Consider the following 57,089-nt stretch of genomic DNA (forward strand, 5'->3'; position numbering starts at 1 on the left):
CGAGCACACGGCGCGTGGCGACCACGGTATCTGCGAGAGGTCGCGCAGATCCTCACCGACACGAATCCCGACGCGGTCGTCGTAGCCAACGACCCTCAGTTCGCCGGGCTGTTGGCACGGCATCATCCGGGGCGCACCGTTGTGCTCTGGCTGCACAACTATCTCGTGGGTGCCCCGGCGAGGGCCCTGCGCGACCTGCCCGCGACGGTCCGGATCGTCGCGGTGAGCGATGCCGTGCGCCGGTGGACCGCCGAGCAGCAGGAGCTCGATCCCGCTCGCATCTCCGTGATCCACAACGGTGTCGACACCGCCCGTTTCCACCCGGGGCCGTCGGAGCGCGCGCCCGGTCCGATGCGCGTCGTCTGCCATGGGCGGATAGACCCCAACAAGGGCTTTCTGGTGGCGGCTGAGGCCGTGGCCGCGCTTCGCGCCGCCGGTCGCACGGACATCTCGCTGACCATCATCGGTGGTCGGCGCACGTTCGGCTACGACGAGAGCGCCGTGGATGACTACATGCGGGCGCTGGAGGACGCCGTGGGCCGCGCCGGCGGCACGTTCACCGGCTGGATGCCCGCACACGACGTTCCGGAGGCACTGCGCGCGTTCGACGTCGCCTGCGTCCTCCCCCTGGTTCCCGACCCGTTCCTCATGGCAGGGCTCGAGGCGATGGCTTCCGGGTGCGCTGTCGTCGCTGTTCCGCTCGGGGGTGTCGCCGAATGGGTCGGGGACGCGGCGATCATCGTCGAACCGGACGCGACGAGCGTCGCACGCGCGCTCGAGTCGCTGGCGACCGACCAGGACATGCTGGACGCCGCGAAAGAGGCCGCAACGGCGCAGGCCGCTCGTTTCACCTGGGATGTCGCGGCGGGCGCGCTGACGACTCTGCTGCGGCACGACCCGGGAACGATCGTCGAGCCGACATGAGGATCGCGTTGGCGACGAGCTCCTTCCTCCCCCGCGTGGGAGGCGTCGAGGAGCACGTCTCGTTCCTTGCTCACGAACTGAGGTCCAACGGCCACGCGGTCACCATCTGGGCCGTCGATCAAGGCGATGCCACCCCCGCGGACGACGACGGGACGCCGTTGCGCTATCTGCCCACTCCGCTGCCCAACCGTTCGTTGCGCGGGCTTCTGAGTTGGGCCGTGTCTGCTCCGCGGGCCTGGCGCGCCTGGCGAAGGGCTTACCGCCTGGACCGACCCGATGTCATCGTCATCCAGTGCTTCGGAGCGAACGGCCCCTACGCGACGCTTCTCGCGCGCCGCACGAACACGCCGCTGATCTACAGCAATCACGGCGAGACGTTCATGGACGCCCACGGGGCGTTCGACGCGTCGGCGTTGATGCGCCGATCGCTGAGGCGCACCCTCGCGCGCGCGGCGGCCGTCGTATCCTGCTCACGGTTCGCTGCCGCAGACCTCGCTCGTTTCGGCGCATCCGTGCCCCCGACCGTCGTCGGGAACGGCATCGACCTGGACCTGTCGAGCGAACCCGTGGACGCCCCGCTTCCCGCTCGCTACCTGGCGGGCGTGGGACGGCTCGTCGAGAACAAGGGATTCCATCACCTCGTCGGCGCCTATGCGGAGGCCCACACGGACCCCGCGCTTGCTGGTGTCGATCTCGTCATCGCCGGGGACGGCCCCGAGCGGGGGCCTCTGGAAACGCTCGCTGCCCGATTGGGGGTGGCGGAACGTGTGCACTTCGTCGGATCCCAACGGCGAGCGCAGATCCGGGCTCTCCTGGACGGCGCGGTCGCTCACGTCGTCCCCAGTCGCGTCGAGGCGTTCGGAATCGTCGTGCTCGAAGGCTGGAGGTCCGGCATACCGGTCATCGTGACGAAGCACGGAGGGCCACCGGAGTTCGTGACCGATGATGTAGACGGTCTCCTCTTCGAGCCCCGAGACATCACCGAACTTGCACGCCTGCTTATTCGCGTAGCATCCGAACCGGTCGTGCAGAGGCGGCTCGGGCGCGCCGGGCGCGCATCGGCACAACGATTCTCGTGGCGAGCGGTCTCGGATTCCTACGAGGATGTCCTGCGAGCCGTGACCGCCGAGGCACCCGCAGACCGATGGAGGAGACCCGAGTGAATCCCGAGCAGACAACGGTTTCCGTCGTCATCATCACGTATGCCCGCCCGGACTACATCGCGGAGTGCATCCGCCACCTCCGAGCTCTCGAAACGGCGCCGCACCAGATCATCGCAGTCGACGGCTCGCCGGACGCGCGTACGCGCGACCTGATCGCCTCGGATCACCCCGACGTCCTGTACCTGCGCAACGATCTCGGCAAGGGCACGATGTCGGAGTCCCGTCAGATCGGCCTCGCTGCGGCGACCGGCGACATCATCGCCTTCATCGACGACGACGCCTACGTCGCCGAGGATTGGATCGACCGTCTCGTCGCTGCGTACGCGGACCCTTCGGTCGCCGGCGTCGGGGGGAGGGCCGACAACGGCATCCCGGGTGAAGATGCGGTGGGATTGGCCTCGATCGGACGGCTTCTGCCGAATGGCGATATCACCGGCTACTTCGCCGCAAACCCCGGACGACGGATCGACGTCGACCATTTCCTGGGAGCGAATCAGACGTACCGTCGGGCCGTTCTGCTCGAACACGGCGGCATCCGCGGGAACTACCCCGGAACCTGCTTGCGCGAGGAGTCGGACACCTGCCTGCGGCTTCGTGCCGCGGGGCTACGACTCATCTTCGACCCTGCCGTTCTGGTCCGGCATGTCGCGGCTCCGTACCAGATCGGCGGTAAGCGCTTCGACCGCCGCTACCTCTACTATTCGCGTCGCAACCATGTCATGCTCCTGGCCCGTGTCTTCGGATGGCGAAGCGCGTACCTGCCACGGTACGGCCGGACCGCGCTCCGCCAGCAGCGGCACTACTACGCGCAAGTTGCCCGATTCATGCTGCGCGGCGTCGATGAGGACGGCGCGAGAGTCTCCCTGACGCGGCGGCTGACGGCACCCGTGATCCTCAGTCGCTCCGCAGTCGAACTGGCAGGCCTCGCGGCCGGGGTCTGGGCGGGATGGGACGGACGTCGCCGTGACCGTCGGGCCGGGGTGGGGACGCCCTAGTCTCCGCGGCCGAGCGCCTCCAGCCACACGCGTGCGACGACCGACCACGTCCGTTCGATCGAGAAGCGATCACGGATATCCCGGTGAGCTCCCCGAACCATGGAGGCAGAGTCACCGGGATGCTCGAGCATCCACGAGATCGCGACAGCGAGTGCTCCTGCGTCTCCGGGGCGCACGAGCAGCCCGAATGCACCCCGGCGGACTCCATCCGCGATGACGGTCGACTCCCGTCGTGGGTCGAGGATCTCGCCTACGCCGCCGCCGTCCGTCGCAACGACCGGGGTCCCCACCGCAAGCGCCTCGACGATCACCTGTCCGAACGGCTCGGGAACGGGCGAAGCATGCACGAGCAGGCCGAGCTGGCGGAACTCCGTCGCGGGTGAATCGGACCAGCCCGCTTGCTCGACGCGGTCGGAGATCTCGGAGTACGCGATCTGCCGGGTGAGCGCGGACGCGTACGGAGCGTCCTCGAAGAGCGCTGTCCCCACGATGCGGAACCGCAATCTCGGATACACACGCGCAACGCGCTCCGCAGCCTCGACGAACTGCTTCTGGCCCTTCGTCGCTCCGACGCGCCCGACGATCCCGACCGGTCCGCGGCCCGGCGAGCGTTTCGGACGCGCGAACACGGATGCCTCGAGCCCTGGGTACGCAACGGCGACACGACCGGCGGGCAGACGCCCCGCCGTGGCGGCCGTCGCGACGGAGTTCGCCACGATGCGACGCGGCCCGATCCGTGCGAGCAGCCGCAGCGCGATGGCGATCGGCGCGGCGAGATAGTCGAAGGCCAGGCGATCGTGGAGGTGCCACACCCAGCGTCGTCGACCCGCGACGACTCCCACGAGCACGGCGGCTTTGAGCGAGTTGGCAACGATGAGATCCGGTGCGATCTCTCGAATGGCGCGTCGCAGCCTCCGAGAGAGCGACAGCGTGCCAAAGAAGTTGCCGGCGGCTCCTCCGAGAGATGCGACCTGAGCGCGGGTCACACGAACGGCATCGCCCCCGTCCAGCACGCTGAGCGGGAAGCCCGCCGCGCGCACTTCGTTCGCGAAGCTTCCGTCGGCCATCGTCAGGACCCGGATCTCAAATCGGCCATCGGCTGCCGCGATCAAGCGCAGGAGGGCACGCTCGGCGCCGCCGAGCTCGCCCGTGTGGGACACGACGAGCACCGAAACCGGCTCGGTGTTGTGTTGCACGTCCGCGCCCCTCCCTCTGCCGACCCGTACTCCGACATCGATCACACCACATCCGCACGAGCAGCATGCGGCCAAGCGGAATCCGTCTCCGCTCCGTACCATGGGGACGTGCGCACCCTGCTCCCCTCCGGTACGGTTCCCACCGTCGTGCGGGGAGCGGCGGGCATCGCGGCGATCGCCGCAGCGGGTGTGCTTGCCGGATACCTGAGCGGACGTTACCCCGAGCTTGCGGTCCCTGCCGCGATCGTCCTCTTGCTGCTGGCCATCGCGTTCATCGACCTGACGTATGTTCTGGTCATCGGCTTCCTGGCGAGCGTCCTCGTCTTCGTGCGCGCGGGCCCGATGAGCGTCGCGGATCTCGCCCTCGGACTGGCGATGATCGTCGCGCTCCTCATGATTCGGGGCCGTGGAGTGAAGACGCTGCAGCCGCTGCTCTGGGCAGGCGCGTTCTACCTGGCGTTGACGCTGCCCCAACTGGTGCTCAATCGTTACACCGAGAACTACGTGGAGTGGGCGCACGAGGTGCTGCTCGTCATCGGCGCCGCCCTCGTCGGCTTCGTGATCGGTCGGGAGGGCAAGGCGAGGCTCGCTCTCTCGTTGTTCGTCGTCCTGTGCTCCGTCATGGCGCTCTTCGCCATCGCCTCGAACCTGACAGGCGGCGGCGGATATGTCGGACCGTGGCATAAGAACGCGATCGGCGCCTTCCTGATGTACGGTGCGATCATCGCGTTCGCCAATCCCCCGTGGATGGGTTGGAGACCGATCTGGGCGTACGCAGCCTTCGGTCTCTGCGGTCTCGGCATGCTGTCCTCTCGCCAGGCCCTCGTCGGGACGCTGATCGGCGTGCTGATCATCGGCACGCGCCCGCGGTTCCACAACGGGAAGCGCTCGCGGTGGATGCCGCTCCTGCTGATCCCCACCGCGTGGTTCATCTACCTAGCCGTGGTCGAGCAGCTCACCGAGGACAACCCGTTCAACTCCGCCTCACAACGCCTGCTCTGGTATGTCGACTCCCTGGCCGTCTGGCTCATGTCTCCGATCTACGGTGTCGGGCACCGCTGGTGGACGACCGGGCATACGGGATACGGCGGCTTCCAACCGCCGAATGCCGAACTCGAAGTCCTCACGACGACGGGAATCCTTGGACTCATCGGCTTCCTCGGGATGTTCGGGGCCGCGATCTGGCTGCTGTGGCGCATGGATCCCGTATACGGAACGATCGGATTGGCGACCGTCGTCGCCCGTCTCGCGCAGGGCCAGCTCGACCTCTATTGGGTCGCGGGTCACGCTTCGCTCCTGTGGATCGTCGCGGGGATCTGTTACGGCGTGAAGGAGCGCGATCGCGCCGAGGGCATCGTGCGCACACCTCACCCCGTGCAGACCGTCTGGCGGCGTACACGAGGGGCCCGTACCCGATGAATCCCGTCGTCCACGCGATTACACCGGGAGATCACTTCTCCCCTCGCACGGGGTCGGCGATCCCGACAGTGGTGCACGGGCTCGCGGGAGCCGCGACGCGGGCGCAGGATGCCGAACACACCGTTCTCCTCGACGCGGCGACCTTCCAGCCACGCTATCCCTCCGCTGCGATCCGAGAGTACGAGGGAGCGCCCTATCCTGGTCGCGCGGCTCGTGCGGTGGACGCCGCCCTGGGAACCTTGGGGCTTCCCCGACCATCCGCCGCGCGTGCGTTCCAGCCGCTCGCCGATGTCATGAAGGGCATCGAGCGGTCGATCGTGCTCGCCCACAACGCACCTGCTCTGCCGCGCTTGCTGAGGGCGCAGGAGCACGACGTCGTGTTGTATGCCCACAACGACATCCTCCGGACGATCGGACACGCGGAGGCACGGCGTTCCCTCGGGGACGTGCGTGCGATCGTGTGCGTGAGCGAATTCCTTGCCGACCGAACAGTCGCACGCTTGCCTCGTGACCTCGCCGCTCGCGTGCATGTCGTCGCGAATGGCGTCGACATCGATACCTTCCATCCGGCGGCGCAGACCACCTCGGGGACCCGTCTCCGCGTCATGTTCGTCGGCCGAGTAGTACCAGAGAAGGGAGCAGACATCCTTCTGAAGGCTGCCTCCCGGCTGCAGCGCGACGACATCGAGATCGTCATCGTCGGAAGCGCCGGCTTCGACCGGGAGGCCCCCCTGACCGCCTATGAGTCCTCCCTGCGGGACCACGCGGCGAACGTGCGTGGTCCCGTCGTCTTCGAGAGGTTCGCGGACCGGGCTCGAGTCCCGGAACTGCTCAGGACAGCCGACGTCTTCATCGTGCCCTCCCGGTGGGCGGAGCCGAGCGCGCTCACCGCCGGCGAAGCACTCGCGACCGGACTCCCCGTGATCGCGGCCCGGACCGGAGGCATCCCCGATGTCATCGGTGATGCCGGCATCATCGTCCCCCCGGATGATCCCGGATCCCTCGCCGAGGCGCTCGACCATCTCGCCTCCGACTCGGGGGAGCGCGCTCGCCTGGCCGCTTCCGCGCGTGCCCGCGCGGAATCACGCACCTGGGGATGGGCGTGGGGGCAGCTGCGGTCAACACTGGACCGCGTCTCATGCCCCTAGCGGACGCGGGAGATTCCGTCGACGATCACCTCGACGTTGGCGGCGACCTCGGCGATCATGCTGTGCCAGGCCGCGGCCGGAAGACCGACCGGGTCCGCCACATCATCGGCCTCGTCCGATCCGATCAAGGACGTTCGAGGTCGATCGGCGGCCACGGTGTCGAGCCAGGGACCCAGGTCGACTCCGGGTGGACGAGGGTTCTTCTCGATCCATCGGGCGAACTGCTTCACCGTGAAGATCCGCGGCCAGGCATCCGGGTCGGCGACCACGAGTTCGCGCGCCTGCTCCCGCGCCATCGCCAGCACGAGATCGAATCCGCGGAAGTCAGCGAGGTCCACCTCCCGACTGCGGTGCGCGTCGAAGTCCAGCCCGTACTGGGGCGCGAGGAGGCGACCGGTTTCCGGCATCGGTCGACCGCCCCGGATAAGTCCTCCCGACTCGAAACGGACGGACCCCTCCCCCGCGCGTTGACGCGCGATCGCGGCCGCATAGGGGGAGCGGCACTGGTTGGCTTGGCACACGATCAGCACGTGCGCGATGCCCGGCTCGGGGTCCGGTGACCTGACGGGGAATGAAAAGCTCAGCATGCCCCTATTCACGGACTCGAGGGGTCTGGGGGTCATGAGATGGTGCGGCTGAATCGCCCCGGGCTGCGGACCCGGACAGATCTGATTCCGCATCGGCATGCTCCGGGGCGTCGCCTGTCGACAACTCTTCGGCCGCTAGGTCATCGAGGTCATCGAAGTCGTCGAAGTCCTCGAAGCTCTCATCGAGGAACTCATCGTCTAACTGCCCGTCGTCCGTCGCCTCACCCGTCCCGACTCGACTGCGCCTCAACGGCGCCTCCTCGTCATCCATCTCGCTCCGGGATACGGGGCCGACCGCCGACGGAACGGGGGACAACGACGGCGTGCGCGACACATCCTTCTCGTCCGCGAGGTAGTAACTCGCGTACGACTTCGGCAGCTTGCGGCGACTGCGGTTGACGACGACGCCGATGACCTCCGTGCCCGCGGCACGCAGCGCGTCGATCGTCTCTACCAGGCGCCCGCGGTCCGTGCGGTTTGCGGACGCCAGGACGATCGCGCCATCGGTATGTGCCGCGAGCAGCGCGGCATCTGTGATTCCGATCGCCGGCGGGGAATCGATGATGACGATATCCGCGAGCGTCCGAAGCTGAAGGATCAGGCTTCCCAAGATCGGCGTTGCGAACAGGTCCGCCGGCTCTGCAGGTTCCGCGCCCGAAGGCAGGATCGTGAGCCTTCGGTACCGGGTCGAGTTGAGCCGAGACTCGACCGACCCGACCGCGAGGTCAGCGCCGTCTTCGTGCTCTTCGAGGATATCGCTGAGGCCTTCACCGTCAGCCGCGTCACCGAAGTAACGACCAAGATTCGGTCGCCGCAGGTCTCCACCGACCAGAATGACCTTTTTGCCCCCTCTCGCCCATGCGAGGGCGAGATTCGCCGAGACGAAGGACTTGCCGTCGCCCGGCTCCACGCTCGTCACAACGAAAGCCGCCCCTCTTGCCGGCAGAGAAACGGCGAGATTGGAACGCAGCGTCCGCAAACGTTCGCTGAGGTCCGTCCGCTCGTTGTGCGCCACCGGCAATGGCGGGTCCAACCGGCCGAGCTTGCGGTCCCAGCTGAGCTCGCCGATGGATCGCACACCCGTCAGCGCTTCCACTTCGTCCTCGCCTCGGAGCCGGTCATCGAACTGGTCGCGGATGAGCACGATGGCGACCCCGATGACGAGACCCGTCAGCAGCGCGAGCGACAAGATGACGAGAGGGGTGGGTACCGTCAGCTCCCCGGGATAGGGCCCAGCGACCACCGTCGTATTACTCGTTCCGGCGTTTGTGAGCACCTCTATGGCACCGGTCGCAGACGTCATCTTTGACAGCTCGGTAGCCAGGTTGACGTTGGCGATCGGATCGCCGGGGGCCGCCTCCAGTTGGGCTTGGATATTGCGAACCTCGGCGATCGCGTCCTGCTGTCGATCCTGCAGGGAGGTGAGCGCGGATGCCATCTGTGCGTCGACGTAGGCCTGGTAGGAGACCAGGACGGCCTGAACTCGCGACTGGGCCACGTCGGGAGTGGGTCCTTGGGCCGAGACGGTGATTCGGACGAGTCGTTCGTCGCTCGTCGCCTCGACGAGGACCGCCGAAGCAAGCTCGTCCGAGGTATCTCCGAGCGAGGCCGCAGCCGGATCGAGAACAGCGGCCGACGTCACGACGTCCGCATCGAGTTCGACCGATATGCCACCGATCTCGCCCGCGAGAGCCGCCTGCGTCACGGCGGAATTCAGTCGGACGATTCCCGCGCTCTGGTACGAGACGGTCCGCAGCTGCAGGTACGCGACAGCGGTGACAAGTGCGATGGCGATCACCGCGACGATCGTCCACTTGCGCTTCCACAGCACGTCCAAGACCTGTCGAAGTGTCACCTAAGTCCCTAGCCCCCTCCGTTCTCAAGCACACGCGCGAGAACGCCCACTAATACAACCATACGTACCCTGGAGATCCCCGCTACGATGTTGCGGCCGTTCGGATGGGGTGTTGATCGGCCAGCACCACCGCCATGACGCCGCCCACCGTCAGTGTCACTGACGAGGCGATCACGTCGAGGATCGGTATAGTTCCGGCGAGACCTGCCGCCAGCACCGCCAGCGCCATCGCGTAGAGGGCCGCACCGACGAGAACGCTCCCGCTCCCGAGAAGACAAACCACGGCACGCGCGCTCGGAAAGCGGACGCGCTGCGAACCGAGAATCGCCGACGTGGCTCCGGCGAAGGCACCCACCATCAGCGCGCCACCGAGGATGTCACTCGCGCGATGGGCGAAGGACAGCAGCGAAGCCATCGCGATGAACACGGCGACCGATCCCATGACCAGAACTACGATCGGGCGCAACCAGCGCGGTCCGAACCAGATGGTCGCCACGACGGCGGCCAGCGCGACGGCAGCGTGCCCGCTCGGAAAGGTCTGGTAAAGATACGCCTGTTCACCGAGATCAGGGCGGGGCAGGCCCGACTTGAGGAGAATACCGGCCACCGCTGTCGCTCCGATCAGCGCGCAGCCCGCGATCGCTGCAACCCATCGACGACGGATGATGCACTCGACACCCGCGACAGCGGCAGCGCCCAAGAGGGCCAGAAGCAGGAGGTCTCGTGCTCCGTATACGGCAAGCCACCCCTCGCCGCGGAACGTCGGGAAGGTGCCAAGGGACGCGGCGTCCAAGGCTTGCCCCGACGGTGTGAGAATCGCGGTCGCGTAGAGGGCGATGAAACCGACGGCGCACACCGCGGCGAGTATCGAGGAGCGGACACGAGAGGGTCTGAGCGCGACCGGGCGGTCAGCCACGACCGATCTCCTCGGAGACGATCTGCCTGAGCCGGTTGGAGAACCGCTCTTCGGAGAACGTATCGGCATGGGCACGGATGCGTTCTGCATCCCAGTCCGCGGAGATGGCCTGTTCGACAGCGGCGCTGACGGCATCCCGATTCACGCGGTCGAAGAACACACCGTTCACCCCCTCCTCGACTGTGTCGAGGTAGCCACCGTCGCGGAGGGCGATGGTGGCCTTGCCGAATGAGGCCGCCTCCAGCGGCGAGAGACCGAAGTCCTCATAGGAGGCCGCGACCAGGCCCGACGAGTTCTCGTAGAGCCAGCGCAACCGGGCATCGGAGACACGTCCGAGGAGATGTGTCCCACCGACGGCACGCGCGAGCGTCTCGAGGCGCGCGTGATCGGGACCGGTGCCCACCACGACAAGGTCGATGTCGGGCACCGCGGCAACGGCCTCGATCACGACGTCGACGTTCTTGTACGGCAGAAGACGCGCGACACAGAGCACGAAGGGCCGCTCGATGCCCGGCACCGCTTCGGGCGCGGCCGAGCGGTCGAACGGCGCGGGCGGCGGCGGGAGGACCTCGGCGTCGATCCCGTAGACATCGCGAACGGCCGCCTGGACGACGCGAGAGTTGACGAGATAGCGGTCGGCCGATGCCGCAGCGGCCTGGTCCCACCTCCGAAGCCCCGGGCCCAGGATCGACGTCGCAGCGGAGACAGCACGGGACCGTAGTCCTCGAGAGCCGGGGTCACCCGCGTATCGATCGGCCTGGTAGAGCCACCGGGCCGGCGCATGGCAGTAGACGATCTTCCGTCCGCTGGTGGGGATCCCGTGGGCCCAGCCGCTCGACGAAGCCACCAGCACATCGGCGTCCACGTGATGACCCGAAACTGCCCGCGCGAGGAAGGGCAATGCCAGACGATGGTGTCGACGCAGCACCCCCCACCGGTTCACCTGCATCGTGCGCACATCGATCGAGTCGAACTCGGGGAATGTCGCCGACGGATCGTACAGCGATGTGTGCAAGGCAGCCCGGGGGAACGTCCGAGCGATCGCGAGCGCGACTCGCTCGGCCCCGCCACGTTGGGTCAGATAGTCGTGCGCGACCGCGATGGTCAGTCCGTCGACGGGCTGGATCGTCGTGTCGTCCGAGGTCATGCGCCCTCCGGTTCGCGATCGTCCCCGATCGGATCGCAAGCCCTCACCTTACTCAGGCCGCCCGCGGCTCGGCCACCACGGTTGTCCTCGAAAGATCCCTCACCCTCGGGGCTAGAGTTCGCCGGGCTGCATGACCTGCTCATCGATCTTCACGACAGCCTGCCGGAAAGCCGTGGTCCTGGCGTCAGCCTTCGTCGGCGCGTAGACGACGAGGGAATGGAACACGAAGCGAGCGAAAAAGGCGACGACGAGCGTGATCCCCGTCGCGAGCACGCTCGAGATGTGCAGGTTTTCGACGATGAGCGCCAGGATCGGAATCCGGATGACGGCCTCGACATTGTTGAAGCCGAACGACTTCGCGAACCGTGACCACACGCTCGACGCCTGATCGCGCATGTCGTGGAACACGAATCGCTCGATGAGGATGAAATTCCCGATGATCGTCAGCTCTGCGGCGATGATCGCGGCGACGATGTAATCGACGTTCATCGCCGTCAGGAGCCAGACGATGAGCACGTTCGCCACCGCGCCGAGTCCGCCCACGATCGCGAACAACGACATCTTGCCGAACCTCAGCGTCGCGAGCTGCGTCAGGAAATGCAGACCCTGGCGCAACGACGCCTTCGACTCGCCGGCATGACGGCCCGCGAAGTCGAAGGGCACCTCCGCGATGCGCAGGCTCTGTCGTGCCAGGAGCTCGAGCAGGATCTTGAACCCACGAGGCCTCAGCCCCTCGAGGTCGATCGCGCGCCGGTCGATGAGGTAGAAGCCGGTCATCGGGTCGGTGACGTCGTGCAGACGCACCGGGAACATCGCCCGCGTGACCATGGTCGAAGCCTTCGAGACGAGCACACGGGTCTGGTCTGCGAGCCCACCCGCTGTCCCCCCGCCGACGTAGCGTGATGCGATGACGACGTCCGCGTCTCCCCGCTGGAATCGCTCGTACAGCTCCCGAATCTTCTCCGGTGGGTGCTGCAGGTCGCCATCCATGACGAGACATAGATCGGATGCTGCCGCGGCATACCCGTCGATCACCGCACCACCGAGACCGCCGACAGGACGAGCGCGGTGGATGAGTCGGACGGGTAGCTGCGCCGTGGCTGCGACCGTACGCACCATCTCGGGGGTGTCGTCGGTGCTGTCATCGACGAAGATGACCTCACAGTCGATCCCCCGGACAGCGGCTTCGATGCGACGCACGAGCTCCGCCACGTTGGGCGCCTCATTGAACGTCGGAACGATGATCGAGAGTTCGATGAGCGGCCCCCTACGCCTGCGCGCTCCTCCCCGTGGAGCGACGGATTCCATAGTGGCATGACGACCAACGCCGGCGAAAGCCGCAAGAACCTGAAGCGAACCGCCCCATGATGCGACGTGTCGCGGGACCTCGTCGGGCCGATAGCGTAATCGCGGGTGCTCACCCACGCACTGAGAACGGGGATCGCTCATGTCCGACCGCATATCGAACATCGTGCGCGCGGTGCTCTGGCTGGCGGTCCTCGCCGTCGGCGCGCTGCTCACGGAGCAACGATTTCGCAGCGCGATCGCGGGCGACCCCGGGATCGATCTGGCGGTTTTCGTAGATGCTGCCCGGTACGCCGCGTCGGGACAGAGCGTCTATTCCGCAGAAGGGTACGTGTACCTGCCCCCCTTCGCCTGGCTCATGATTCCCTTCGGGAGCCTCGAGTCGGCGATCGTCCCGTGGACGGTCTTCTCGCTCGCCGCGTGCTGGGCGACGGTCGCCGCGGTCATCGCCGCCCTCTGGGCCATGCTCAGTTGGTGGCAGCGTCCCCTCCTGGCGGGCGTCGCCCTCGTCACGCTGCTTTTCAACAGCGTGACGGCCCTCCAGCTGTGGCTCGGTCAGAACGACGTCCTCGTGATGTTTGCAGCGTCTCTGGCGGTCCTCGCGGCGTCTCGGCAGAGGGCGGCCCTGTCTGCTGTCGGGGTGGTCGGTGCGGCCCTCTTCAAGACATGGGCCGCCGGCCTCGGCCTGTGGCTCCTCCGAAGGGGAGCACCGCGCCCCGCTCGCGGCATCCTCGTCGCGGCGATCTCGGCGGCTTCCGTCCTCCTCATCATCACCGTCGTCGGCGGCCCGTCCACCGTTCCCGACTGGATCAGGCGGACGATCGATTTCAGCGATCAGCAGCTGCTCGCGTACTCGGTGTGGGGGGTGGGGCGACATCTCTTCGGGGCGCACCAGCCGGTCGGGGCGATCGTCAGTTGGACCCTCGCAGTCGCCGTCGTGGCGCTACTCGTCCTGATCCTGAGACGGCCCGGGACCGACTCGCTGGCCATGTGGAACGTCGCCGGCGCGGTCATCCTCCTCATCCCCGTTTCGCACCTCGGTTATCGCCTGCTCATGCTTCCGCTCGTCTGGGTCTGGGTCGCCCATCTGCTCGCGCGCCCGCGCATGCCGTGGTACTGGGTCATGACAGCGATCAGCGCGGTGTTCTTCGGGGTGACCTTCCGCTGGACGCCCCTCGACAGCAGCAGCAGCGGAGAGCCTCCGCAACTCGCCATCGTGATCCTCGCTGCGTTGGTGCTTCTCGCGGCCTCCGTGTGCACGGCCGCGTTCGTCGTCGAGCAGCGCTACCCGATGCGGTGGCGACGTGTCCCGCGCACGGCGATCGAGCCGCGCCCGAACGGCCCCGCTTCCTGAGCGCCCCAGCGTCACTGGCGTCGGCTGACGAGACGTCGGCCGCGAGAATCGCGCCGAAGCTCCCCCGCGGTTCTAGGCTTGCAGCATGACGACCGAGACTTCTCCCGAAACCATCACGATGTTCGGAGCCGATTGGTGCCGCGACTGCATCCGCACCAAGAATCAGCTCGACGAACTCGGTGTCGCGTACACCTACGTCGACCTCGTCGCCGACCCGTCGGCCGCGGATGTCGCACGCGACATCTCGGGGCGCACCAACATCCCCGTGGTCGTGTATCCGGATGCTTCGTTCCAGGTCGAGCCGTCGAACGCCGACGTCGAGTCGAAGCTCCGTGAGCTCGACCTCGTCTGACCCGATCGGTGTCGCGCTCGATCGCGACGTCGCTGCGCTCCGCGCCGGGCTTCCGTCCTGGACCCACCTGACGCTCGAGCAGCGCGCGCGCCTCTTCGAGCGCGTGCGCGCCAGCGTGGTCTCGTGCGCGCAGGACTGGGCCGAGCAGGCGGCACTCATCAAGGGCCTCGACAGTCGGCACCCTCTGCGCGGTGAGGAGTGGCTGAGCGGCCCCTATGCGGTGATCGTCGCCCTCGACGCGTACATCCGCACCCTCACGGCCCTGAGCGAGGGGCACAGCCCGATCGACGGGTTGAAACTCGGCACGGCCCCCGGTGGCCGTGTGACCGTGCCGGCCTTCCCGGCGACGCGCGCCGACGCTCTGCTGCTTTCCGGCTTCACCGCCGACGTGTGGCTGCGCCCGGGCGTGACCGCTGTCGACGCCCGCAGCGCGGCTGGCCTCGGCCAGAAGCATCCCGCGGTCGGCGCGGGCGTGGGCCTGGTCCTCGGCGCGGGCAATGTCACGGCCATTCCCGTCCTCGACGTGCTCTACGAGCTGATCGCCGCGAACCGCGTCGCGATCCTGAAGCTCAACCCGACGATGGATGCCTTGGCCCCGGTCTTCCGGCGAGCGCTGGCTCCGCTCATCGCGGCCAGCTTCGTGCGGATCGTCACGGGCGATGGCGCGGTCGGCGCGGCCCTGACGACGCATCCGGGGATCGATCACGTGCACATCACCGGCTCCGCGGTCACCTTCGACGCGATCGTGTGGGGTACCGACGAGGAGGCCGCGCGGCGTCGGCAAGACCACGACCCCGCCCTGGCCAAGCCGATCACCGCGGAGCTCGGTGGCGTCTCGCCCGTCATCGTCGTTCCCGGCGAATGGACCGCCGCAGATCTGCGGTTCCAGGCCGAGCACGTCGCGACGATGCGTCTGCAGAACGCCGGACACAACTGCATCGCAGGCCAGATGGTCGTGATCTCGCGCGACTGGGCCCAGCGCGGCGCCTTCCTCTCGGAACTCCGCGCCGCCTACCTGCGCGCTCCGCACCGCCCGACCTGGTACCCGCACGCGCCCGAGCGTGTGGCCGAGGTCGCGGCGAGCACACCCGTGGCGGAGACATACGACGGCGGCGGCGAGCGCGTGCTCATGGTGCTCGACGCGGATCAGGATGCCTCGGCGCTCGAGACCACGGAGTACTTCGCCCCGATCCTCGGCGTCGTCGACCTCCCCGGCACGGGGCAGCGGTTCCTCGACGCCGCGGTGACCTACGCGAACGACCGGCTCACCGGAACACTCGGAGCGAACCTGCTGATCGACCCCGCGACCCGCGCCTCGCTCGGCGCGGGATTCGATCGGGCGATCGCCGAGCTGCGCTACGGAGCCATCGCGATCAACGCGTGGACGGGCTTCAACTTCCTGCTCGCCAACGGCACCTGGGGGGCATTCCCCGGCGGCACGCTCGAAGACGTGGGCAGCGGCATCGGGATCGTCCATAATGCCCTCCTGCTCGAGGGCGTCGAGCGCACCGTCGTGCACGGGCCGTTCCGGCCTTTCCCGCGGTCGCTCGGCGACGTGCGCGACCCCGCCGAGCGGACCGTCCTGCCGAAGCCGCCGTGGTTCGTCACGGCGCGCACCGGCGCCGAGGTGAGCGAGGGGTTCACGCGGTACCAGATGACGCACAACGCGGCGGGACTCGCACGCACGCTCGCGCTGGCGCTTCGGGCTTAGTGGTGGAAGCCCGCGCGCCGACCCATGTCGGGCATGGGTGACTTCAGGGCCTCGAGGTAGGTGACCTCGGTTGCGAGATCGGCGAGGAACTTGTCGGCCAGATCGAGGCTGAGGTCCTTGCGGACGACGATGCGCTGCACCGTGATGTGGGTGAGGTGAACGGGCATCGGGTACGCGGGCACGAGCCATCCGTGCATCCGCAGCCGGTCGCTGAGGTCGTACAACGACCACTTGTCGGTGTAGCCCTCTTTGAGCATCCACGCGAACACCGGGATGTCGGTTCCGTCGCTCCAGAGCTCGAAGGGTGCCATCGCGGCGATCCCGGACGACAGGTGCACGGCGACATCCTGCGACGACTGCTGCATCTCGGTGTACCCCGCGTACCCGAGCCGCAGGAACAGGTAGTACTGCAGCAGCACCTGCGCGCCGGGACGCGAGAAGTTGAGCGCGAAGGTCGGCATGTGTCCACCGAGGTACGACACGTCGAGCACGAGGTCGTCCGGCAACCACTGCCGCTCGCGCCACACGATCCAGCCGAGCCCCGGGTACACGCCCCCGTACTTGTGGCCCGAGGTGTTGATCGAGTGCACGCGCTCGAGGCGGAAGTCCCACTCCAGGTCGGGCTGCAGGAACGGCGCGACCATGGCACCGGATGCCCCGTCCACATGGATCGGGATGTCGAGACCGGTCTTGCGCTGGATCGCATCGAGCGCCGCCGCGATCTCGCGCACGGGCTCGTACATGCCGGTGTAGGTCACGCCGATGATCGCGACGACGCCGATCGTGTTCTCGTCGACGTACTTCTCGAGGTCATGACCGTCGAAGATCTTGTGCGCCTCGGTCATCGGCACGAAGCGCGGCTCGACCTCGAAGTAGTTGCAGAACTTCTCCCAGCACACCTGCACCGCGCTCGACATCACGAGGTTCGGCTTCTCGGTCGACTTGCCCTCGGCGCGACGGCGCTGCTGCCAGCGGCGCTTGAACGCCAGCCCGCCGAGCATGCACGCCTCGGACGATCCGGTCGTGGAGGTGCCGATGGCATCCGGTACCGAGGGCGCGTGCCAGAGGTCGGCGAGGATGCGCCAGCAGTGATTCTCGACTGCTGCGGTCGAGGGGTACTCATCCTTGTCGATCATGTTCTTGTCGACCGTCTCGGCGTAGAGGCGGTCGGCTTGATCGTCCATCCACGTGGTCACGAAGGTCGCGAGGTTGAGGCGCGCGTTGCCGTCGAGGAGCGCCTCGTCGTGCACGATCTGGTACGCCGTGTCGGGAAGCATCTCTTCGGCACCGAGGCGATCACGGGCGACCGACGAACTGCGCGTCGTGCGTGAGAAGACGGGGATCAGTTCAGAGTCGGTCACGTGCACTCCTGGTTCGGGGCGGAGGAGAGGAGGATATCCGGTCAGCGTGAAGCGAAGCGGTCCGTCGCGGAAACGAGCGCGGATTGGATGGCGGGTTCCGTCGCCGAGTGACCGGCGTCGGCGACGAGCACGAAGTGCGCCTCGGGCCAGGCCCGGCGCAGGTCCCACGCCGTCATCGCGGGAGTGCAGATGTCGTAGCGACCCTGCACGATCACGGCGGGGATGTCGCGGAGGATCCCGACATCCTCGATCAGCTGTCCCTCGCGGAACCAGCCGCCGTGCACGAAGTAGTGGTTCTCGATGCGCGCGAAGGCCGTGGCGGCCGCGGGCTGGGTCATCTGCTCGACGAGTGCCGCGTCGGGCCGCAGGGTGAGGGTGGATGCCTCCCAGCGACTCCACGCGATGGCGGCCGGCACGTGCACGTTCGGGTCGGGGTCGGTCAAGCGCCGGTGGTAGGCATCGATCATGCGCGAGCGCTCCAGCACCGGGATCGGCGCGATGAACTCCTCCCACAGGTCCGGGAAGATCGCCGAGGCGCCGCCCTCGTAGAACCACTCCAGCTCGTGGCGACGCAAGGTGAAGACGCCGCGCAGGATGATCTCGGTCACGACAGCCGGATGCGTCTGCGCGTACGCGAGCGCCAGGGCACTCCCCCACGAGCCCCCGAAGACCTGCCAGCGCGCGATGCCGAGGTTCTTGCGCAGCAGTTCGATGTCGGCGACTAGGTGCCAGGTCGTGTTGTAGCGGAGGTCCTCGCCGGGGTCGCTCGCGTGCGGCGTGCTGCGCCCGCAGCCGCGCTGATCGAACAGCACGATGCGGTACTTCTCGGGGTCGAACAGCCGGCGGTGCCAGGGCGATGTTCCCGCGCCCGGTCCGCCGTGCAGGAACACGACGGGCTTGCCCTCCGGATTGCCGCTGCACTCCCAGTAGATGCGCTGGCCGTCCCCCACCAGCAGCTCGCCGGATTCGTAGGGTTCGATCGGCGGGTACAGGGGCGACGAGACGGGATGCGGCGAGGCGTGCGCCGCGGAGCTCTCGTCGGGGGTGGACACCATTCGGCCACGCTATCGCGTCCCCCGCCGAACACCGAGACGCCCTCCCGTGGTCGATCGACACCGACCTCTAGGCTCTATCGCATGGATCACGCGACGACCGTCACGATCACCGGCGCGGGTGGGCAGATCGGCTACGCCCTGCTGTTCCGCATCGCCGCCGGCGACATGCTGGGTGGTGACCGCCCCGTGCGGTTGCGCCTGCTCGAGATCCCGGCCGGCGTTCGCTCGGCCGAGGGGGCGGCGCTCGAACTGCAGGACTGCGCGTTCCCATTGCTGCGCGACGTGGAGGTGACGGATGACCCGGGTCGGGCGTTCGACGGCTGCAATATCGCGATGCTGGTCGGCGCACGCCCCCGGGGCCCGGGTATGGAACGCGGCGACCTGCTCGCTGCGAACGCGGGCATCTTCGGCCCCCAGGGCGCGGCGATCGGTGAGGGAGCGGCGGACGACGTGCGGGTCGTCGTGGTCGGCAACCCCGCGAACACGAACACTCTGATCGCGGCCTCGTCGGCCGGCGACATCCCGCCGGAAAGATTCACGGCGTTGACCCGCCTCGACCACGATCGCGCACTCGGACAGCTGGCCGCGGCGTTGGACGTTCCCGCTTCGGCTCTCCGCGACGTCACGATCTGGGGCAATCATTCGGCGACGCAGTTCCCGGATGTCTCGCATGCCACCGTGTCCGGACGCCCGGTCATCGACGCCCTCGCCGAACGCCTGGGCGCCGCCGAGGCGGCACGGGCCTGGCTCGACGACGTCTTCATCCCCCGGGTCGCGCGACGCGGGGCCGAGATCATCGAGGTGCGCGGCTCGTCGTCGGTCGCGAGCGCGGCCAACGCGGCGATCCGGCACGTCGGCGACTGGGTCAACGGGACGACCGCGGGCTGGACATCCGCCGCCCTCGTCTCGCGCGGCGAGTACGACGTGCCCGAGGGACTCGTCTGCTCGTTTCCCGTGACGGCCGCGGAGGGGTCGTGGCACGTCGTCGAGGGTCTCGCGCTCGACGAGCGTGCGCGAGCCCGGCTGTTCCACTCGGTGGCCGAACTCGAGGCCGAGCGCGACGCGGTTCGCAGCCTCGGGGCCCTGTAGAACGCCATGGATCTGATCCTGCTGGTCGCCGGCGGCATCGTCGCGATAGCGCTCGTGACGGCCCTCGCACCGCGCGTCGGCGTCGCAGGACCCCTCGCGCTGGTCGCGCTGGGCATCGTCGTCAGCTTTCTGCCCTTCGTCCCCGAGTTCGAAGTGGAGCCCGAGTGGATCCTGGCGGGCATCCTGCCCCCGCTGCTCTACTCGGCGGCGGTATCACTGCCCGCGGTGGAGTTCCGGCGCGATTTCGGGCTGATCGGCGGGCTCTCGGTCGGACTCGTTCTGATCTCGTCGCTCGTGCTGGGCGGCGTCTTCGCCCTCCTGGTGCCCGGGCTCGGGTTCGCGCTCGCGGTGGCCCTCGGGGCCATCCTCAGCCCCACGGACGCGGTGGCGACCTCGATCGTGCGCAAGCTCGGGATATCGCCGCGCATCGTGACGGTGCTCGAGGGCGAGAGCCTGCTCAACGACGCGACGGCGCTGGTGCTGCTCAGCTCGGCCCTCGCCGCCGTGACGGGATCCTTTTCGGTCTTCGACAGCGTGCTGGACTTCGGGTGGGCCGTGTTCTGGGCCGTCCTCGTCGGGGCCGTGGTCGGGTTCGTCAACCTGCGCGTTCGCGCCTGGGTCGCCAGCCCCACCGCGAACACCGCGCTGAGCTTCACCATCCCCTTCCTCGCCTACGTTCCCGCCGAGCACTTCGGTGGCTCGGGACTCGTCGCGGCGGTCGTGGCGGGGATCGTGACGGGCCAGGGATCCGCGCGCTGGTTCTCGGCCGAACAGCGCATGTCGGACACCCTCAACTGGAGGACGGTCGAGCTCGTGCTCGAGGGCGCCGTCTTCCTCATCATGGGGCTCGAGTTGTACGGGCTCGTCGTCGAGAGCGAGCAGAAGCACGAGGGCGTCTGGCACGCGATGACCCTCGCGTCGGTTGCGATCCTCGTGGTGCTCGCCGTCCGCATCGTCTACGTCGCGCCCCTCGTCTGGGCGCAGAGCCGGCGGGCACGCCGGATCTCGTCGGTACGCGGGCGCTTCGACGATTGGGACAAGGAGGTCACGGATGCCGCGGCATCCGATGCCCCGCCGGGCCATGGATCGCGCGGCATCAACGCGCGGGGCGTGAAGAATCCACGCCGGATGAACATCTTCCGCACGCGCATGACACGGGCGCGCGCGGACCTCGATTACTACGAGGCGTCCCCCCTGGGCTGGCGTCACGGCTCCCTGATCGTCTGGGCCGGCATGCGTGGCGCCGTGACCGTCGCCGCAGCGCAGACGCTGCCGCGCGACACCGACAGCCGCGCGACCCTCCTGCTCGTGGCGTTCTTCGTCGCCGCGGGGACCCTGTTGATCCAGGGCTCGACGCTGGGGTGGCTCGCTCGCCGGCTCGGGCTGGCGGGCACCGGCGGGGGGCCCTCGGATGAGGAACGTGACGGCCTCGAGGACGAACTCCGCACGGCCGCCGCGCAGGCGCTGGCTTCGGCGGATCTGCGCCGCGCGAGCGGAACGCCCTTCGACACCGACGTCGTCTCTCGGGTGAGAGCACGCATCCTGCAGCCGACCGAAGACGAGTCCAGCGCGCACGCAGTGGAGATGAGCGAGCTCAGACTCGAGATCATCCGCGCCATGCGTGAGCGCCTGTTGGAGCTCAGGCGCGACGGAACGTACAGCACCGCGGCGCTGCGCCGCTCGCTGGAGGCCCTCGACGCCGACGAACTCAGCATCCGGATGCGACTCGATGAGGGTGACGAATAGCGGGCTCGTGCTCGTGCACAATTGATCATGCGGGGACGGTAAGCAGGGAGCACCCATGAGCGAAACGATCGACAGTGTCGGCGACAGTCTCTCGCACGCGCCCTCGGCCGACGGCTCGGATGCCACGGCTCCCCTGAATCTTCCGCATCTCGCCGCGGAATGCCCGAAGTGCTTCACAGAGCTCCAGCGCGACCGCGACTGGTGGCTCGCTCGGCCCGCCGGCGCCCGGCTCGTCGGGCTCGTCGTCGCGCGGGAGGGAATGCCCTCGGTCACGGAGCAGCGCGACGAGCTCACCCGGTTCGGGGTCCCGATCGCGGGGTTCCGCCACCCCGCACCCGAGATCCTCGAGGGTTGGTCGGACCGACTCGCTCGTTTCTTCGCGACGCTGCAGCACGGCGATGTGCTCGTCGTCGCGAATGTGCACGCCCTCGGGCGCGACATCGACGAAGAGACACGCGCCGTCAGCGAGTTGCACGCCCGCGGTGTCGTCGTGAAGGTCCTCAGCCACGGCGGTCGGCACCTGTTCGACACGGGACGCTGACCGCGGCCGACCCCGGTCGGTGCCGGCCCGAGACATCAGTCCGCGACGTACGCCCGCAGGTGCTGGGCGGTCAGCGTGTCGCCGGACTCGACGAGATCGGCCGGTGAGCCCTCGAAGACGACCCGGCCGCCGTCGCGCCCCGCGCCCGGGCCCATGTCGATGATCCAGTCCGCGTGCGCCATGACGGCCTGGTGATGCTCGATCACGATGACCGAGTTGCCGGCGTCGACGAGACGATCGAGCAGGCCGAGCAGGTTGTCGACGTCGGCCAGGTGGAGGCCGGTCGTCGGCTCGTCGAGCACGTACACCGCGCCCTTCTTGGCCATGCTGATCGCGAGCTTGAGGCGCTGCCGCTCGCCGCCCGAGAGGGTGTTCAGGCGCTGCCCGAGCGTGATGTACGCCAACCCCACGTCGACCATCCGGGCGAGCGTCGTGTGTGCGGGCCCCGACGCGAAGAACTCGGATGCCTCGGCCGCCGACATCGACATGACCTCGTGGATGTTCTTGCCGTTCAGGCGGTACTCGAGCACCTCGTCCGAGAAGCCCTTGCCCTCGCACACCTCGCAGACGGTCTCGACCGTCGATGCGAACCCGAGCTCGGTGATGATGATGCCGAGGCCCTTGCAGACGGGGCAGGCGCCGGCCGAGTTGGCGCTGAACAGGGCGGGCTTGACGCCGTTCGCCTTCGCGAAGGCCGAGCGGATGCCGTCGAGCACGCCCGTGTACGTGGCCGGGTTGCTCCGACGCGAGCCGCGGATCGGGGCCTGATCGACGACGACCACGTCATCGAACGAGGGCAGGTGCCCGTGGATCAGCGACGACTTGCCCGACCCCGCGACCCCGGTCACGACGGTCAGGATGCCGAGCGGGACATCCACATCCACGTTCTGCAGGTTGTGCTGCGTCGCCCCGCGGATCTGCAGGGCGCTCTTCGATGCGCGCACCGACGATTTGAGGCGGGCGCGGTGGTCCAGGTGACGGCCCGTCAGCGTGTCCGAGGCACGCAGGCCCGGGACATCCCCGGTGTAGGTGATCCGGCCCCCGCTCCGCCCGGCGCCCGGACCGAGGTCCACGACGTGGTCGGCGATCGCGATCACCTCGGGCTTGTGCTCGACGACGAGCACCGTGTTGCCCTTATCGCGCAGGCGCAGCAGCAGATCGTTCATGCGCTCGATGTCGTGCGGGTGCAGGCCCGCGGTCGGCTCGTCGAACACGTAGGTGATGTCGGTCAGACTCGAGCCGAGGTGGCGGATCATCTTGGTGCGCTGCGCCTCGCCGCCCGAGAGCGTGCCGCTCGAGCGGTCGAGCGAGAGGTACCCGAGCCCGATCTCGACGAACGAGTCGACCAGGTGCCGGAGCCCCGCGAGAAGCGGCGCGACCTCGGGATCGTCGACGGTGCGCAGCCAGGCGGCGAGGTCCGTGATCTGCATGGCCGCGGCATCCGCGATGCTCACCCCGCCGATCTTCGACGACCGAGCGGCCTCGCTCAGCCGTGTTCCGTCACACGCGGGACAGGCCGTGAACTTGACCGCCCGGTCGACGAATGCCCGGATGTGCGGCTGCAGCGCGTCCCGGTCCTTCTGCAGGAAGCTCTTCGTGACCTTGGGTACGAGGCCCTCATAGGTCATGTTGAAGTCGCGCATCTTGACCTTGACGGGCTCTTTGTAGAGGAAGTCCTGGCGCTCCTGCTCGGTGTAGTCGCGGATCTTCTTGTCCGGGTCGAGAAAGCCCGACTCGGTGAAGATGCGAACCATCCAGCCGTCCACGCTGTATCCGGGGATGGTGAGGGCACCCTCGACGAGGGACTTGTCGGCGTCGAACAGCTCGTCCAGGTCGATGTCGCTCGCCTCGCCGAGCCCCTCGCAGCGCGGACACATCCCTCCCGTCACCGTGAACGATCGCGCCTCACGGGTGCCGTCGTCCTTCTTGATCACGCCCGAGCCGCTCACCGACGGAACGTTGAACGAGAAGGCCTGCGGCGAGCCGATGTGCGGCACTCCGAGACGGCTGAAGAGCATCCGCAGCATCGCGTGCGCGTCCGTCGCGGTGCCGACCGTGGAGCGGGCGTTCGCGCCCATCCGCTCCTGGTCGACGAGGATCGCGGGCGAGAGATTCTCGAGCGCGTCGACATCGGGACGGTCGGGCGCGGCCATGAACTGCTGGATGAACGTCGAGTACGTCTCGTTGATCAGCCGCTGCGATTCGGCGGCGATCGTGCCGAAGACGAGCGATGACTTGCCCGACCCGCTCACCCCCGTGAAGACCGTCAATCGCCTCTTCGGAATCTCGAGGGAGACGTCCTTCAGATTGTTCTCGCGCGCGCCGATGACCCGAATGACCTCGTGCGCGTCCGCGATGTGCCCTGCCGACCGATCGACCATCTGTGCCCCCCTTGCTCGGGGTCCAGTGTGCCGCACTCCGCGGTCGCCATGTGTCCGCGGTGTGCTCGGTGCTCAGACCCGGGGGTCTTCGGGGGCGCTGGTCTCGCTGCGCGTGATGCGCTCACCCGAGACCGGGTCGACACCGCTTCGGGTGGTCGAGGCGACGCTACGACGGCGTGCCAGCAGCGCGATGCCGATGATCGTGATGATCACGCCCGCGCCCATCAGGATGTAACCCACGGTCTTGATGTCGATCCAGCCCAGGTCGACGTTGAGCGCGAAGGCGCAGATCGCGCCGACCGCGAAGAGGAAGATGCCGAATCCGATGCTCATTGGGGTGCCTGCTTTCGCCGATTCTCGGCACCGCCGAACGGCGTGCCGCGCACGACCATACGCATGCCGAAGACCGGGCGCGATGGGTTGCGCCCGGTCTTCGGCATGCGATAAAGACTCAGGCGCGCGCGGGAGTCGTCGCCTTCTTCTCGGGCACGGGAGCCGATCCGGATGCCTCGAGATTCGCGTAGTACGCCCGCGCCTCGTCCTGTCGGACCTTCTCGGCGCCCGTCGCGATCGGCGCGCGCACGTGCTCGGGAGCGAACCCGAAGGCTTCGACGAGGTCGAGTGCATGGGGCCGCAGCCGCACGCACAGGCGGTCGATGTAGCTCGACACCGCCCCGGCACGCTGCGTCGAGAGACGTCCGTTGATCAGGTACCAAGCCAGGTGCTTCTCGATCACGCTGAGGCCGAAGAGATCGCGCAGCCACGTCAGCACCTGACGGCTTCCGTCGTCCGTCACGCGCGCCAGGGCATCCGTGAACGCCTCCCACTGCAGCAGTTCGCCATGAGCGCGGGCCGCCTCGATCAGCTCGGACTGGTTGGCGTTGAAGAGTGCCGCGGCTTCGTCGCGCGGCAGCTTCGCGGCGGGGCGCAGGCGTCCGGCGATGTCTGCCACCATCTGCTGCACGCGTCCGGCGAGCAGCTCGTGCTGCTGGTCGGCGCGCAGGCCTCGCTCGACAGCTCGTGCCGTCGAGCCGAAGTCCGTGACGGCCTGACCGAGCTGACGAAGACCCGCACCGTGGAAGACCTTGCCCGCGGTCTGCCCGACGGCGAAGGCAGCGAGGGCCCGCGCATCCTTGTCCTTGAACTGGCGCCCGTAGTCGGTCAGCAGGCGCTTGCCGACGAGCTGCAGCAGCACGTTGTTGTCACCCTCGAACGTGGCGAAGATGTCGAGGTCGGCGCGCAGGCCCACCAGGCGGTTCTCGAACAGGAAACCGTTGCCCCCGCATGCCTCGCGCGCCTCCTGCAGCGTGTCGAGGGCGTGCCACGTCGACAGCGGCTTGAGCGCCGCCGCGAGGGTTTCGAGATCCTCGCGGTCGGCGTCGGTGTCGGCCACACCGCTGAAGACGGCGTCGAACTTCTGCAGGAACTCGTCGTGCGCGAAGAGGCCCGCGTAGGTCGTCGCCAGACGCGGGAGCAGGCGACGCTGGTGCCGGCCGTAGTCCATCAGCACGACCTCTTCCGAGCCCGTACCGGAGTCGAACTGGCGACGCTGCGTGGCGTACGTGATCGCGATGTTCAGACCGAGAGCCGAGGCCCACATCGCGGAGCCGTCGAGCGAGACGCGCCCCTGGACGAGGGTGCCGAGCATCGTGAAGAAACGGCGCCCGGGGCTGGAGATGTCGCTCGAGTAGGTGCCATCCGCGGCGACGTCGCCGTACTTGTTGAGCAGATTGGTGCGGGGCACGCGCACGCCGTCGAAGTGCAGGCGACCGTTGTCGATGCCGTTCAGCCCGCCCTTGAGGCCGTCGTCCTCGCCCCCGATGCCCGGCAGGAAGGCGCCGTTCTCGTCGCGGAGCGGAACGTAGAAGCAGTGCACGCCATGGTTGACGCCGTTCGTGATGAGTTGCGCGAACACCGTTGCCGCGATGCCGTGCAGCGCGGCGTTGCCGAGGTAGTCCTTCCACGCGCCGCGGAACGGCGTCTGGATGACGAACTCCTCGGTCTCGGGGTCGTACGTCGCTGTCGTACCGATGGCCGCGACATCCGATCCGTGACCCGTTTCCGTCATCGCGAAGGCGCCGGGGATCTCGAGGCTCATGATGCCGGGCAGCCACTTGTCGTGGTGCTCTTTCGTGCCGAGTTGCAGCACCGCCGAACCGAACAGGCCCCATTGGACGCCCGCCTTGATCTGCAGGCTCGGATCGGCCGTGACGAGTTCTTCGAAGCCCGCGATGTTCGATCCGTTGTTCTCTTCGCCGCCGTACGCCTTCGGGAAGGCGCGGTGCACGCCGCCCTGCTCGACGAGCAGATGCAACTGCCCGAGCACCCGCGCGCGGTGCTCGTCCATCGCGAGTGAGTCGTCACGCCAGAGTTCGGGATTCTTCGTCATCTCGCGCGCGACGCGGCGGGTGTCGGCCCACGTGCCGAGCAGCAGGTCTGTCACATGCTCGATATCGATGCGCGGATCGGACGCCTCGGCGGCGCTGTTGGGCGCGTGAGCCGCACCACCCGCGGGGGTGCGCTTGTCGCTCGAGGGCTTGGGGGAGCGAACGGCGGTGTCAGCCATGACTGTCCTCTCGACAGGGAAAACTTGAGGTCTGTCGTTATCGTAGGACTGCGACAACGATGACCCAACAAGGCTGTACGTAAGCACCAAGAGCGCGCGGCCCCGTCCCGCCGGCCGATTGTCGCCTCCCCACACAAGTGGGCGACGGGCGGGCTCCGCGCTCCACCTCCGGGCGACCCGTGGATGCCACTCCCCGCACTCGGGGGGACGCGCGAGTCCCGCTTCCCCCGCACTTGGGGCGTGGGAATTACCGCGGGGCGCCGGATCCCACGCCCCGCGGTGATTCTGACGCCCCAAGTGCGCGGCCACGTCCGCGGGCCGATTGTCGCCTCCCCACACAAGTGGGCGACGGGCGGGCTCCGCGGCCCACACTCGGGGCGACCCCGGGCTCCACTCCCCGCCTCCGGGCGACCCACGGATGCCACTCCCCGCACTCGGGGCGACCCTGGGCTCCGCTCCGCGCCTTGGGACGACCCGCGAGTCCCCGCTTCCCCGCACTTGGGGCGTGGGAATCACCGCGGGGCGCCGGACCCCACGCCCCGCGGTGATTCTGACGCCCCAAGACGAGCGGGTGGTCGACGAGGGGTGCTCGACGAGCGGGTGCTCGACGAAGGGGTGGGACGCGCATAACGCGAGCGGACGAGAGGTACGCCCTGTGCGCCGGGTGGTCATCGGCTCCCCACACACGTGGTCAGGCGGAGGCGATCACCGCGAGCACGGCCTCGCCGTACGCCTCGCGCTTCTTGGCGCCGATGCCCGTGATGCCGTCGAGTTCCGCCGCAGACGAGGGGCGGTGCTCCGCGAGGGCGCGCAGGGTCGCGTCACCGAAAACGATGTACGCCGGCATGCCCAGCTCGCGCGCGGTCTCGGCGCGCCACGCCCGAAGCGCCTCGAACAGCGGCTGGTCCGCGGCATCCACGTCAGCCGAAGCCGCCGCACGACGCGAGCGCGAGGCGCCACCGCCGCCTCCCGTCCGCCCGAGCACATCGCGACGCAAGGGAACGGGAGCTTCGCCGCGCAGCACCGCGCCGGCCGGTTCGCCGAGAGCCAGGGTGCCGTACTCGCCCTGCGCCACCAGGATTCCGCGAGCCAAGAGCTGCCGGATGACGCTCCGCCAGTCCTGGTCACTGAGTTCGGACCCGAGGCCGTAGGTGGAGAGCTTGTCGTGTCCCTGCTGACGAATGCGGTCTGTCGACGCCCCGCGGAGGATGTCGACGAGATGGCCCGCGCCGAACGCCTGACCCCGCTCGCGCTGCAGGCGAACGATGGTCGACAGCAGCTTCTGCGCGGCGACCAGCCCGTCCCAGGTCTCCGGGGGCGTCAGACACGTGTCGCAGTTGCCGCACGGACCGGATGCCTCACCGAAATATCCGAGCAGGTTCTGCCTACGGCATCCGACCGTCTCGCAGAGTGCCAGCATCGCGTCGAGGTGCTGACCCAGCCGCGTCTTGTACGACCGGTCGCCGGGGCTCTGGTCGATCATGCGGCGCTGCTGCACCACGTCACCGAGGCCGTAGACCATCCAGGCGACGGATGGCTCGCCATCGCGGCCCGCACGCCCCGTCTCCTGGTAGTAGCCCTCGACGGACTTCGGCAGGTCGACGTGGGCGACGAAGCGCACATCGGGCTTGTCGATCCCCATCCCGAAGGCGATCGTGGCGACCATGACGACGCCGTCTTCGCGAAGGAAGCGCGATTGGTGTGTCGCGCGCGTCGAGGCATCGAGACCCGCGTGATACGGCAGCGCATTGATTCCCTGCGTGCGAAGGTATGCCGCGGTCTGGTCGACACTCTTCCTGCTGAGGGCGTAGACGATCCCGGCAGCACCCTCGGGCTGCGAACGGATGAACGCCAGCAACTGCTTGCGCGGCTCGACCTTGGGTTCGACGCGGTACTGGATGTTCGGACGGTCGAAGCTCGCGACGAAGTGCCGAGCCTCGGGCAGACGCAGCCGCTCGCCGATCTCGGCGTGCGTGGCCGGAGTTGCCGTCGCGGTCAGCGCGAGGCGGGGAACACCGGGAAAACGCTCGGCCAGGTCGCCGAGCCCGAGGTAGTCGGGCCGGAAGTCGTGCCCCCACTGCGAGACGCAGTGCGCCTCGTCGATCGCGATGACGCTGAGCTTGCCGCCCTCGAGGAGGCGCGCGGTGGATGAGGTGTTGAGGCGCTCGGGCGCGACATAGAGCATGTCCAGCTCGCCCGCGAGGTAGGCCCGCTCGACCTGGGCGCGCTCGTCGGGCGCCTGCGTCGAGTTGAGGTACGCGGCCCGGACACCGTTGGCACGGAGAGCATCGACCTGGTCGTGCATGAGCGCGATGAGGGGCGAGACGACGAGCCCTGTGCCCTCACGCACGAGCGCCGGCACCTGGTAGCAGACGCTCTTGCCGGCGCCCGTGGGCATCAGGACGATCGCGTCCCCGCCCGCGACGACGTGCTGGATGACCTCGGCCTGATCGCCGCGGAAGGCGTCGTAGCCGTACACGGTGCGGAGGGCGTCGAGCGGAGTGGTGTACCCGGATGCGGCAGCGCGGCGCTCTCGCGGAGGATCGGTCGTCGCTGCGGCCGGGCGGTTGGAGCCGGTGGCGAGCGGCGTCGAGGCGGCCCAGTCGGGCGGGGGTGCGCCCGTGTCGGGCGGCGGCACCCAGTCGTCGGGTTCGGGGGCCCAGTCATCCGGTGGTGGTTCGTCCCACGCACCGGCCCACGCGTCTCCCGCGGCGGTCGGGTCAGCGGGGGCGGGGGGCACCTGTCGAGTGTAACGAGCGCCCCCGACGCTGAGGCCGACGTTCTCCCCAGCCCGGGGGATGTCCCACTTTCCAGCACTATCAGGCGCCCACACCGAGGAGAAGTGGGACAACAACCGGGGAAAGTGGGACAACAACCAGGGATGTGGGACATCAGCGTCCTGCGCGGACACCGGGCTCAGCGAGTGACACGTCGGGGCACCGAGGCGAAGGGCTCGGGGGGCTCGAAGTCAGAGGCGGAGGACCTCGTCGACGTGAAGCACCGCGGCGCCCTCCTCGTCGGATGCCTCGAGGTCCACCGTCGCGCGGATGCGCCAGTCGTGGTTCCCGTCAGGGTCGTCCACGGTCTGCTCGACACGCCATATTCCGTCCGCGGCATCCGTATCGTCGATCGTGACGAGGCCGGGCGAGCGTGCCGGCCCACCCGTGAGGATCTCGTCGTGCTCATCGAAGTACGCATCGAGCGCCTCGGGCCATCCGGCGTCGGGATCGAGTTCGACGAGCTCGTCGTCGTGCTGCAGGGCGGCGAGCCGGATGCGCAGTTCGACGAGCTCGTCGTCGTGCTGCAGGGCGGCGAGCCGGATGCGCCGAAAGAGCTCGTTGCGCACGAGCACCGTGAAAGCGCGCCGGTTGCGCACGAGCGAGGGCGGCGGCGGGGGCACGACGGGCGCGGACGGGTCCGTCACCGGGTTGATCAGGCTCTCCCACTCGTCGACGAGGCTCGAGTCGACCTGGCGGACGAGTTCGCCGAGCCACGCCACGACGTCGAGCAGGTCGTCGGTCTGCGCCTCGATCGGGACGGTCTGCCGGATCGCACGGTAGGCATCGCTGAGGTAGCGCAAGACGAGGCCCTCGCTGCGACCGAGTTGATAGAGCGAGACGAACTCGCCGAACGAGAGCGCGCGCTCGTACATGTCGCGGACGACGGACTTGGGCGAGAGCTCGAAGTCGCGGATCCACGGCTGGCTCGACGCGAACACCTCGTACGCCTGGGCGAGCAGTTCGGCCAGGGGCTGCGGGTGGGTGACCTCCTCGAGGGCCGCCATGCGGTCGTCGTACTCCATGCCCTCGCGTTTCATCGCGGCGACCGCCTCGCCGCGCGCGCGGAACTGCTGCTGCGACAGAACGGGTCGCGGGTCGTCGAGCGTCGCCTCGATGACGCTCAGCACATCGAGCGCGTAGTGGCCCGTGCCCGCGGCGCCCGGACCGTCGTCCCGGTCCAGCAGCTCGATCGCGGCGAGCGCGAACGGCGAGAGCGGCTGGTTGAGCGCGAAGTTGGGCTGCAGGTCGACGGTCAGACGGATGCTGCCACCCGGCGCCAGCTCGACGATGCCCGCCTGGCGGAGCGTGCGGAAGATCGCCAGCGCCCGCCGGGCGAGCGCGAATCGCCGCGCGAAAGGCTCGTGGTTGTCGAAGACGAGCGATCGGACGTTGGCGAAGACGTCGCCCCCGCGCGCGATGACGTTGATGAGCATCGCGGCCGTGAGCTGCATCTGCGGCGCGAGAGGCTCGGGTTCGGCCACGACGAGCTTGTCGAACGAGGCCTCGCCCCACGACACGAACCCCTGCGGCGCCTTCTTGCGGACGATGTTCTTCGCTTTGGACGAGGGGTTCTGCGCCTGCTTGGCCGCGGCCTTGCGCAGAGCCGCCTCGTTTTCGATCTCGTGCTCGGGCGCCATCACGACGACCGTCCCGGCGGTGTCGTACCCCGCGCGGCCGGCACGGCCGGCGATCTGGTGGAATTCGCGGGCGCTGAGCTGACGCATCCGCTGCCCGTCGTACTTCGACAGCGCCGTGATCAGCACCGTCCGGATCGGGACGTTGATTCCGACGCCCAAGGTGTCGGTGCCGCAGATGACCCGCAGCAGCCCGCGCTGGGCCAGGGTCTCGACGAGCCGGCGGTAGCGCGGCAGCATGCCGGCGTGGTGCACGCCGATCCCCGCGCGCACGAGACGCGAGAGGGTCTTGCCGAAGCCCGTCGTGAAGCGGAATCCGCCTATCGCGTCGGCGATCTCGTCGCGCTGGGCGCGCGAGACGATCTTGACGCTCGAGAGCGCCTGCGCCCGCTCCATCGCCGCGGCCTGCGAGAAGTGGACGACGTAGATCGGCGCCTGCTTCGTCTCGAGCAGCTCTTCGACGGCCTCGTGGATCTGGTCCTTCGAGTACGAGAAGTGCAGCGGTACCGGCCGCTCGACACCTGTCACCAGCGCGACCGGCCGCCCCGTGCGGCGCTCGAGGTCCTCGGCGATCGGCGTCACGTCGCCGAGCGTGGCGGACATCAGCAGGAACTGCGCGCGGGGGAGCAGCAGCAGCGGCACTTGCCAGGCCCACCCGCGGTCGGGATCACCGTAGTAGTGGAACTCGTCCATCACGACCTGGTCGACGGATGCGTCGGCGCCCTGGCGTAACGCGAGGTTTGCGAGGATCTCGGCCGTGCAGCAGATGATCGGAGCATCCGGATTGACCGACGAGTCCCCCGTCACCATGCCCACGTTGGACGCGCCGAAGATCTCGACGAGCGCGAAGAATTTCTCACTCACGAGCGCCTTGATCGGCGCGGTGTAATACGTGCGTCCGCCACGAGCAAGGCATGCCGCGTGAGCCGCGACCGCGACGAGCGATTTGCCCGTGCCCGTGGGCGTCGACAGGATCACGTGCGCGCCCGAGACGAGTTCGATTATCGCCTCGTCCTGCGCCGGGTAGAGGCCGAGGCCGCGCTCGGACGCCCAGTCGACGAATGCATCGTAGATCTCGTCCGCGCTGGCATGCGCGTTCGCGTCCGCGCTCGGGGGCATCCGCGCGAGAAGGTCCATCCGTCGAGTCTTCCCCATGCGGCGAGAGAACCGGACCGAATGCCCTTTCATGCGCCGTCTACCCCGTGGCGGAACACCGGGTCCGGCGCATACGTTGGAGAAACCGAGGGAAGGAATTCCATGAGCCACGACGGCAGCGCTATGAACGAGTCCCCGGCCGCCCCGACGGTCATCCGCAACGAAGAACGCAGCCGCTACGAACTGAAGGATGGCGACGCGGTCGCCGGGTTCGCCGTGTTCGAAGTCAGCGAGGGCGGGCGCATCGCGTTCACCCACACCGAGGTCGACAAGGCCTTCCGCGGTCGCGGCTTCGGCGACATCATCGCCTCCGAGGCACTCTCGGACGCAGCACGCCGCGGCGAGATCATCGTCCCGCTCTGCCCCTTCATCGCCAGCTATCTGAAGGACCATGAGGTCCCGGGCGGCATCGTCGACTGGCCGGAGGAATCCGACGCTCAGGAGTCCGCAACGACGGGCGAGTCTGCGGGATGACCCGGCTGGACGCCGCCGGCGCCGAGGATGTGCAGCACGCATCCGACTGCGACGGCCCGCGTGCGCTCCGCCTCGAGGCACGCGACGTGCCCCTGGGCGGGGTTCGGGCCATGGAGGTGCGTCGCATCCTGCCGCACCGCGAGTTGCCGATGGTCGGCGCCTGGTGCTTCCTCGATCGCTTCGGCCCGCAGGACGCGCTCATGCGCGTCGAACCGCACCCGCACATCGGCCTGCAGACGGTGACGTGGCCCTTCGTCGGCGAGGTGCGCCACCGCGACAGCGTCGACAGCGACGTGGTCGTCACGCGGGGCGAACTCAATCTGATGACGAGCGGCGCGGGGATCTCGCACTCCGAGTACTCGGTCGGCGACGGACCGATCCCGCTCGATGCCCTGCAGCTGTGGATCGCCCTGCCCGACGCCCGCCGCCACGGCGCACCCGCCTTCGAACGGCACACTGACCTCCCGACACTCGGGTTGACCGCGCCCGACGGCACCCCCAGCGGCACCGCAACGGTCGTGATGGGAGAGCTCGGCGGCACCACCTCTCCGGCGAGCGCCTTCACACCGCTCGTCGGCGCCGAGATCGCCATTGCGACGGGATCGACAGTTCGCATCCCGCTCCGGCGCGACTGGGAGTACGCGCTCGTGGGCGCATTCGGCACGGCCCGCGTCGACACGACTCCGATCAACACGGCTCCATTCAACACCGGGACGGATGCGTCGGCCCCGCCCTCCGCCGACCACCACGACGCACCGCTCGGCCCCCACGAGCTGCTGTATCTCGGCCTCGACCGCGACCACGTCGATGTGACCGCGAGCGAGGCCGCGACCCTGTTCCTGATCGGCGGCGAGCCGTTCGAATCCGATCTGGTCATGTGGTGGAACTTCGTCGGGCGCAGCCACGACGAGATCGTCGAAGCCCGGGACGCGTGGGAGGCGGGCTCCGCTCGCTTCGGTCATGTCGTCGATCACGGCGACGAGCGCGTCCCGGCGCCGCCGCTGCCCGCCGTGCGACTGACCCCGCGGCGCAGACGCGCCTGATTCATCCGCGGGGCACGTTTATGTCCGGCGCACGCGTCGCCCGCGTGGCCCCGCCGGGCGATAACCTGACGGGGTGCGGACCCGAAGCCCCCTGACCACGCGCGTGCTGCTCACGTGCGCGGCGATCGGCGTCGCAACGGGTCTGGTCGGCGCGGTGGCCGGATGGCTCACGCCGGTCGTGATCATCGCGACAGCTGGCGTCGCCTACGGCCTGGTGCTGGGCTCGCACGTCCTGGCCGGAATCATCGCGCAGGAACTCCTGCGCATGCCCTTCGTCGCGCTGCTCACTCATCTGATCGCGGCGCTCGTCGCGAGCGCATTCAACCCCGCGTGGGCTCCGCGTTTTCTCGGCACGGCTCTGCTGTTCGGCCTCATCCAAGAGGGCGTGGCGGCCCTGACCCGCTATCGGGCGTGGGGCGCGTGGCGCTTCTTCGTCTCGGCGGCGATCATCGGGATCATCATCGCGGTCGTCGTCGGCTTCGTGGTCCCCCTCGAACAGCTCGCTCCGTGGGCGCGCGTCCTCTACATCGCCCTCTCGATCCTGGGACCCATCGCCTGGACCGCCGTCGGACTGGGCATCGGCGCCGCCCTGCGTCGCGCGGGCGTCGCGCGCGTCCCGCGCTGAAACGGTCGGCGCCACGCGCGTCCCCCCGTGAGAGCGTTCGTTGCCGGGCAAGGTAAGGCTCAGCTAAATTGGGGTATGAATCAGGGCGTTCCCGATTCGCTGGGTTCCGACCCGAGGACTCCGTGACCACACCCCACGACACCCCTCCCGCGCAGCTTCGTCCCGCGGGCGTCTCGGTGACCGCGGCGGGCCTCTCCGTCCGATACCCGGGTGCGGAGCACGCGGCGCCCGACGGTGTCTCGTTCTCGATCGGCGTCGGCGAGGTGGTCCTCGTTCTGGGTCCGAGCGGATCCGGTAAGTCGACCCTGACGCTCACCCTGAACGGCCTGATCCCCCACGCGATTCCCGCGGATGTCGTGGGCAGCGTGCGCATCGGCGGACGGGACGCCGCAGGGGCAACGGTCGCCGAGCTGAGCACCGACGTCGCCATGGTCTTCCAAGACCCGGATGCGCAGATCGTCACATCGACCGTCTTGGACGAGGTGGCTTTCGGTCCCGAAAACCTCGCCCTCCCGGTTGACGAGGTCCTCGCGCGAGCCGAGGCATCCCTGCGTCGCGTCGGCCTGTGGGAACGACGTGACGACAACCCCGACCGCCTGTCGGGCGGCGGTCGGCAGCGACTCGCGATCGCGTCCGCGCTCGCCATGGGTTCGGGCCTCGTCGTTCTGGACGAGCCCACGGCGAATCTCGACCCGCGGGGGATCGACGATGTCGCTGCGGCTCTCGCCGACGTCGTGGCTGTGGGCGATCGTTCGATCGTGATGGTCGAGCACAACCTGGACGCCATCATCGAGCTCGTCACCCGTGTGATCGCGCTCGATGCGAACGGGCGCCTCGTCGCGGACGGGCCCACGGATGACGTGCTGCGCGGACGCGCCGCCGAGCTGAGCGGGCTCGGCGTGTGGCTGCCGGTGTCCACGCTCGCGGCGCTCCGGCTGCGCTCGGCGGGCTATGCGATCGACCCTCTCCCCCTCACCGCGGCCGAGCTGCGCGCAGCCCTCGAGAGCGCCCCCCGGCCCGGGGCGGATCAGGCACGGCCGCATGTCACGCGAACGGATGCTCCGGGCCCGGCGCCGTACGACGCGAAGATCTCCCCACCCGAGCCGATCATCCGCGTCCGCGACCTTTCGGTGCGGCGGGGACGAACCCCGGTGCTGCACGACATCGACCTCGACGTGCACGCCGGCGAGTTCCTCGCGGTCGTCGGGCCGAACGGCGCGGGAAAGACGACGCTGGTGCAGGCGATCGCGGGAGTCGTTCCGCCGCCCCGTGGACGCGTCTTCGTGGACGGCGTCGACCCGGCACGCGCGGATGTCGCGGCGCTGACCGCACGGATCGGCTTCGTCTTCCAGAATCCCGAGCACCAGTTCATCACGAACACCGTCTTCGACGAGCTCGCGCAGGGACTCCGCCTGCGCGGCACGGGCGAGGCCGAGATCCAGGCGCGGGTCGCGGACATGCTCGAGCGTTTCGGGTTGACCGGACGCGAGGCATCCCATCCCTTCCTGCTCTCGGGCGGGCAGAAGCGGCGGCTCTCGGTGGGCACGGCGCTGATCGCCGGCGCGCCGGTGCTCGCGCTCGACGAGCCGACGTTCGGCCAGGACCGCGCGCGCGCCGATGAACTGCTCGGGATCCTCGCGGGGCTGAACGCGCAGGGTACGACGGTCATCGTCGTGACGCACGACATGCAGCTCGTGACCGAGTACGCCACGCACACCGCGGTCGTCGCCGAGGGGCGACTGCTGGCGCACGCGCCGACCGCGGAGGTCTTCGCGGATGGTGAGCTGCTGCGGTCCGCGGGACTGCGCCGGCCTCCGTTGGCGTCTGCGCTGGCCGACCTGCCGACGCATCCGGAACTCTCGGGCATCGTGCGGATGGCCGACCTGCCGGGGGCGCTCCCCGCGGATTCGGGCCATGTCCGTGGAGAAGAGGCGCGAACACGACCCGGATCGACCGAGGGGGTCGCGCGATGACCGCCGCCACGCCGGTGCGCGCACGCGGGAACGACCCCGACGACGTCCGCCACCTCGACCGCGCCCCGCGCGAGCGCTTTCTCTACGCTCTGAATCCCCTCGCCAAGATCGCCGCACCCGTGCCGGCGATGCTCGCGCTGCTCGCGGTGCGGGACCTGCAGACGCCGACCGCGTTCCTCGTGCTCGCGTACGCCGTCATCTTCGTGGGGGCGCGCCTGTCGGCCAGGATGCTGGCCGTCCTGCTGCTGGCCGTGCCTGCGTCCCTGATCGTCATCGGCATCGCCTTCTCGCTGTGGACGGATGCCTCGCGCATCTCGCACGACGTCGTCGTCCTGCAGATCGGGTCCTGGACCCTCTACGGCGAGGCGCTCGAGGTCGGCTTCGCGACCGCGCTGCGACTCGGGGCGATTCTGACACTGGCCCTGGTCGGCGGGCTGACGACGACGGGCGCCGACCTGACCCGCTCGATGATCCAACAGCTGCGCGTGCCCTACCGTGTCGGATACACCGCTCTCGCGGCGTTCCGTTTCGTGCCGCGCTTCGGGTACGAGCTCGAGGTGATCCGTGCGGCGCACCGCGTTCGCGGCGCTTCGCACGGTCGCGGCCCGATCGCCGTGGTGCGCCGCCGGATGGGGTATGTCGTACCGCTGCTCGCCGGAGCCATCCGGCATGCGGAGCGCGTCGCGCTGTCGATGGATTCGCGGGCGTTCGGCGCATACCCCCGCCGCACCGAGAGGTACCGCATACCGTTCCGGGCGCGCGACGTCGTGTTCATCGCGCTGTTCTGGAGCGCGACCGCGGCGATCTTCCTGACTCTCCGCCCCTGGGCGTGACCCCCCGGACCGCACCTCTCGAAAGGAGCCGCATGGCGCAGGCCAGCAGACTCGTCAAGCCCACCGAACAGCGGCTCATCCGCCTCGAGGTGCTCCGCGCCGAGCGCCTCTCGCGGCACCGGGCACGGGTGACGCTCGGCGCCGGCGAAGTCGATCGTTTTGTACCCATGGGCTACGACCAGTGGTTCCGCCTGTTCCTTCCTGTCGGTGGTGCAGCCGGGCTCGAGCGCATCCCGGCGAAGGCGAACAAGCTGATCGGCTACCTGCGGTTCCTGCGCATCCCCGAGGGCGATCGGCCCGTCATGCGCAACTACACGGTGCGTGCCTATCGCCCCGCGACGGATGCAGCGAGCGCCGAGATCGACGTGGACTTCGTCCTGCACGGGTCGGCCGAGGACGGTACCGCGGGACCGGCGTCGAGCTGGGCCGAGACCTGCGTGCCCGGCGAGAGCGTCGTGATCATCGACGAGGGGATCGCGTTCAACCCCGAACGCGGCGTGCAGAACGTGCTGCTCGTCGCGGACGAAACCGGCCTACCCGCGATCGCCGGGATCTGCGCGAGCCTGCCCGCGGACGCCTCGGGCCTGGCCCTGATCGAGGTGCCCTCGGCCGAAGATGCACTCGCGTTCGACCGACCCGCCGGTGTCGAGGTGCGCTGGCTCATCCGCGACGACTACGCGCGGGTGCCGGGAACGCTGGCGCTGTCGGCACTGGCCGAACTGACGGGAGACGATGTGCCCGCGGCATCCTGTCACGCGTACGTCGTCGGAGAACAGGCGCTGCCCGCCGCCGCTCGTCGGCACCTGATCGCGGAGCGCGGGCTCGACAAGTCGCTCATCAGCTTCTGCGGATACTGGCGCGTCGGGGCGCACTCCGCAGCCGGGCCACAGTCCGCCGAGAAGAGCACGCGATGAATCGCGGCCACACACAAGGGCGCGCGATGAGTCGCGCCGGGCTCAGTCGAGGTAGCCGGGTGCCGCGGGCAGACCGAAGAACTCCTCGAGCGTGTGGAATCCGCCCGCGTGGTAGGCCGCGGCGAGCTCAGGCCCGATGTAGCGCAGGTGCCAGGCCTCGGGGTCGTACCCCGTGATGGGGGTCTGGCCGTCCTCGTAGCGGATGATCCAGCCGAACTCCCAGCTGTGCTCGACCACCCACTGGTAGGTCGCCGTCGTCCCGAACTGCTCCGACGACGAGCATCCCGGCGTGCATCCGAAAACGTCCATCGCGATGCCCGACTGGTGCTCGCTGTACCCCGGCCGCGCGGCCAGGCGCTCACCGGCCTCTTTGCCGAGCGACGCGACGCGGTCGTTGTGGATGCGCTGCTGCACGGAGTAGCCGCGATAACCGTTCTGCATGCCGATCCGGCCGGTTCCGGCGGCGACGGATGCCTCGAACATCGCGGTGACGGTCGGCGCGATGTCCGTCCGCACGGCGGCGAGGTTGCCGAGCGGCACGTTCGATGGCGCCACCCAATCGGCGGGTGCGTAGTCGATCGGCTCCATCGGCATGGCCTTGTTGACGACGAACCACACGTGCGACGGGTCGCGCAGGTCGATGCACGGCGCGATACCGCGAATCACCGCCTGCCGGAGCCCCTCTCCCCCACCGGCCGCGCCGATGACGGCGCTGTCGTCGCCGGCCGCGAGTCCAGCCTGAACCTCGGGGCGGTCGCACAACGCGACCTCTGCCAGGGGCACCTCAGAGCGGGTCGGCACCGGGATCGCCGTAGCGGCCGGGGGCGGCGGCGTCACGATCTCGGCCGCGTTCTGCGACGAGCCTTGGCGCGGGGCGGCGAGCGCGCCGCCGATGCCCGCCACAGCGGCCACGGCGAGTGCCACCACGACCGAGGCAGCGGCGAGCCGACGCGCGCTCGGGGATCGAGGTGCTGAGTTCCGGGCAGCGCGGCGGGATTCGGGTGACCCGGTCGCGGAGGTCATCCAATCATTCTGTCCGATCAGCCTGGGTGCTCGCCCCCGACGAAGTGGCGGTTGACGGATGCTTCGGCTTTATGTTCGAATATGGGATGCGCTGGCGGGGACAACAACTCGGAGTTGCGGACGAATCCGCACTTCCCGGTCTGGAGCGCATGGACGGGCTCGTGCGTTCCGTCACGACCCCCGAGTTCGCCGGGATCACGTTCCATGAGGTGCTCGCGAAGTCCGCCCTGAACCACGTGCCGGGCGCTTCGGCGATGCCGTTCAACTGGACGATCAATCCGTATCGGGGCTGCAGCCATGCATGCTCATACTGCTTTGCTCGCGGCACGCACGAGTATCTCGACCTCGACGCGGGAGCCGACTTCGACTCGCAGATCATCGTCAAGACCAACCTGGCCGAGGTCTTGCGGCGTGAGTTGCGTGCCGGATCCTGGCAGCACGAGCACGTTGCCCTCGGCACGAACACCGATCCGTATCAGCGCGCCGAGGGGCGCTATGCACTGATGCCGTCGATCATCGAAGCCCTGGCCGAGTCCGGCACGCCCCTGTCGATCCTCACCAAGGGAACACTGATCCGACGCGACCTCGGCGTGCTGTCCGCCGCGCGCGAACAGGTGCCCGTCGATCTGGCTTTCTCGATCGCCGTGTTCGACGACACCCTGCAGCGCTCGATCGAGCCCGGAACGCCGACGGCGACCGCACGCCTCGCGGCCGTGCGAGCGGCGACCGCGGCCGGCTTCGCGGTGACGGTCTTCATGATGCCCGTGATGCCGCATCTGACCGACTCGATCCCCGCGCTCGACGACGCGCTCGCCCGCATCAAGGACGCCGGAGCGGTGCGGGTCGTCTACGGCGCACTGCACCTGCGTCCGGGAGTCAAACCCTGGTTCATGCAGTGGCTCGAGCGGGAGCATCCGGAGCTCGTCTCGTCGTACCGCGGCCTGTATCCGGGCGCGACCGCGAACGCACCGAAGGGGTACCGGCAGTGGCTCGCGAAACGCGTGCGACCGCTGATCCGGGCGCACAAACTCGATGGGCGTGCCGAAGAGGAACAGACGATGCGGGCGCGCGGGCCGGGTCCGGTCATCACGACGCCGTCGGCCGGGGCAAGGTCCGCGGGTGGACCGGTGTGGTCGGCACGCCGCGATAGCCGGCCGGGACGACCGTCGACGGCGGGCCCGCGCTTCGACGTGGACCCGCCGACCCTGTTCTGACACGAAGCCGTCGCACCAACCCGGGCGAGACACCCCGCCTGCGCCGGCGCCTACTCGACGATCTCGGCCTCGATCACGTCGTCGTCGGATGCCGCGGGCGCCGTGGGGGCGGTCGGACCCGCGCTGGTCAGAACCAGCGAAGAACCGTCCGCCGCGACATCCACCCGCACGGTGTCGCCGTCGCGCACCCCGCCCGCGAGGATCGCCATCGCGAGGCGGTCCTGGATCTCGGACTGGATGAGGCGACGCAACGGCCGCGCACCGAAGGCCGGGTCGTATCCGCGCTCGGCCAGCCAGGCCCGGGCATCGGGCGTGACCGCGAGGGTGAGTCGACGGTCATGCAGACGCCGCTGCAGCGCATCGACCGACAGCTCGACGATCTGCGCCAGATCGTCCTGCGTGAGCGCGTGGAAGATGACGATGTCGTCGAGACGGTTGATGAACTCGGGCTTGAAAGCCTGACGCACGAGCCCCTGCACGGCCTCCCGCTTCTGCTCGATCGTCAGCGTCGGGTCGATCAGGATCGGCGAACCCAGGTTCGAGGTCAGGATCAGGATGACGTTCTTGAAGTCGACCGTTCGACCCTGGCCGTCCGTCAGTCGCCCGTCGTCCATGACCTGCAACAGAACGTCGAAGACCTCGGGGTGCGCCTTCTCGACCTCGTCGAGCAGCACGACGCTGTACGGGCGTCGGCGCACGGCCTCGGTCAGCTGACCTCCCTGCTCGTACCCGATGTAGCCCGGAGGCGCACCGACCAGGCGCGAGACGGAGTGCTTCTCGCCGTACTCGGACATGTCGATACGCACCATGGCGTGCTCGTCGTCGAAGAGGAACGCGGCGAGCGCCTTGGCGAGCTCGGTCTTGCCGACGCCCGTCGGGCCGAGGAAGAGGAACGATCCGGTCGGCCGGGCGGGATCGCTGATGCCCGCGCGGGAACGGCGCACGGCGTCGGAAACGGCCTTGACCGCATCCTTCTGCCCGATCAGGCGCTTGCCGAGCTCGGCCTCGAGGTGCAGCAGCTTCTCGGTCTCTCCCTGCAGCAGGCGCCCGACGGGGATGCCGGTCCAGGCAGCGATGACGGCCGCGATGTCTTCGTCGGTGACCTGGTCGTTCACCATGCGCTCTTCGGTCGACTCGGCACGCTCTGCCTCGATCACCTCGCGCTCCAACGCGGGGATATCGGCGTAGAGCAGGCGCGATGCACGCTCGAGGTTGCCCTCGCGCTGGGCCCGTTCGGCCTCGACACGTGCCGCGTCGAGGCGCGTCTTGAGATCGCCTACGCGGTTGAGTGACGCGCGCTCGCGCTCCCACCGCCCCTGCAGTTCGCTCAGGCGATCCTTCTGGGCGGCAAGGTCTGTCCGGAGCTTCCCGAGACGCTCCTTGGATGCCTCGTCCTTCTCCTTCTTCAGCGCCATCTCTTCCAGCTTCAGCCGGTCGACGTGGCGCCGCAGTTCGTCGATCTCGAGCGGAGCGGAGTCGATCTCCATGCGCAGGCGCGAGGCGGCCTCGTCGATCAGGTCGATGGCCTTGTCGGGCAGCTGGCGGCTCGGGATGTAGCGGTTCGAGAGGCTTGCGGCCGCGACGAGCGCGGCGTCCGCGATCGCGACCTTGTGGTGCGCCTCGTACCGCTCCTTGAGCCCGCGCAGGATGGCGATCGTGTCCTCGACCGACGGCTCGCCGACGTAGACCTGCTGGAAGCGGCGCTCGAGCGCCGCGTCCTTCTCGATGAACTCGCGGTACTCGTTGAGCGTGGTCGCACCGATGAGCCGCAACTCGCCGCGGGCGAGCATGGGCTTGAGCATGTTGGATGCGGCAACCGAGCCCTCTCCCCCGCCCGCGCCCATGAGCACGTGCAGTTCGTCGATGAACGTGATGATCCGCCCGTCGGACTCGGTGATCTCTTTCAGCACGCTCTTGAGGCGCTCCTCGAACTGCCCGCGGTACATCGCACCGGCCACGAGGGCCGAGATGTCGAGGGCGATGAGCTCCTTGTCCTTGAGCGAATCGGCGACGTCGCCCGCGACGATGCGCTGCGCCAGTCCCTCGACGACGGCGGTCTTGCCGACGCCGGGCTCACCGATCAGCACGGGGTTGTTCTTCGTGCGGCGGGTGAGCACCTGACTGACGCGCCGTATCTCGGCGTCGCGTCCGATGACGGGGTCGAGCTTGCCCTGGCGCGCCCGGTCGGTGAGGTTGATCCCGAACTGCTCGAGAGCGCTCTGCTGCTCCTCTTGCCCGGGCTGCTGCGTGGCGTTCATTGATTCTCCCGAAATCTGCGGCCCATAAACTTGAGCCTGGTTGACTCAAGTTTATCAGGGGTCGCTCGCGACGACAAGGGATCTCGTGAGGAGATCAGGCGGCGGAGCCCTCGAGAATCGGCACGGGCGCCGCATCCGTCGAGCAACTGAAGGTCGAGCGGTACGCGGTGGGCGTCGTGCCCAGCACCCGCGCGAAGTTCTGACGCAGAACGGCCGCCGAGCCGAACCCGCACTCGTATGCGATGCGGTCCAGAGCGAGGTCGGTCGTTTCGAGCAGCCGCTGCGCGTGGATGATTCGCTGTCGCGCGAGCCAGGCGGCGGGGGTCGTGCCCAGGTCGGCCTTGAACCGTCTGGCGAACGTCCGTGGCGACATGTGCGCGCGTGCCGCGAGGTCCTCGACGCTCAGGTCCTGCCGCAGGTTCTCGAGCATCCAGTCCGTCACGGGCGACAGCGACAGCGAGGAAGCCTCGGGAAGGGGCTGCGCGATGAACTGCGCCTGACCGCCGTCCCGCTGCGGGGGCACGACCATCCGCCGCGCGATGATGTTCGTCAGTGCGGCACCGAGCTCGATCCGCAGCAGGTGCAGGCAGGCATCCAGACCGGCCGCGGTGCCGGCGCTCGTGATGATCCGGCCGTCCTGCACGTAGAGCACGTCGGGGTCGACCTCGACCCCGGGGTACATCGCCGCCATGGTGTCGGTGTAGCGCCAATGGGTCGTAGCGCGGCCGCCATCGAGAACGCCGGCGGCCGCGAGCACGAAAGACCCGCTGCACACGCTGAGCAGCCATGCGTCACGCCGGGCGGCATGGCGCACGGCGTCCAGAACGCGGGAATCGACGCTGCCCCACGTCTTCCGAGGAATCGGGCATACGACGACGAGATCGGCTTCGTACGCGAAGGAGAGGTCCGCGTCGACGTTGATCGAGAAACCGAGGCTCGACGCGACCGCCCCCGGGTCAGGGGTCACGATGCGGAAATCGAAGTTCGGCACCCCGTCGTTGGAGCGGTCGAGGCCGAAAGCCTCGCAGGCCACCCCGAACTCGAACGGGGCGAACCCCTCTTGCACAATCACGGCGACAGTCTTCATGTGCGCTCCTCGCTGCACCGGCGCTACTGGCAGGATTCATACGATACACGGCCTTCCTGCCACTCGTGACACTATCAGGCCTGCCGTAGCTTTTCTGCCATGATCCTTCTCATTCTCTTCGCCGCCCTGTCCGTCGTCGGCATCGCCGCCACGGTCGTCGCCGTCCGCCGCGATGGCTATCGCGCCACACCCACCGACCGCTCACGCCTTCCGTGAGGGCCCCGTCACCTCGCGGGCCCCGTCACCCGGCCGGGAACGTCGTCACGCGGACGCTGGCGCCGAGTACGCATCGGTGATGCGGGCCACGTGCAGCACCGGGTCGAACTCCCGCGCCGCTTCGGCCGCGCGGGCGGATGCCTCGAGGACCGGCCGCGGGTCGCGCACGAGCGTCGTCAGCAGTTGAGACATCGCGCGAACGTCCGGACCGAATGCACGGATGCCCGAGAGCTCGGTGCCCTCCGTGAGCGCCGGATCGACGTAGAAGATCCCGCGCCGAGCCTCGAGCGCCTCGACGATCGTCACCGGCTGGTTGTCGAACCCGAACGACGTCAGCGCGACGAGGTGCGCCGACCGCATCCTTTCCCGCACCTGGTCCCGCGGTAGGCGCCCCAGGAATCGCACCGGGGCATCGCCCGCTCGCTGCTCGGCCAAGGTGCGCAGGGGGCCCTCGCCGACGATCTCGACCTCGAAGCTCTCCGGCCTCACGGTCGCCGCGGTCTGTACGACCGCATCGATCCACTCGATCAGGCGCTTCTCGGAAACGAGACGACCGACCCAGAGGATGCGCAGCGGGGGTCCGGCGTCGGTGAGGGGCTCGCCCGCGGGACCGGGTGTCACGGCGTTCGGGACGACGCGCACGACTCGTACCCCGGCGGCGCGGAGGCGCTCTCCCTGGTGAGCCGAGGGCGAGACCACGACGTCCGTGCGCAGGGCGAGGGAGAGGGTCAGGTTGCGAAGCGCGGAGTCGACGGGAGTGGGGGCGAGTTCGGTGCGCGTCGTGGGAAAGCCGCGCAACCATCGGCCGAATCCGCCGATGGCAGCCGCGACCCCCCTCCGGAATCCCCTCGGCATGTCGGCCCGCCAGAAGAACGTGTGCACGGTTTGGACGGTGCGGATGCCTCGCGCCCGGGCGACCGAGACGGCCGCCGCCGACAACCCGAACTCGGAATGCACGTGCACGACGTCGATGCCGCGCTGCTCGATCTCGCGCGTCAGACGAGCGCGCAACCGCCGCGTATTGCGGATGACCGGCAGGTGCACTCCGGGCAGCGTCACCCAGGCGCGCACGGCCATCACGTCGCCGCCTTCGTCCTGCCAGCGCCCGAGAGCGCCCCGATCGGAGCGGTGCGAGGCCGGTGCGACGATCACGACCTCATGCCCGCGCTCGCGCAGCAACCGGGCCTCGTCGAGAAAAGCGCTCTGTGCGCCACCCAGGTAGTCGAGGGAGTAGTCACACACCAGCGCGACCCGACGCGCAACCTCGCTCACGGGGTGACCTCAGTCCTCGACCGGCTCGCCCCGGTACAGCGATTCGAACGTGCGCAGCGTCCGGTCGATGTCGTGGATGCGGACGCCCTCGAGCGATGCCTCTTGCATCCGTCGGCGCTCCTCGGGTGCGGCGGTCAGCACCGCGGTGAGCTTCGCGGCCAGGTCCGCGGACGACGACGGATCGAACAGGTAGCCGTTCTCGCCGTCGTGGACCAGATGCGGGAGGGCCATCGCATCGGCCGCGACGACGGGCAGGCCCGAGGCCATCGCTTCCATGGTGGCGATCGACTGCAACTCGGCGACCGAGGGCATCGCGAAGACGCTCGCACGCGAGTACAGGGCCCGCAGCTCTTCCTCTTCGACGCGTCCGTGGAACGTCACGCGATCCGCGAGCCCGAGGCGCTCGGCGAGCTGCTCGAGGTGCTTACGCTGGTCGCCGCCGCCGACGATGTCGACCTGCACGTCGAGCGCGGGGTCGAGCGTCACGATCGCCTCGAGCAACAGATCGATCTGCTTCTCGCGCGTCAACCGGCCGACGAAGAGCACGCGGTTGCGATCACGGGGCGTGAGGTCCGGCCGATAGTTCGACGCGGCGATGCCGCAGCTGATCGGTACGACGCCCGTGATGTCGATCGCCGCCTCGAGGAAGTTCGCGGCATTGCGGGTCGGTGTCGTCACGGCCGACGTCATCTGGAACGTGCGGTTGGCGTCCGCCCAGGCCCACTTCACCAGCAGACGATCCATCCACCCCGGAAGCGTCGTGTGATCGAGGATGTTCTCGGGCATGACGTGGTTCGTCGCGACGACCGGGATGCCCCGCTTGACCGCCTCGCGAGTCAGACCACGACCGATCACGATGTGGGACTGGATGTGGACGACGTCGGGCTTGACGGAATCGAGCACCTGCCGGGCGTAGTGCTTGCTGCGCCATGGCCAGACGAAGCGCAACCAGTCGTGCGGGGGCCAGCGCACCGACGGCAGCCGGTGGACCGTCATGGGCTCGCCCTCGATGATCTCGATGCCGGGTGCCTTGCGGCGATACGCCTGATTCGGCGCCACGACATGCACATCGTGTCCCCGCTGAACGAGGCCCGCGGCGAGTCGCTCGCTGAAACGAGCGGCCCCGTTCACGTCGGGAAAGAAGGTGTCGCAGCCCATCACGACGGTCAACGGACGCGCGGAAGCGGTCGCATCCCCGGCGGGCACCGCCGAGGCGGACTCGCGAGGGACGCCGTGGGTCTCGGAGGAACTCACGGGATGCTGGGTGCCAATCTGTGCGGCGGAACGGGGTCGCACGGTCGGGTGCTGCGCGCGGCCCACTCTACCCGAGCGTCCTGGCACGCCCGGGGTCCCGCGCCCGCGGCGGGGCGGACCCCCAGGCATCCGTCCTACTGTGGGGACATGGCGAGATTGCAGGCCGATGCCGATCCGAACCGCTGGGTGGCGGTGACGGGGTCGCTCGGCTGGCGCGGTCGGCGACACCGCAAGGCCGCCATCGGGATGCTGCTGTCGCAGGCGAATCGCGCGATGGGGGCGACCGAGCGTCCCTCTTCCGGTTTCGCCGCGTGGGCGATGAGTCAGGCCGCTCCGCTGCTGATGCGCCGCGCGGAGGGTCGTGTGCTCGTGTGGGTCTGGAAGTCCGACCCCGAGCTCGTCGTCATGCTCGCGCAGGTGCAGGAGGCGACGGCTCAGCTGAGGGCCGCGCGTGCCATGATGCCGATGGAGTACGACGACACCGAATCGTTCCGCGGCACCTATCTCGGCCTCGGCGAGCGGCTCGTGATGAACCTGCCCGTCGACGAGCGCACGCCGCCCTTCGCCACCTACACGTGGGACACGGGCACGCACTTCGTGACCGTCAACGCGGTGTGCAGCGACCGCACGCGGTTCGGGACGGTACTACCGGCGATCGACGAGGTGGCCCGAAGCATCCGGCTCATCGACGACCTGAGCGTCGGCGAGGGCACTCGGACGCTCCGGATCGACCCCGCCTGATGATCACCGGGCCCCCACGCGCGGTCGACCACGACGGGGGCCGTGCCACAATGTGCGCATGACGGATGTGGATGCCCCCGATGCCGCGGGCACAGCGACCGCGTCGACACGACGGCTGCCGCTCGCGGAGGCCCGAGCGCTCGGAAAGCGCCATCGCGATCGGACCCCGCGGAGCAATCTGGCCCGGCGATCCGACGCGGCACGCGACGCGTCGGGCATCCTCGATGAACAGAACAGCACGCGTGTGCCCGAACTGCTTCCGCTGCGGCGGGAGAGGATGTCGGAGAGCGCCTTCGCCTTCTACCGCGGAACCGCGGCCGTCATGGCCGCCGATCTCGCCGCCGACCCGCACTCGGGCATCGTGGTCGCGTCCTGCGGCGACGCGCACGTCGCGAACTTCGGCTTCTACGCGTCGCCGCAGCGTTCGCTGGTCTTCGATCTGAACGACTTCGACGAGGCCGGCTGGGCGCCCTGGGAGTGGGACGTCAAGCGGCTCGTGACGAGCATCGTCGTCGGTGGTCAGTCGACGTCCCGTGATGACGACGTGATCCGCACGGCTGCGCTGGCCGCGACCCGCGCCTACGCGAGGTCGATGGCTGCCGCTGTCGCCCGCAGCCCGCTCGATCGCTACTTCGAGCACTTCGATGTCGACGCCGCGATAGCCGCCATGGACCCCGCCTCGCGGCGTGTTCTGCGCTCGGCGGCCCGCGACGCCACGCGCCGCACGTCCAATCGGGCGGTGCGCAAGCTCACCGAGACCGGACCCGACGGGCGCCTGAGGTTCATCGAACGACCCCCGACCATGGTGCGCGCCGACCCCGAGATCGCGGCGACCGTGGTGCCGATGACCCGCGAATACGAGACATCGACGAACGTCGACATCGCGCTCTTGACCAGCCAGTACGACCCGGTGGACGTGTGCCTGCGAGTCGTCGGCGTCGGGAGCGTGGGAACGCGCTGCTACGTCGTCGCGTTCGAGGACGGCGACGGACACGCCCTGATCCTCCAGGCCAAGGAGGCGGTGCGCAGCGTGCTCGAACAGTTCGGCGGGATCGCTCAACCGCGCTCTCTGGCGACCATCGTCGAACGCGGGGGCCACGGGGCACGTGTCGTCGCGCTTCAGCGTGTGCTGCAGGGCGTGTCCGACCCGTTCCTCGGGCACGTGCAGACGGGCGAGCGCGACCTGTACGTGCGGCAGTTCCACGACATGAAAGGGGGCATCGACGTCGCGACGATCGACGACGCGCCCTTCGTCCGTTACGCCGCATCGTGCGGCGTGACGCTGGCTCGCGCGCACAGCCAATCCCCACGGGCCGCCGAGGTGGCGGGATACATCGGCAACGGGCGGATCGTCGGCGAATCGATTCTCGAATGGTCGTACGCGTACGCCCAGACTTCCCGCGACGACTACGCGGCGTACCTGGACGCCCCCGCCTGAGCTCGCGCCGGTCAGCCCTCGCCGGCTTTCGGAACGTCGTCTTCGGAGGCACGCGGGGCCCGACGATCCAGCGGGCGCCAGACGACCAGCTCGGTCGCCCGCCGGACCCGCTTGCCGTGGCGCAGCGTGATGACCGCGCCCGCCGTCCCCGCCGCGAAGACACGGGCGCCGGGCCGGTTCTCGACCTCGGCTCGGATGCGCGACTCGAGGTCGCGCACCTGACGACGCAGGGTCCGCACATCCTCTTCCAACTCGAGGATGCGCGCGATCGCCGGAAGGCTCATGCCCTCGGACGACAGCCGCGCGACTTCTCGCAGCTGCTCCACGTGACGCGTCGAGTAGCGGCGCGAGCCGCCCTGCGTACGTGCGGGAACGACGAGACCCAGCCGGTCGTACTGCCGGAGGGTCTGCGGATGCATCGCCGAGAGCTCGGCGGCAACCGCGATCGCGAAGATCGGGGCATCCTCGTCGATCTCGTCGCCGCGCATTCCGTTCATCGTGATGGCGCCCCTAGCCCCGCGCCTTGGACATCAGATCCGCGCGCGGGTTCTCTTTCGGCTCGAGCTCGTGAAAGCGCTCGAGCGCCTCTCGTGCCGCATCGTCCAGGTGCGAAGGAACCGCCACCTGCACCTCGGCGAGAAGGTCGCCCGTGCCCTTCTGTGTCTGCACACCGCGCCCTTTGACGCGCAGCACGCGTCCCGAGGGGGTCCCGGGGGCGACCCGCAGCTTGACGGGGTCGCCCCCGAGCGTCGGGACCTCGATCGTCGCGCCGAGCGCGGCCTCGGTGAAGGTCACCGGCACCGTCACCCGCAGGTTGAGCCCATCGCGCGTGAAGACGGGGTGCGGTCGAACCGTGACCTGCACGACGATGTCGCCGGTCTCACCACCGTCCGGCGAGGGCCGTCCGCGCCCGCGCAGACGGATCTTCTGCCCGTCCGCCACGCCCGCGGGGATCTTGACCTTGAACGGGCTGCCGTCCTCGCCCTGCAGGGTGATCGTCTCGCCCTTCGTCGCCGTGACGAAGTCGACCGTGGTGCGCGCCGTCATATCGGCGCCGCGCGTCGGTCCGCCATAACCGCGGAAACCACCGGATGTCTGACCGAACCGGCCGGATCCGAACGACCCGCCCGCACCCTGCTGGTTGAACATCGAGAAGATGTCGTCGAAATCGGGCTGGGGCCCGCCGCGGCCCTGGCCGAAGCGGCTGAAGACATCCTCGAAGCCCTGGTTGCCCCCGCCGCCGGCGGTGAAGCGCGCGCCCGAGCCCATCGCGCGGATCTGGTCGTACTCCTCGCGCTGGCCGGCATCCGAGAGCACCGAGTACGCCTCGCTGATCTCCTTGAACTTCGCTTCGGCCTTCGCATCGCCCTGATTGGAGTCGGGGTGATAGGTGCGCGCGAGTTTGCGGTAGGCCTTCTTGAGTTCGGCGGGCGAGACGTCCTTCTGGACGCCCAGCACGCTGTAGAAGTCCTTGTCGAACCAGTCCTGGCTAGCCATCGGCGTCCCGCCTACTCCGCGGGCACGGCGACGACGACCTTGGCGGGTCGCAGTTCCACCGAGCCGAGCCGGTACCCGACCTCGACGACCTCGAGCACCGTCGGCACCTCCGTGCCCGGCGTGGGCTGCTGGAAGATCGCCTCGTGGAACTGCGGGTCGAACGGGTCGCCGGCAGCGCCGAACGAGGTCACGCCGAGTCGCTCCGCGACGGCGCGCACCTTGTCGCCGATCGCCGAGAAGGGGGTGCCCTCCTGCAGATCGCCGTGCTTCTCGGCGCGGTCCAGATCGTCCAGCACGGGGAGGAGTCCCTTGGCCGCCTCGCCCTTCGCGCGCTCGATCTCGCGCTCCCGCTGCTCTTCGGTGCGTCGCCGGTAGTTGGCGTACTCCGCCTGCAGGCGCTTGAGGTCGCCCAGCAGCGCCGACTCGAGATCCGCGAGCACGGCCTCCTGCGCCGCGGCCTCGGCATTCTGAGGCGCGCCGAGGATGTCCTCGAGCGTCAACTCGTCGCCCTGGGCATCCGTCCCGTCCTGCGACACGCCCTCCTGCGACACGGGGCCGGAGGACTGCTCCTCCGACCCCCCTGTGCCAGGATGTGTGCCGTCAGGACCGGCGCTCCGCCCCTCGGGGTTCACGTCGTCCTTGTCAGCCATGTCCTACTGCTTCTTCTCGTCTTCGTCGTCCACGACCTCGGCATCGATGACGTCCTCTTCGGGGTTCGGGACGTTGCCGGCACCGGGCTCGTTCGCCGCGGGGTCGGGGTTCTCGCCCGCCGCCTGTGACGCCTGATAGATGGCCTCGCCGAGCTGGGACTGGCTCTGGTTGAGCTTGTCGAACGCGGTCTTCACCGCGTCGTCGTCGTCGCCCGCGAGAGCGGTCTTGAGGGCGTCGACGTCGGCCTGGACCGAGTCCTTGACCTCGGTCGGCAGCTTGTCCTCGTTCTCCTTGATGAGCTTCTCGATCGAGTACGAAAGCGTCTCGGCATGGTTGCGGACCTCGGCGGACTCGCGCCGCTTCTTGTCCTCGGCGGCGTGCTCCTCGGCCTCGCGCACCATGCGCTCGATGTCCTCCTTGGGAAGCGACGAGCCACCCGTGATCGTCATCGACTGCTCCTTGCCGGTGCCCTTGTCCTTCGCGGACACGTGCACGATGCCGTTGGCGTCGATGTCGAAGGTGACCTCGACCTGCGGGATTCCGCGCGGCGCCGGGGCGATACCGGTGAGCTCGAACGTGCCCAGCGGCTTGTTGTCGCGGGTGAACTCGCGCTCGCCCTGGAAGACCTGGATCGCGACCGACGGCTGGTTGTCGTCGGCGGTCGTGAAGGTCTCGCTCCGCTTGGTCGGGATCGCGGTGTTTCGCTCGATGAGCTTGGTCATGATGCCGCCCTTGGTCTCGATGCCGAGGCTCAGGGGGGTCACGTCGATGAGCAGGACGTCCTTGCGCTCGCCCTTCAGCACGCCAGCCTGGAGGGCCGCGCCGACGGCGACGACCTCATCCGGGTTGACGCCCTTGTTGGCCTCCTTGCCGGCCTCGCGCTTGACGAGCTCGGCGACGGCGGGCATGCGGGTCGAACCACCCACGAGCACGACGTGCGCGATGTCGTCGACCTTGATGCCGGCCTCACGGATGACATCCTCGAACGGCTTCTTGGTGCGGTCGAGCAGGTCCTTGGTCAGGTCCTCGAACTTGGCGCGCGTCAGCGTCTCCGACAGCGACACGGGGCCGTTCTCGGTCAGCGACAGGTAGGGCAGGTTGATGCTCGTCGAGCTCGAGCTCGAGAGCTCCTTCTTCGCCTGCTCCGCGGCCTCCTTGAGGCGCTGCAGGGCGATCTTGTCGCCCGAGACATCCACACCCGTGGTGTCCTTGAACTGCTTGATCAGGTGGTCGACGACCCGCTGGTCCCAGTCGTCGCCGCCGAGGCGGTTGTCGCCCGCGGTGGAGCGCACCTGGATGGTCGAGAAGTCGTCGTCCTTGCCCACCTCGAGCAACGAGACGTCGAACGTTCCACCACCGAGGTCGAAAACGAGGATGAGTTCGTCTTCCTTGCCCTTGTCGAGGCCGTAGGCCAGGGCGGCCGCGGTGGGCTCGTTGATGATGCGCAGGACGTTCAGGCCCGCGATCTCGCCGGCCTCTTTGGTGGCCTGGCGCTCGGCGTCGTTGAAGTACGCGGGCACCGTGATGACGGCGTCGGTCACGCTGTCACCGAGGTACTCCTCGGCGTCACGCTTGAGCTTGCCGAGGATGCGCGCCGAGATCTCCTGGGGCGTCCACTTCTTGCCGTCGACCTCGAACGTCCAGTCCGTGCCCATGTGGCGCTTGACCGACGAGATCGTCCGGTCGACGTTGGTCACGGCCTGGCGCTTGGCGGTCTCGCCGACGAGCACTTCGCCGTCCTTCGTGAATGCGACGACCGAGGGGGTCGTGCGGAAACCCTCGGCGTTCGCGATGACCTTCGGCTCGCCGCCCTCGAGGACGCTGACGACCGAGTTGGTCGTGCCGAGGTCGATTCCAACTGCACGTGGCATGTGTGTGTCTCTCTCTTCTTCGTGTGAGGCCGGACGGATGCCGCGGCCCCGATTCTTCTGAAGTCTGCTGCTCGGCATCCACTCCCGCGTTCGGGACCTTGAGCCGTGCTGACTCAAGCCTAGCGATCCGTCTCCCGCTCGTCAAATGAACTTGATATGAACGGGCTCAAGTTTGGCGGAGTGCGCGGAGGCGCCCCGCCCAGCGGACCCCATACGGCCGCCCGCCCTCCCCTCGCCGCCGACGCGGCGATACCCTGTGCACATGCCTCGACGCAACGCCGCACCGAGTGTTCACGGAGGGGTCCTAACGTGACCGACATGTCCGACACGCGTCAGCCCGAATCCTCGCCCCCTCCCCCCGTCGCCGCGAACACGCGCGCCCTGGGTCCGATTGGCGTCGCGTTCCAGGACTCTCCGAGCGACCGCGTCGTCCCGCGCCGCCATGTCGCGGCATGGGCTCTGTGGGACTGGGCGACGCAGCCGTTCAACTCGGTCGTCCTGACCTTCGTCTTCGCCTCGCTGTATCTGGTCTCGGACGCATTCTTGCCGCCCGACATCGCCGCGCTGCCTGCGAGCGACCCCCTGAAGGAACGGGCGCTCGCCGATCTGTCGAGCGGGTACGGGTTGGTGACGACCATCGCGGGACTGCTGATCCTCGTTCTCGCCCCCGTGCTCGGCCAGAGCGCCGACCGCGCCGGCCGAAAGAAGCGCTTGCTCTTCGTCTTCACGATGCTTCTCGCGCTGGCGCAGTTCGCGCTGTTCTTCGTACGGGCCGACCCCGCGTACTTCTGGTACGGCGCCATCATCCTCGCGATCGGCGCAGTCGTCTCCGAGATAGCGGGCGTCAACTACAACGCGATGCTCGTCCAGGTGTCTACTCCCCGCACGATCGGCAAGGTGAGCGGTCTCGGCTGGGGGCTGGGGTACATCGGCGGCATCGTCGCCCTGACGCTCGTCGTCGTCGTGACGCAGCTCGAGTGGTTCGGGATGGACACCTCGGACGGCCTCGCCTATCGCCTCATCGCGGTGGGCTGCGGCGTGTGGACGATCCTGTTCTCACTCCCCCTGTTCCTCACCGTCCCGGAGGGGCCGGCCTCTGCTCCCGGTCAGAAAGTGAACTTCTTCGTCGCGTACGCCGTACTGGTGAAGGATGTGCGTGCGCTCTTCCGTTCGCACCGGTCCACCTTCTGGTTCCTCCTCGCGAGCGCCGTCTATCGTGACGGCCTGGGCGGCGTCTTCGCATTCGGTGGCATCCTGGCCGCCGTCGCGTTCGGGTTCTCGTCGACCGAGGTGCTCATCTTCGCGATCGCGGCGAACGTCGTGGCCGGCATATCCACGATCATCGCCGGTGCGGTCGACGATCGTTTCGGTGCGCGCAACGTCATCATCACCGCGCTCTCAGCGCTGATCCTCGCGGCCGTGGTGCTCCTGATCCTGCAGGACAGCGGCAAAGCGGTGTTCTGGATCTGCGGACTCGTGCTGTCGGCATGCGTCGGTCCCGCACAGGCCGCGAGTCGTTCGCTACTCGCCCGCGTCACACCCGAAGGGATGCAGGGCGAGATCTTCGGTCTGTACGCCACGACCGGCCGCGTCGCGAGCTTCCTCGCCCCCGCCGGCTGGACCCTGTCCATCGCGATCTTCGGGGCCACGGTCTGGGGTGTGCTCGGGATAGCCGCCGTGCTGACCCTCGGCCTCGTCCTGCTGCTGTTCGTACGCCTTCCCGCACCTCGCCCGCAGAACTGAGCGGCACGTGCGGTGCGCGAACGGACGCGACTCGCCGTTGAACCACACACGCACACGGCGTGTCGCGACCGTTCGCGGGCGGGCCGCGGGCGGATGCCCCGGCCTCAGCCCTGCGGCCAGCCGTCCGCGAGCTTGGTCAACAGCCGGGCGAGGTCGGCCCGCTCGGCATCCGTGAACGTCGAGAGGGCGCGGTCGATCGCCTCGCGCCGGTCGCCGCGGAAGCCGCGGACGAGAGCCGCACCTGCATCCGTCAGCGCGACGCGCGTGCGCCGGGCATCGTCCGGGTCCGCCTCGCGACGCACGACCCCGAGTTCGACACCCTGCTGCACCAGGCGGGACGCCCGAGGCTGATCGACGCCGACGGCATCCGCGATCTCGCCGATCGACAGCGGACCGGATGCCTGGGCGAGCGTCTCGAGAAGGCGCATCCGCGCGGGGCCACCCAGGCGGGGCGGAACCCACGGCGGGGCGCCCGCGTGCGGGTGCTCACCACGGTGGGGTGCGCCCCGCATCCAGCCCGGGCCTCCCCGCATGCCCGGTCCGCGATGCGGGCCCTCGTCGCCCCACGGCGGCCGGGGCATCCGTCGTCCGCGCAGGCGCGCGAGGGCGGCGGCGATCGCGTCGGCATCATCGCCGCCCTGTCCGGGTCGGGCGTCGCGCGGGGAATCGTGGTGGGCCATGGCCCTAACTTACATGTGAGTTGACATGCATCCATTTCCATGTCATAGTACATGCACATGTCACATGACATGCAAAGAGTCCGGCTGTTCCCGGACACCCGAAAGGACTTCCCATGAACGACACACAGAACACACCGAACGGCGCTTCCGACGACGCCCGCCCGACTGCGCCCCTCCCCCTCGGTTACTGGCTGCGCGCCGTCGACGCCATGATCACGCGCGAGTTCGCGAATGCGCTCGCCGCCGAGGACGTCGATCGACGCGACTGGATGCTGCTGAACGCGGTGTCCGGCGACGTGGACGTGCCCGGTTGGCTCGCCTCCCGGGTCCAGGGACGCGGAGGCAAGCGCCTGCGCGCGCTCGCCGAGCGCGGCTGGATCGCGCGCACCGAGGATTCGTGGACGCTGACCGACGAGGGGCGTGCCGCGAAGGCGCGCCTGGCCGGGATCGTCGACGGCATCCGCGAGCGCGTCTCGAGCGCCGTGACGGCCGACGACTACGCCACCATGACCGCTTCACTCGAAGCCATCGCCCGCGAGTTGGGCTGGGACGAGAGCGAACGGATGCCTCGGCACGGCCGAGGCGGCTTCGGACCGGGACGGGGGTTCGGCCCGGACCGCGGGTTCGGCCCGGCGTTCGGCCCGAGCTTCGGTCGCGCATTCGGCCCTGGCGTGGGCCCCGCATTCGGCCCGGACTTCGACCCCCGGGCAGGACACCACGGCGAGCGCGAGCGCTGCGGTCCGCGTGAGCACCGGCGTGGCGATCACCGCGGCGAGCGCCACGCGGAGCGCGCTTTCGAGCGCGGCTTCGACGCGGGGTTCCGCGCCGCGAGGGAGCGCGCCGAGGCATCCTGAGCGCCGGCATCCCTCACCGAGAGGACGCAACATGCCGTCGCGCACCGCGACGACACGGCATGTTGCGTCCTCTCGCGCGACGCCTGCGCGACGCGTCAGGCGCCGCGCGCACCCTCATCGGTGGTGCCGACGTCGGTGCGGTGGAAGTTCTGGAACGAGCGGGATGCCGTGGGCCCGCGCTGCCCCTGATATCGGTTGCCATAGGGGCCCGAGCCGTAGGGGTTCTCGGTCGGCGACGACAGGCGGAAGAAGCAGAGCTGGCCGATCTTCATTCCCGGCCAGAGCTTGATCGGCAGAGTCGCGACGTTCGAGAGCTCGAGCGTGACATGGCCCGAGAATCCGGGGTCGATGAAGCCCGCCGTCGAGTGGGTCAGCAGTCCGAGGCGACCGAGCGAGGACTTGCCCTCGAGTCGGGCGGCGACGTCGTCGGGCAATGAGATGAGTTCGAAGGTGCTGCCCAGCACGAACTCCCCCGGGTGCAGGATGAACGGCTCATCGGGCGCCGTCTCGATCAGGTGCGTCAGCTCGGGCTGATCCTCGGCCGGATCGATGAAGGGGTACTTGTGGTTGTCGAACAGCCGGAAGTACCGGTCTAGTCGCACATCGACGCTCGAGGGCTGCACCATCTGCGGGTCGTAGGGCTCGAGCCCGATCCGTCGCGCGTCGAGTTCGAGCCTGATGTCACGATCCGAGAGCAGCACGGGCTCAGCCTACCGAGCCGACCGTGTTCGCAATTCGGTCTGCGGATCTTGGACGCACCGGCGATCGACTCGCGTCGTCGAGACTGAATCGTGAACCAAGCGAACGCGGCACGGCCCGTTTGCTAGGCTTACCAGGCGCCGCAAGGCGTTCCGGGGAATTGTTAGTTTTCAAATTGGCAGAAAACTTTTCAGCTTTTCCCAAAAAGCTTGATTAGCGCGGGTTTTTCGATTTTCCGTTCATTCCCCTTCAAATTGCCCCCACGTGCGACCAAACGGTCGCGCGGGAGGGCAATTTTCGCGTTTTTTGTTGCCGCAGGAAATTTCGACCGCAGGACTTAGCAGTTTTC

General features: G+C 68.8%; 46 protein-coding genes (1 of these 46 running past the window's edge). 22 read left to right on the plus strand and 24 right to left on the minus strand.

Going from position 1 to position 57,089, the window contains the following annotated elements:
* The 3 genes in view from CGU35_RS15520 to CGU35_RS15530 are tightly spaced (at most 8 nt apart) and all read left to right on the plus strand, a layout consistent with a single transcriptional unit that may run on beyond the window.
* Positions 1 to 924, plus strand: the 3' portion of a protein-coding gene (locus CGU35_RS15520; protein ID WP_181003464.1) for a glycosyltransferase family 4 protein. Its footprint begins 249 nt before the window's first position; the window shows 924 of its 1,173 coding nt (coding positions 250-1,173); its start codon lies beyond the left edge, outside the window; the stop codon is at positions 922 to 924.
* An 8-nt stretch (positions 925 to 932) separates the two neighbouring features.
* Positions 933 to 2,087: a glycosyltransferase family 4 protein gene (locus CGU35_RS15525; RefSeq protein ID WP_181003465.1), complete on the plus strand. Its 1,155-nt coding sequence runs from the start codon at positions 933 to 935 to the stop codon at positions 2,085 to 2,087.
* Complete coding sequence (locus tag CGU35_RS15530) at positions 2,084 to 3,082, plus strand: glycosyltransferase family 2 protein (RefSeq protein WP_157814025.1); 999 nt, start codon at positions 2,084 to 2,086, stop codon at positions 3,080 to 3,082. The genes CGU35_RS15525 and CGU35_RS15530 overlap by 4 nt, the downstream gene beginning before the upstream one ends.
* Here the strand turns inward: CGU35_RS15530 and CGU35_RS18440 are convergent.
* Entirely contained in the window at positions 3,079 to 4,278 is a 1,200-nt protein-coding gene (locus tag CGU35_RS18440; protein ID WP_181003466.1) for a glycosyltransferase, read from the minus strand. The genes CGU35_RS15530 and CGU35_RS18440 overlap by 4 nt on opposite strands.
* A gap of 108 nt (positions 4,279 to 4,386) precedes the next feature.
* On the opposite strand from CGU35_RS18440, the gene CGU35_RS18445 reads away from it, so the two are divergent.
* Positions 4,387 to 5,697: an O-antigen ligase family protein gene (locus CGU35_RS18445; RefSeq protein ID WP_146048064.1), complete on the plus strand. Its 1,311-nt coding sequence runs from the start codon at positions 4,387 to 4,389 to the stop codon at positions 5,695 to 5,697.
* On the plus strand, positions 5,694 to 6,845 hold the full coding sequence (locus tag CGU35_RS15545; protein ID WP_100812376.1) for a glycosyltransferase family 4 protein: 1,152 nt from the start codon (positions 5,694 to 5,696) through the stop codon (positions 6,843 to 6,845). Before CGU35_RS18445 ends, CGU35_RS15545 begins: the two co-directional genes overlap by 4 nt.
* Here CGU35_RS15545 and CGU35_RS15550 read toward each other — a convergent pair.
* The 5 genes from CGU35_RS15550 to CGU35_RS15570 form a co-directional block, all read right to left on the minus strand.
* Positions 6,842 to 7,531, minus strand: a complete 690-nt coding sequence (locus CGU35_RS15550) for an arsenate-mycothiol transferase ArsC (RefSeq protein WP_100812377.1) — start codon at positions 7,529 to 7,531, stop codon at positions 6,842 to 6,844. The genes CGU35_RS15545 and CGU35_RS15550 overlap by 4 nt on opposite strands.
* Entirely contained in the window at positions 7,437 to 9,287 is a 1,851-nt protein-coding gene (locus tag CGU35_RS15555; RefSeq protein WP_100812378.1) for a polysaccharide biosynthesis tyrosine autokinase, read from the minus strand. The genes CGU35_RS15550 and CGU35_RS15555 overlap by 95 nt, the downstream gene beginning before the upstream one ends.
* Before the next feature lie 82 nt (positions 9,288 to 9,369).
* Positions 9,370 to 10,203: a phosphatase PAP2 family protein gene (locus CGU35_RS15560; RefSeq protein WP_100812379.1), complete on the minus strand. Its 834-nt coding sequence runs from the start codon at positions 10,201 to 10,203 to the stop codon at positions 9,370 to 9,372.
* On the minus strand, positions 10,196 to 11,350 hold the full coding sequence (locus tag CGU35_RS15565; protein WP_100812380.1) for a glycosyltransferase: 1,155 nt from the start codon (positions 11,348 to 11,350) through the stop codon (positions 10,196 to 10,198). The genes CGU35_RS15560 and CGU35_RS15565 overlap by 8 nt, the downstream gene beginning before the upstream one ends.
* Positions 11,351 to 11,461: 111 nt before the next feature.
* Positions 11,462 to 12,607, minus strand: a complete 1,146-nt coding sequence (locus CGU35_RS15570; protein ID WP_100812434.1) for a glycosyltransferase — start codon at positions 12,605 to 12,607, stop codon at positions 11,462 to 11,464.
* 190 nt (positions 12,608 to 12,797) lie between these two features.
* On the opposite strand from CGU35_RS15570, the gene CGU35_RS15575 reads away from it, so the two are divergent.
* The 3 genes from CGU35_RS15575 to CGU35_RS15585 all read left to right on the plus strand — a co-directional run bounded on the left by CGU35_RS15575 (position 12,798) and on the right by CGU35_RS15585 (position 16,072).
* A complete protein-coding gene (locus CGU35_RS15575; RefSeq protein WP_100812381.1) occupies positions 12,798 to 14,009 on the plus strand; it encodes a glycosyltransferase family 87 protein in 1,212 nt (403 codons plus the stop codon).
* Between the two features lie 85 nt (positions 14,010 to 14,094).
* Positions 14,095 to 14,361 (plus strand): glutaredoxin domain-containing protein, encoded by a 267-nt coding sequence (locus CGU35_RS15580; protein ID WP_100812435.1) that lies wholly within the window; start codon positions 14,095 to 14,097, stop codon positions 14,359 to 14,361.
* Positions 14,342 to 16,072, plus strand: a complete 1,731-nt coding sequence (locus CGU35_RS15585; protein ID WP_232711346.1) for an aldehyde dehydrogenase family protein — start codon at positions 14,342 to 14,344, stop codon at positions 16,070 to 16,072. Before CGU35_RS15580 ends, CGU35_RS15585 begins: the two co-directional genes overlap by 20 nt.
* Here the strand turns inward: CGU35_RS15585 and CGU35_RS15590 are convergent.
* Positions 16,069 to 17,439 (minus strand): glutamate decarboxylase, encoded by a 1,371-nt coding sequence (locus CGU35_RS15590; protein WP_100812383.1) that lies wholly within the window; start codon positions 17,437 to 17,439, stop codon positions 16,069 to 16,071. The two genes, CGU35_RS15585 and CGU35_RS15590, sit on opposite strands and share 4 nt — an antisense overlap.
* A 35-nt stretch (positions 17,440 to 17,474) precedes the next feature.
* Entirely contained in the window at positions 17,475 to 18,488 is a 1,014-nt protein-coding gene (gene pip, locus CGU35_RS15595) for a prolyl aminopeptidase (RefSeq protein ID WP_100812384.1), read from the minus strand.
* 81 nt (positions 18,489 to 18,569) lie between these two features.
* On the opposite strand from pip, the gene CGU35_RS15600 reads away from it, so the two are divergent.
* The 3 genes from CGU35_RS15600 to CGU35_RS15610 are packed head-to-tail and all read left to right on the plus strand — an operon-like array spanning position 18,570 to position 21,864.
* The gene (locus CGU35_RS15600) at positions 18,570 to 19,577 is read left to right on the plus strand and encodes a malate dehydrogenase (RefSeq protein WP_100812385.1); all 1,008 of its coding nucleotides are present in this window, start codon (positions 18,570 to 18,572) and stop codon (positions 19,575 to 19,577) included.
* A 6-nt stretch (positions 19,578 to 19,583) separates the two neighbouring features.
* A complete protein-coding gene (locus CGU35_RS15605; RefSeq protein WP_100812386.1) occupies positions 19,584 to 21,323 on the plus strand; it encodes a cation:proton antiporter in 1,740 nt (579 codons plus the stop codon).
* 55 nt (positions 21,324 to 21,378) lie between these two features.
* Complete coding sequence (locus CGU35_RS15610; RefSeq protein WP_146048066.1) at positions 21,379 to 21,864, plus strand: recombinase family protein; 486 nt, start codon at positions 21,379 to 21,381, stop codon at positions 21,862 to 21,864.
* Between the two features lie 35 nt (positions 21,865 to 21,899).
* On the opposite strand, the gene CGU35_RS15615 is transcribed toward CGU35_RS15610, so the two are convergent.
* From CGU35_RS15615 to CGU35_RS15635, 5 genes are all read right to left on the minus strand, one after another.
* Positions 21,900 to 24,245, minus strand: coding sequence for an ATP-binding cassette domain-containing protein (locus tag CGU35_RS15615; protein WP_100812387.1), 2,346 nt, complete (start codon positions 24,243 to 24,245; stop codon positions 21,900 to 21,902).
* Positions 24,246 to 24,317: 72 nt separating this feature from the next.
* On the minus strand, positions 24,318 to 24,578 hold the full coding sequence (locus CGU35_RS15620) for a DUF6458 family protein (RefSeq protein WP_100812388.1): 261 nt from the start codon (positions 24,576 to 24,578) through the stop codon (positions 24,318 to 24,320).
* A 118-nt stretch (positions 24,579 to 24,696) separates the two neighbouring features.
* Positions 24,697 to 26,811, minus strand: coding sequence for an acyl-CoA dehydrogenase family protein (locus CGU35_RS15625; protein WP_100812389.1), 2,115 nt, complete (start codon positions 26,809 to 26,811; stop codon positions 24,697 to 24,699).
* 691 nt (positions 26,812 to 27,502) lie between these two features.
* Complete coding sequence (gene recQ, locus CGU35_RS15630) at positions 27,503 to 29,551, minus strand: DNA helicase RecQ (protein WP_232711348.1); 2,049 nt, start codon at positions 29,549 to 29,551, stop codon at positions 27,503 to 27,505.
* A gap of 228 nt (positions 29,552 to 29,779) precedes the next feature.
* Positions 29,780 to 32,362, minus strand: coding sequence for a DEAD/DEAH box helicase (locus CGU35_RS15635; RefSeq protein WP_100812390.1), 2,583 nt, complete (start codon positions 32,360 to 32,362; stop codon positions 29,780 to 29,782).
* A gap of 120 nt (positions 32,363 to 32,482) precedes the next feature.
* On the opposite strand from CGU35_RS15635, the gene CGU35_RS15640 reads away from it, so the two are divergent.
* The 6 genes from CGU35_RS15640 to CGU35_RS15665 all read left to right on the plus strand — a co-directional run bounded on the left by CGU35_RS15640 (position 32,483) and on the right by CGU35_RS15665 (position 38,242).
* Entirely contained in the window at positions 32,483 to 32,854 is a 372-nt protein-coding gene (locus CGU35_RS15640; protein ID WP_232711349.1) for a GNAT family N-acetyltransferase, read from the plus strand.
* Positions 32,851 to 33,897: a pirin family protein gene (locus tag CGU35_RS15645; RefSeq protein ID WP_100812392.1), complete on the plus strand. Its 1,047-nt coding sequence runs from the start codon at positions 32,851 to 32,853 to the stop codon at positions 33,895 to 33,897. The genes CGU35_RS15640 and CGU35_RS15645 overlap by 4 nt, the downstream gene beginning before the upstream one ends.
* Before the next feature lie 73 nt (positions 33,898 to 33,970).
* Positions 33,971 to 34,522: an ECF transporter S component gene (locus CGU35_RS15650; RefSeq protein ID WP_100812393.1), complete on the plus strand. Its 552-nt coding sequence runs from the start codon at positions 33,971 to 33,973 to the stop codon at positions 34,520 to 34,522.
* 122 nt (positions 34,523 to 34,644) lie between these two features.
* Positions 34,645 to 36,495 (plus strand): ABC transporter ATP-binding protein, encoded by a 1,851-nt coding sequence (locus CGU35_RS15655; protein ID WP_198519617.1) that lies wholly within the window; start codon positions 34,645 to 34,647, stop codon positions 36,493 to 36,495.
* Positions 36,492 to 37,328: an energy-coupling factor transporter transmembrane component T gene (locus CGU35_RS15660; protein ID WP_100812394.1), complete on the plus strand. Its 837-nt coding sequence runs from the start codon at positions 36,492 to 36,494 to the stop codon at positions 37,326 to 37,328. Before CGU35_RS15655 ends, CGU35_RS15660 begins: the two co-directional genes overlap by 4 nt.
* 32 nt (positions 37,329 to 37,360) lie before the next feature.
* Positions 37,361 to 38,242: a siderophore-interacting protein gene (locus tag CGU35_RS15665; protein ID WP_100812395.1), complete on the plus strand. Its 882-nt coding sequence runs from the start codon at positions 37,361 to 37,363 to the stop codon at positions 38,240 to 38,242.
* 42 nt (positions 38,243 to 38,284) lie between these two features.
* Here CGU35_RS15665 and CGU35_RS15670 read toward each other — a convergent pair whose 3' ends face one another.
* Positions 38,285 to 39,265, minus strand: a complete 981-nt coding sequence (locus CGU35_RS15670; protein ID WP_100812396.1) for a M15 family metallopeptidase — start codon at positions 39,263 to 39,265, stop codon at positions 38,285 to 38,287.
* A gap of 86 nt (positions 39,266 to 39,351) precedes the next feature.
* Between CGU35_RS15670 and CGU35_RS15675 the strand changes: the two genes are divergently transcribed.
* Positions 39,352 to 40,479: an Rv2578c family radical SAM protein gene (locus tag CGU35_RS15675; RefSeq protein ID WP_100812439.1), complete on the plus strand. Its 1,128-nt coding sequence runs from the start codon at positions 39,352 to 39,354 to the stop codon at positions 40,477 to 40,479.
* Positions 40,480 to 40,529: 50 nt separating this feature from the next.
* On the opposite strand, the gene CGU35_RS15680 is transcribed toward CGU35_RS15675, so the two are convergent.
* From CGU35_RS15680 to CGU35_RS15695, 4 genes are all read right to left on the minus strand, one after another.
* Positions 40,530 to 42,737, minus strand: coding sequence for an ATP-dependent Clp protease ATP-binding subunit (locus CGU35_RS15680; RefSeq protein WP_100812397.1), 2,208 nt, complete (start codon positions 42,735 to 42,737; stop codon positions 40,530 to 40,532).
* Between the two features lie 94 nt (positions 42,738 to 42,831).
* Positions 42,832 to 43,824: a GlxA family transcriptional regulator gene (locus CGU35_RS15685; protein ID WP_100812398.1), complete on the minus strand. Its 993-nt coding sequence runs from the start codon at positions 43,822 to 43,824 to the stop codon at positions 42,832 to 42,834.
* Positions 43,825 to 44,085: 261 nt separating this feature from the next.
* Complete coding sequence (locus tag CGU35_RS15690; protein WP_100812399.1) at positions 44,086 to 45,312, minus strand: glycosyltransferase family 4 protein; 1,227 nt, start codon at positions 45,310 to 45,312, stop codon at positions 44,086 to 44,088.
* A gap of 9 nt (positions 45,313 to 45,321) precedes the next feature.
* Complete coding sequence (locus CGU35_RS15695) at positions 45,322 to 46,470, minus strand: glycosyltransferase (RefSeq protein ID WP_232711354.1); 1,149 nt, start codon at positions 46,468 to 46,470, stop codon at positions 45,322 to 45,324.
* A 243-nt stretch (positions 46,471 to 46,713) separates the two neighbouring features.
* Between CGU35_RS15695 and CGU35_RS15700 the strand changes: the two genes are divergently transcribed.
* Together CGU35_RS15700 and CGU35_RS15705 are read left to right on the plus strand one after the other, a co-directional pair.
* Complete coding sequence (locus tag CGU35_RS15700; RefSeq protein ID WP_100812401.1) at positions 46,714 to 47,307, plus strand: hypothetical protein; 594 nt, start codon at positions 46,714 to 46,716, stop codon at positions 47,305 to 47,307.
* A gap of 58 nt (positions 47,308 to 47,365) precedes the next feature.
* Complete coding sequence (locus CGU35_RS15705; protein ID WP_100812402.1) at positions 47,366 to 48,745, plus strand: DUF2252 domain-containing protein; 1,380 nt, start codon at positions 47,366 to 47,368, stop codon at positions 48,743 to 48,745.
* An 11-nt stretch (positions 48,746 to 48,756) separates the two neighbouring features.
* Here the strand turns inward: CGU35_RS15705 and CGU35_RS15710 are convergent, their stop codons facing one another.
* Genes CGU35_RS15710 through dnaK form a run of 4 tightly spaced genes read right to left on the minus strand, consistent with a single transcriptional unit; the run spans position 48,757 to position 52,764 of the window.
* On the minus strand, positions 48,757 to 49,233 hold the full coding sequence (locus tag CGU35_RS15710; RefSeq protein WP_100812403.1) for a heat shock protein transcriptional repressor HspR: 477 nt from the start codon (positions 49,231 to 49,233) through the stop codon (positions 48,757 to 48,759).
* Positions 49,234 to 49,255: 22 nt separating this feature from the next.
* On the minus strand, positions 49,256 to 50,242 hold the full coding sequence (locus CGU35_RS15715) for a DnaJ C-terminal domain-containing protein (RefSeq protein WP_100812404.1): 987 nt from the start codon (positions 50,240 to 50,242) through the stop codon (positions 49,256 to 49,258).
* Positions 50,243 to 50,253: 11 nt separating this feature from the next.
* Positions 50,254 to 50,892, minus strand: coding sequence for a nucleotide exchange factor GrpE (locus CGU35_RS15720; protein WP_100812405.1), 639 nt, complete (start codon positions 50,890 to 50,892; stop codon positions 50,254 to 50,256).
* A 3-nt stretch (positions 50,893 to 50,895) separates the two neighbouring features.
* Positions 50,896 to 52,764, minus strand: coding sequence for a molecular chaperone DnaK (gene dnaK, locus CGU35_RS15725; protein ID WP_100812406.1), 1,869 nt, complete (start codon positions 52,762 to 52,764; stop codon positions 50,896 to 50,898).
* 318 nt (positions 52,765 to 53,082) lie between these two features.
* Between dnaK and CGU35_RS15730 the strand changes: the two genes are divergently transcribed.
* Positions 53,083 to 54,507, plus strand: coding sequence for an MFS transporter (locus CGU35_RS15730; RefSeq protein WP_100812440.1), 1,425 nt, complete (start codon positions 53,083 to 53,085; stop codon positions 54,505 to 54,507).
* Positions 54,508 to 54,611: 104 nt separating this feature from the next.
* Here CGU35_RS15730 and CGU35_RS18655 read toward each other — a convergent pair whose 3' ends face one another.
* Positions 54,612 to 55,187 carry a MarR family winged helix-turn-helix transcriptional regulator gene (locus CGU35_RS18655; RefSeq protein WP_232711350.1) on the minus strand — a complete coding sequence of 192 codons (576 nt, stop codon included), beginning with the start codon at positions 55,185 to 55,187 and terminating at the stop codon, positions 54,612 to 54,614.
* A gap of 113 nt (positions 55,188 to 55,300) precedes the next feature.
* Between CGU35_RS18655 and CGU35_RS18660 the strand changes: the two genes are divergently transcribed.
* The gene (locus CGU35_RS18660; protein ID WP_146048067.1) at positions 55,301 to 56,041 is read left to right on the plus strand and encodes a MarR family winged helix-turn-helix transcriptional regulator; all 741 of its coding nucleotides are present in this window, start codon (positions 55,301 to 55,303) and stop codon (positions 56,039 to 56,041) included.
* Between the two features lie 95 nt (positions 56,042 to 56,136).
* On the opposite strand, the gene dcd is transcribed toward CGU35_RS18660, so the two are convergent.
* Positions 56,137 to 56,742: a dCTP deaminase gene (gene dcd / locus CGU35_RS15745; RefSeq protein ID WP_100812407.1), complete on the minus strand. Its 606-nt coding sequence runs from the start codon at positions 56,740 to 56,742 to the stop codon at positions 56,137 to 56,139.
* Positions 56,743 to 57,089: the final 347 nt, after the last annotated feature.

The sequence above is a fragment of the Microbacterium sp. BR1 genome (genome assembly GCF_002812725.1).
Classification (GTDB): Bacteria; Actinomycetota; Actinomycetes; order Actinomycetales; family Microbacteriaceae; genus Microbacterium.

What these genes read in the sequence shown, in the direction of transcription:
- dnaK (WP_100812406.1), bottom strand. Translation starts at nt 52,764, where the DNA reads ATGCCACGTGCAGTTGGAATCGACCTCGGCACGACCAACTCGGTCGTC.
- CGU35_RS15575 (WP_100812381.1), top strand. Translation starts at nt 12,798, where the DNA reads ATGTCCGACCGCATATCGAACATCGTGCGCGCGGTGCTCTGGCTGGCG.
- CGU35_RS15600 (WP_100812385.1), top strand. Translation starts at nt 18,570, where the DNA reads ATGGATCACGCGACGACCGTCACGATCACCGGCGCGGGTGGGCAGATC.
- CGU35_RS15580 (WP_100812435.1), top strand. Translation starts at nt 14,095, where the DNA reads ATGACGACCGAGACTTCTCCCGAAACCATCACGATGTTCGGAGCCGAT.
- CGU35_RS15645 (WP_100812392.1), top strand. Translation starts at nt 32,851, where the DNA reads ATGACCCGGCTGGACGCCGCCGGCGCCGAGGATGTGCAGCACGCATCC.
- CGU35_RS15730 (WP_100812440.1), top strand. Translation starts at nt 53,083, where the DNA reads ATGTCCGACACGCGTCAGCCCGAATCCTCGCCCCCTCCCCCCGTCGCC.
- CGU35_RS15670 (WP_100812396.1), bottom strand. Translation starts at nt 39,265, where the DNA reads ATGACCTCCGCGACCGGGTCACCCGAATCCCGCCGCGCTGCCCGGAAC.
- pip (WP_100812384.1), bottom strand. Translation starts at nt 18,488, where the DNA reads ATGGTGTCCACCCCCGACGAGAGCTCCGCGGCGCACGCCTCGCCGCAT.
- CGU35_RS15625 (WP_100812389.1), bottom strand. Translation starts at nt 26,811, where the DNA reads ATGGCTGACACCGCCGTTCGCTCCCCCAAGCCCTCGAGCGACAAGCGC.
- CGU35_RS15685 (WP_100812398.1), bottom strand. Translation starts at nt 43,824, where the DNA reads ATGAAGACTGTCGCCGTGATTGTGCAAGAGGGGTTCGCCCCGTTCGAG.
- CGU35_RS18655 (WP_232711350.1), bottom strand. Translation starts at nt 55,187, where the DNA reads ATGGCCCACCACGATTCCCCGCGCGACGCCCGACCCGGACAGGGCGGC.
- CGU35_RS15710 (WP_100812403.1), bottom strand. Translation starts at nt 49,233, where the DNA reads ATGCGCGGCGACGAGATCGACGAGGATGCCCCGATCTTCGCGATCGCG.
- CGU35_RS15640 (WP_232711349.1), top strand. Translation starts at nt 32,483, where the DNA reads ATGAGCCACGACGGCAGCGCTATGAACGAGTCCCCGGCCGCCCCGACG.
- CGU35_RS15720 (WP_100812405.1), bottom strand. Translation starts at nt 50,892, where the DNA reads ATGGCTGACAAGGACGACGTGAACCCCGAGGGGCGGAGCGCCGGTCCT.
- CGU35_RS15665 (WP_100812395.1), top strand. Translation starts at nt 37,361, where the DNA reads ATGGCGCAGGCCAGCAGACTCGTCAAGCCCACCGAACAGCGGCTCATC.
- CGU35_RS15700 (WP_100812401.1), top strand. Translation starts at nt 46,714, where the DNA reads ATGGCGAGATTGCAGGCCGATGCCGATCCGAACCGCTGGGTGGCGGTG.
- CGU35_RS15620 (WP_100812388.1), bottom strand. Translation starts at nt 24,578, where the DNA reads ATGAGCATCGGATTCGGCATCTTCCTCTTCGCGGTCGGCGCGATCTGC.
- CGU35_RS18660 (WP_146048067.1), top strand. Translation starts at nt 55,301, where the DNA reads ATGAACGACACACAGAACACACCGAACGGCGCTTCCGACGACGCCCGC.
- CGU35_RS15545 (WP_100812376.1), top strand. Translation starts at nt 5,694, where the DNA reads ATGAATCCCGTCGTCCACGCGATTACACCGGGAGATCACTTCTCCCCT.
- CGU35_RS15605 (WP_100812386.1), top strand. Translation starts at nt 19,584, where the DNA reads ATGGATCTGATCCTGCTGGTCGCCGGCGGCATCGTCGCGATAGCGCTC.
- CGU35_RS15550 (WP_100812377.1), bottom strand. Translation starts at nt 7,531, where the DNA reads ATGCCGATGCGGAATCAGATCTGTCCGGGTCCGCAGCCCGGGGCGATT.
- CGU35_RS15695 (WP_232711354.1), bottom strand. Translation starts at nt 46,470, where the DNA reads ATGGGCTGCGACACCTTCTTTCCCGACGTGAACGGGGCCGCTCGTTTC.
- CGU35_RS15705 (WP_100812402.1), top strand. Translation starts at nt 47,366, where the DNA reads ATGACGGATGTGGATGCCCCCGATGCCGCGGGCACAGCGACCGCGTCG.
- CGU35_RS15635 (WP_100812390.1), bottom strand. Translation starts at nt 32,362, where the DNA reads ATGGACCTTCTCGCGCGGATGCCCCCGAGCGCGGACGCGAACGCGCAT.
- CGU35_RS15565 (WP_100812380.1), bottom strand. Translation starts at nt 11,350, where the DNA reads ATGACCTCGGACGACACGACGATCCAGCCCGTCGACGGACTGACCATC.
- CGU35_RS15615 (WP_100812387.1), bottom strand. Translation starts at nt 24,245, where the DNA reads ATGGTCGATCGGTCGGCAGGGCACATCGCGGACGCGCACGAGGTCATT.
- CGU35_RS15680 (WP_100812397.1), bottom strand. Translation starts at nt 42,737, where the DNA reads ATGAACGCCACGCAGCAGCCCGGGCAAGAGGAGCAGCAGAGCGCTCTC.
- CGU35_RS15610 (WP_146048066.1), top strand. Translation starts at nt 21,379, where the DNA reads ATGAGCGAAACGATCGACAGTGTCGGCGACAGTCTCTCGCACGCGCCC.
- CGU35_RS15660 (WP_100812394.1), top strand. Translation starts at nt 36,492, where the DNA reads ATGACCGCCGCCACGCCGGTGCGCGCACGCGGGAACGACCCCGACGAC.
- CGU35_RS15715 (WP_100812404.1), bottom strand. Translation starts at nt 50,242, where the DNA reads ATGGCTAGCCAGGACTGGTTCGACAAGGACTTCTACAGCGTGCTGGGC.
- CGU35_RS15675 (WP_100812439.1), top strand. Translation starts at nt 39,352, where the DNA reads ATGCGCTGGCGGGGACAACAACTCGGAGTTGCGGACGAATCCGCACTT.